Origin of the sequence: Paenibacillus solanacearum (genome assembly GCF_910593845.1) — a bacterium.
GTDB lineage: Bacteria > Bacillota > Bacilli > Paenibacillales > NBRC-103111 > Paenibacillus_G > Paenibacillus_G solanacearum.
In genome coordinates this window covers 115,344-173,014 of the sequence record NZ_CAJVAS010000007.1, presented here as the reverse complement: position 1 = coordinate 173,014, position 57,671 = coordinate 115,344, and the positions used below count along the sequence as shown (strand labels likewise).

At 57.6% G+C, this 57,671-nt stretch carries 50 protein-coding genes (2 of these 50 cut by a window edge); 38 read left to right on the top strand and 12 right to left on the bottom strand.

Annotated elements, in window-relative coordinates; genetic code table 11:
• Positions 1-619 carry the 3' portion of an extracellular solute-binding protein gene (locus KXG62_RS10880; RefSeq protein WP_218092033.1) on the top strand. It extends 443 nt beyond the left edge of the window, so 619 of the gene's 1,062 nt are visible here — the last part of the coding sequence; its start codon lies off the left edge, out of view; its stop codon occupies positions 617-619.
• Between the two features lie 127 nt (positions 620-746).
• Here the strand turns inward: KXG62_RS10880 and KXG62_RS10875 are convergent, their stop codons facing one another.
• Positions 747-2,015, bottom strand: a complete 1,269-nt coding sequence (locus KXG62_RS10875) for a glycoside hydrolase family 88 protein (RefSeq protein ID WP_246627388.1) — start codon at positions 2,013-2,015, stop codon at positions 747-749.
• An 89-nt stretch (positions 2,016-2,104) separates the two neighbouring features.
• Positions 2,105-2,314: a YrzA family protein gene (locus tag KXG62_RS10870; RefSeq protein ID WP_218091976.1), complete on the bottom strand. Its 210-nt coding sequence runs from the start codon at positions 2,312-2,314 to the stop codon at positions 2,105-2,107.
• A 215-nt stretch (positions 2,315-2,529) separates the two neighbouring features.
• Between KXG62_RS10870 and KXG62_RS10865 the strand changes: the two genes are divergently transcribed.
• The gene (locus KXG62_RS10865; RefSeq protein ID WP_218091975.1) at positions 2,530-3,672 is read left to right on the top strand and encodes an MFS transporter; all 1,143 of its coding nucleotides are present in this window, start codon (positions 2,530-2,532) and stop codon (positions 3,670-3,672) included.
• 74 nt (positions 3,673-3,746) lie between these two features.
• On the top strand, positions 3,747-4,202 hold the full coding sequence (locus KXG62_RS10860; protein ID WP_218091974.1) for an NUDIX hydrolase: 456 nt from the start codon (positions 3,747-3,749) through the stop codon (positions 4,200-4,202).
• Positions 4,203-4,266: 64 nt separating this feature from the next.
• On the opposite strand, the gene KXG62_RS10855 is transcribed toward KXG62_RS10860, so the two are convergent.
• The 5 genes from KXG62_RS10855 to KXG62_RS10835 all read right to left on the bottom strand — a co-directional run bounded on the left by KXG62_RS10855 (position 4,267) and on the right by KXG62_RS10835 (position 9,969).
• The gene (locus KXG62_RS10855) at positions 4,267-5,325 is read right to left on the bottom strand and encodes a sensor histidine kinase (RefSeq protein ID WP_218091973.1); all 1,059 of its coding nucleotides are present in this window, start codon (positions 5,323-5,325) and stop codon (positions 4,267-4,269) included.
• On the bottom strand, positions 5,322-5,996 hold the full coding sequence (locus KXG62_RS10850; RefSeq protein ID WP_218091972.1) for a response regulator transcription factor: 675 nt from the start codon (positions 5,994-5,996) through the stop codon (positions 5,322-5,324). Before KXG62_RS10850 ends, KXG62_RS10855 begins: the two co-directional genes overlap by 4 nt.
• 14 nt (positions 5,997-6,010) lie before the next feature.
• Positions 6,011-7,786 (bottom strand): ABC transporter ATP-binding protein, encoded by a 1,776-nt coding sequence (locus KXG62_RS10845; RefSeq protein ID WP_218092031.1) that lies wholly within the window; start codon positions 7,784-7,786, stop codon positions 6,011-6,013.
• A 297-nt stretch (positions 7,787-8,083) separates the two neighbouring features.
• Entirely contained in the window at positions 8,084-8,995 is a 912-nt protein-coding gene (murQ, locus tag KXG62_RS10840; protein ID WP_218091971.1) for an N-acetylmuramic acid 6-phosphate etherase, read from the bottom strand.
• A 35-nt stretch (positions 8,996-9,030) separates the two neighbouring features.
• Positions 9,031-9,969: a BadF/BadG/BcrA/BcrD ATPase family protein gene (locus KXG62_RS10835; protein WP_218091970.1), complete on the bottom strand. Its 939-nt coding sequence runs from the start codon at positions 9,967-9,969 to the stop codon at positions 9,031-9,033.
• Between the two features lie 190 nt (positions 9,970-10,159).
• On the opposite strand from KXG62_RS10835, the gene KXG62_RS10830 reads away from it, so the two are divergent.
• The 7 genes from KXG62_RS10830 to KXG62_RS10800 all read left to right on the top strand — a co-directional run bounded on the left by KXG62_RS10830 (position 10,160) and on the right by KXG62_RS10800 (position 19,467).
• Positions 10,160-11,011, top strand: a complete 852-nt coding sequence (locus KXG62_RS10830) for a MurR/RpiR family transcriptional regulator (protein WP_218091969.1) — start codon at positions 10,160-10,162, stop codon at positions 11,009-11,011.
• A 466-nt stretch (positions 11,012-11,477) separates the two neighbouring features.
• Positions 11,478-12,653 (top strand): exo-beta-N-acetylmuramidase NamZ family protein, encoded by a 1,176-nt coding sequence (locus KXG62_RS10825; protein ID WP_218091968.1) that lies wholly within the window; start codon positions 11,478-11,480, stop codon positions 12,651-12,653.
• A 30-nt stretch (positions 12,654-12,683) separates the two neighbouring features.
• A complete protein-coding gene (locus KXG62_RS10820; protein ID WP_218091967.1) occupies positions 12,684-14,255 on the top strand; it encodes a glycoside hydrolase family 3 N-terminal domain-containing protein in 1,572 nt (523 codons plus the stop codon).
• A gap of 325 nt (positions 14,256-14,580) precedes the next feature.
• Entirely contained in the window at positions 14,581-16,083 is a 1,503-nt protein-coding gene (locus KXG62_RS10815; protein ID WP_218091966.1) for a sensor histidine kinase, read from the top strand.
• On the top strand, positions 16,061-16,768 hold the full coding sequence (locus KXG62_RS10810) for a response regulator transcription factor (RefSeq protein ID WP_218091965.1): 708 nt from the start codon (positions 16,061-16,063) through the stop codon (positions 16,766-16,768). The genes KXG62_RS10815 and KXG62_RS10810 overlap by 23 nt, the downstream gene beginning before the upstream one ends.
• Positions 16,769-16,858: 90 nt before the next feature.
• Positions 16,859-18,346: an S-layer homology domain-containing protein gene (locus KXG62_RS10805; protein ID WP_218091964.1), complete on the top strand. Its 1,488-nt coding sequence runs from the start codon at positions 16,859-16,861 to the stop codon at positions 18,344-18,346.
• A gap of 233 nt (positions 18,347-18,579) precedes the next feature.
• Positions 18,580-19,467: a D-alanyl-D-alanine carboxypeptidase family protein gene (locus KXG62_RS10800; protein WP_218091963.1), complete on the top strand. Its 888-nt coding sequence runs from the start codon at positions 18,580-18,582 to the stop codon at positions 19,465-19,467.
• A gap of 34 nt (positions 19,468-19,501) precedes the next feature.
• Here KXG62_RS10800 and KXG62_RS10795 read toward each other — a convergent pair whose 3' ends face one another.
• On the bottom strand, positions 19,502-20,380 hold the full coding sequence (locus KXG62_RS10795; RefSeq protein ID WP_218091962.1) for an arylamine N-acetyltransferase family protein: 879 nt from the start codon (positions 20,378-20,380) through the stop codon (positions 19,502-19,504).
• Positions 20,381-20,422: 42 nt separating this feature from the next.
• Positions 20,423-21,733 (bottom strand): APC family permease, encoded by a 1,311-nt coding sequence (locus KXG62_RS10790; protein WP_218091961.1) that lies wholly within the window; start codon positions 21,731-21,733, stop codon positions 20,423-20,425.
• A gap of 132 nt (positions 21,734-21,865) precedes the next feature.
• Here KXG62_RS10790 and pdxR point away from each other — a divergent pair, with 132 nt between their 5' ends.
• Positions 21,866-23,290: a MocR-like pyridoxine biosynthesis transcription factor PdxR gene (gene pdxR / locus KXG62_RS10785; protein ID WP_218091960.1), complete on the top strand. Its 1,425-nt coding sequence runs from the start codon at positions 21,866-21,868 to the stop codon at positions 23,288-23,290.
• A 226-nt stretch (positions 23,291-23,516) separates the two neighbouring features.
• Here pdxR and KXG62_RS10780 read toward each other — a convergent pair whose 3' ends face one another.
• A complete protein-coding gene (locus KXG62_RS10780) occupies positions 23,517-24,278 on the bottom strand; it encodes a sugar phosphate isomerase/epimerase family protein (RefSeq protein WP_218091959.1) in 762 nt (253 codons plus the stop codon).
• Between the two features lie 226 nt (positions 24,279-24,504).
• Here KXG62_RS10780 and KXG62_RS10775 point away from each other — a divergent pair, with 226 nt between their 5' ends.
• The 4 genes from KXG62_RS10775 (at position 24,505) to araA (ending at position 29,691) form a co-directional block, all read left to right on the top strand.
• Complete coding sequence (locus tag KXG62_RS10775) at positions 24,505-25,632, top strand: GntR family transcriptional regulator (RefSeq protein WP_218091958.1); 1,128 nt, start codon at positions 24,505-24,507, stop codon at positions 25,630-25,632.
• Between the two features lie 52 nt (positions 25,633-25,684).
• Positions 25,685-26,374 (top strand): L-ribulose-5-phosphate 4-epimerase, encoded by a 690-nt coding sequence (gene araD, locus KXG62_RS10770; RefSeq protein ID WP_218091957.1) that lies wholly within the window; start codon positions 25,685-25,687, stop codon positions 26,372-26,374.
• Between the two features lie 48 nt (positions 26,375-26,422).
• On the top strand, positions 26,423-28,096 hold the full coding sequence (locus KXG62_RS10765; protein WP_218091956.1) for a ribulokinase: 1,674 nt from the start codon (positions 26,423-26,425) through the stop codon (positions 28,094-28,096).
• A gap of 104 nt (positions 28,097-28,200) precedes the next feature.
• On the top strand, positions 28,201-29,691 hold the full coding sequence (gene araA, locus KXG62_RS10760; protein WP_218091955.1) for an L-arabinose isomerase: 1,491 nt from the start codon (positions 28,201-28,203) through the stop codon (positions 29,689-29,691).
• Positions 29,692-29,732: 41 nt separating this feature from the next.
• Here the strand turns inward: araA and KXG62_RS10755 are convergent, their stop codons facing one another.
• Positions 29,733-30,626, bottom strand: a complete 894-nt coding sequence (locus KXG62_RS10755; RefSeq protein ID WP_218091954.1) for an AraC family transcriptional regulator — start codon at positions 30,624-30,626, stop codon at positions 29,733-29,735.
• Between the two features lie 370 nt (positions 30,627-30,996).
• On the opposite strand from KXG62_RS10755, the gene KXG62_RS10750 reads away from it, so the two are divergent.
• A complete protein-coding gene (locus KXG62_RS10750) occupies positions 30,997-31,833 on the top strand; it encodes a phytanoyl-CoA dioxygenase family protein (RefSeq protein ID WP_218091953.1) in 837 nt (278 codons plus the stop codon).
• A 304-nt stretch (positions 31,834-32,137) separates the two neighbouring features.
• On the opposite strand, the gene KXG62_RS10745 is transcribed toward KXG62_RS10750, so the two are convergent.
• Positions 32,138-32,272, bottom strand: a complete 135-nt coding sequence (locus KXG62_RS10745) for a DUF4023 family protein (protein ID WP_218091952.1) — start codon at positions 32,270-32,272, stop codon at positions 32,138-32,140.
• A gap of 143 nt (positions 32,273-32,415) precedes the next feature.
• On the opposite strand from KXG62_RS10745, the gene KXG62_RS10740 reads away from it, so the two are divergent.
• The 22 genes from KXG62_RS10740 to KXG62_RS10635 form a co-directional block, all read left to right on the top strand.
• Positions 32,416-32,571 carry a hypothetical protein gene (locus KXG62_RS10740; protein WP_218091951.1) on the top strand — a complete coding sequence of 52 codons (156 nt, stop codon included), beginning with the start codon at positions 32,416-32,418 and terminating at the stop codon, positions 32,569-32,571.
• 257 nt (positions 32,572-32,828) lie between these two features.
• Positions 32,829-33,032, top strand: a complete 204-nt coding sequence (locus KXG62_RS10735; RefSeq protein WP_218091950.1) for a hypothetical protein — start codon at positions 32,829-32,831, stop codon at positions 33,030-33,032.
• A gap of 419 nt (positions 33,033-33,451) precedes the next feature.
• Positions 33,452-34,027, top strand: a complete 576-nt coding sequence (locus KXG62_RS10730) for a TetR/AcrR family transcriptional regulator (protein ID WP_218091949.1) — start codon at positions 33,452-33,454, stop codon at positions 34,025-34,027.
• A 15-nt stretch (positions 34,028-34,042) separates the two neighbouring features.
• A complete protein-coding gene (locus tag KXG62_RS10725; protein ID WP_218091948.1) occupies positions 34,043-36,712 on the top strand; it encodes a phosphoenolpyruvate synthase in 2,670 nt (889 codons plus the stop codon).
• An 814-nt stretch (positions 36,713-37,526) separates the two neighbouring features.
• Entirely contained in the window at positions 37,527-38,051 is a 525-nt protein-coding gene (locus KXG62_RS10720) for a DinB family protein (RefSeq protein WP_218092030.1), read from the top strand.
• Between the two features lie 49 nt (positions 38,052-38,100).
• Positions 38,101-39,096 (top strand): oxidoreductase, encoded by a 996-nt coding sequence (locus KXG62_RS10715; protein WP_218091947.1) that lies wholly within the window; start codon positions 38,101-38,103, stop codon positions 39,094-39,096.
• 123 nt (positions 39,097-39,219) lie between these two features.
• The gene (locus KXG62_RS10710) at positions 39,220-39,426 is read left to right on the top strand and encodes a hypothetical protein (RefSeq protein ID WP_218091946.1); all 207 of its coding nucleotides are present in this window, start codon (positions 39,220-39,222) and stop codon (positions 39,424-39,426) included.
• Positions 39,427-39,638: 212 nt separating this feature from the next.
• Entirely contained in the window at positions 39,639-40,589 is a 951-nt protein-coding gene (locus tag KXG62_RS10705; protein WP_218091945.1) for an AAA family ATPase, read from the top strand.
• Between the two features lie 142 nt (positions 40,590-40,731).
• On the top strand, positions 40,732-41,823 hold the full coding sequence (locus KXG62_RS10700) for an alginate lyase family protein (RefSeq protein WP_246627387.1): 1,092 nt from the start codon (positions 40,732-40,734) through the stop codon (positions 41,821-41,823).
• Between the two features lie 16 nt (positions 41,824-41,839).
• Positions 41,840-42,772 carry an aldo/keto reductase gene (locus KXG62_RS10695; RefSeq protein WP_218091943.1) on the top strand — a complete coding sequence of 311 codons (933 nt, stop codon included), beginning with the start codon at positions 41,840-41,842 and terminating at the stop codon, positions 42,770-42,772.
• 378 nt (positions 42,773-43,150) lie between these two features.
• Entirely contained in the window at positions 43,151-43,693 is a 543-nt protein-coding gene (locus tag KXG62_RS10690; protein ID WP_218091942.1) for an NUDIX domain-containing protein, read from the top strand.
• Positions 43,694-43,884: 191 nt separating this feature from the next.
• Positions 43,885-44,874 (top strand): LacI family DNA-binding transcriptional regulator, encoded by a 990-nt coding sequence (locus KXG62_RS10685; protein ID WP_218091941.1) that lies wholly within the window; start codon positions 43,885-43,887, stop codon positions 44,872-44,874.
• Positions 44,875-45,117: 243 nt separating this feature from the next.
• A complete protein-coding gene (locus KXG62_RS10680) occupies positions 45,118-45,894 on the top strand; it encodes a 2'-5' RNA ligase family protein (RefSeq protein WP_218091940.1) in 777 nt (258 codons plus the stop codon).
• A 146-nt stretch (positions 45,895-46,040) separates the two neighbouring features.
• A complete protein-coding gene (locus KXG62_RS10675; protein WP_218091939.1) occupies positions 46,041-47,384 on the top strand; it encodes an ABC transporter substrate-binding protein in 1,344 nt (447 codons plus the stop codon).
• Positions 47,385-47,442: 58 nt separating this feature from the next.
• Complete coding sequence (locus KXG62_RS10670) at positions 47,443-49,263, top strand: right-handed parallel beta-helix repeat-containing protein (protein WP_218091938.1); 1,821 nt, start codon at positions 47,443-47,445, stop codon at positions 49,261-49,263.
• A gap of 138 nt (positions 49,264-49,401) precedes the next feature.
• Positions 49,402-50,403, top strand: coding sequence for a hydroxyacid dehydrogenase (locus KXG62_RS10665; RefSeq protein ID WP_218091937.1), 1,002 nt, complete (start codon positions 49,402-49,404; stop codon positions 50,401-50,403).
• 279 nt (positions 50,404-50,682) lie between these two features.
• Complete coding sequence (locus tag KXG62_RS10660) at positions 50,683-52,041, top strand: extracellular solute-binding protein (RefSeq protein WP_218091936.1); 1,359 nt, start codon at positions 50,683-50,685, stop codon at positions 52,039-52,041.
• A 191-nt stretch (positions 52,042-52,232) separates the two neighbouring features.
• Positions 52,233-53,309 (top strand): Gfo/Idh/MocA family protein, encoded by a 1,077-nt coding sequence (locus tag KXG62_RS10655; RefSeq protein ID WP_218091935.1) that lies wholly within the window; start codon positions 52,233-52,235, stop codon positions 53,307-53,309.
• Between the two features lie 367 nt (positions 53,310-53,676).
• Positions 53,677-54,564 carry a cation diffusion facilitator family transporter gene (locus tag KXG62_RS10650; RefSeq protein WP_218091934.1) on the top strand — a complete coding sequence of 296 codons (888 nt, stop codon included), beginning with the start codon at positions 53,677-53,679 and terminating at the stop codon, positions 54,562-54,564.
• A 179-nt stretch (positions 54,565-54,743) separates the two neighbouring features.
• On the top strand, positions 54,744-56,045 hold the full coding sequence (locus KXG62_RS10645) for an ABC transporter substrate-binding protein (protein WP_218091933.1): 1,302 nt from the start codon (positions 54,744-54,746) through the stop codon (positions 56,043-56,045).
• 24 nt (positions 56,046-56,069) lie between these two features.
• Positions 56,070-57,170: a dipeptide epimerase gene (locus KXG62_RS10640; RefSeq protein ID WP_218091932.1), complete on the top strand. Its 1,101-nt coding sequence runs from the start codon at positions 56,070-56,072 to the stop codon at positions 57,168-57,170.
• On the top strand, positions 57,170-57,671 hold the 5' portion of the coding sequence (locus KXG62_RS10635) for a C40 family peptidase (RefSeq protein ID WP_218091931.1). 428 nt of this gene lie beyond the right edge of the window; the window shows 502 of its 930 coding nt (coding positions 1-502); its start codon is at positions 57,170-57,172; its stop codon lies off the right edge, out of view. Before KXG62_RS10640 ends, KXG62_RS10635 begins: the two co-directional genes overlap by 1 nt.

Here is a 57,671-nt window from a genome sequence, read left to right as displayed (position 1 = left end):
CAAGGCGCTGTTCATGACGGAGCCGATCAAGAAAGCGTTTGAGAATCAGGCCCGGTTTTACAAAATTCCCGGGAATGAGCTGCCGGGCAACCGGTATTATTTGGATAACCAGCAAAACCCGTTTTACAAGGATAAAACGGTAGCGATGTTCCTGACGCTAAGCGGCGCCGAGAAAATGTACAAGGACAGCGTCAACTGGGATGTCGTCCCTTATCCGGCTTGGGAAGGAAAGCCGGGCATCGGTTCGCAGTCGTATCCTACCTACTTCTTCCTGACGAGCACCAGCAAAAACCGCGACGCGGCATTTCAGGTGCTGAGCTACACGATATCCGACGAGTTCCAGAAATATGCCGCTCGCGCCGGCAACATCACGATCTTGAAAGATACTTCGGCGATGAACGACTTCGCGGCCGACTTGCCTTACGTGAAGGGGAAAAATGTGAAGGCGATGATTCCTCCGAAATATGCGGCGCCGACGTTGAAGACGAAATATAACGCGATAGCCAACAAGGAGCTGCTCGCGGCTCTGGAAGCGGTGACCAAGGGCACCGACGTTAATACGGCGCTGCGGGATGCCGCCGAGCGTAACGACAAGCAGGTCGCGGAGCAAAGCAAATAAGGCTGGAGCGCAGCCCAGAGAGCTTCGGGCAGCAACGATGCCGGCAATCTTGGGAAACGCAGCATAACGGGCCGCCCGCCGTCTTGGCCGCATAACGCGGATCAAGTCGGCAGGCGGCCCGTTTCCTTCACTCGTACCAATACCCGTGCAAGCCTTTGTCCAGCCGCATCAAGGCTTCGAGGTAAAAGTAATCGCCCCATATCGTATGCTGATTGAATTCCTTGTTGTTGACGTTGTACGCGCCGTATTTCAGCAGCCCTTGCGCCTCCGGGTCGTTTTTCGTGCTGTAGTCATTCACGAGCGAGGTCATGGACGTTTGCACGAATTTCTCGAAGTACGCCCGGTCTTTGTCATCCTTCGGGAGATGTCCGAGCAGCTCCAGCACGCCGCAGGCGGCAATCGCGGAAGCGGAGCTGTCGCGAGGCGTATCGGCCTGAATCGGGACGTTGAAGTCCCAATACGCGACTTGATCCGGCGGAAGATGCTCGATAAAATAGCGCGCCATGCTGCGTGAAGCTTCCAGGTATTCAGCGTTTTGGGTATAACGGTAAGAAAGCGCAAAGCCGTAGATGCCCCAGGCCTGGCCGCGCGCCAAGGTCGAATCGTCCTTGTAGCCTTGATGCGTCGCTCCACGCAGCGGCTGGCCGCTGGTCTGATCGAAATAATACGTGTGGAACGACGAATGGTCGGGCCTCACGATGTATTTCAGCGTTTTGTTCGCCTGGGCGACGGCGGCTTTGCGGTAAGCGTCGTTTTTCGTTTGCTCGCTGGCCCAGTACAGCAGCGGCAAATTCATCATCGTATCGATGATGATGCGCCCGCCGTTGTTTTTATCGCCTTTTTTGCCCCAAGCCTGAATCAGGTCGCTTTCCGGCCGGTACCGTTTGAGCAAGGCGTCCGCCGCCTGGACGGTCGTCTGTCTGGCGGAGTCGTCTTGTGCCGACATCCATTGAGCAGCCGTTGTAAGCGTATACAAAAATCCGAGATCATGCGTGTCCGACAGTCCTGTGTTTCTGAGCCGGTCTTTAAACCGCGCCGTCGCTTGCTCCGCCGCTTGTTTGAACTTCCCGTCGCCGGTGTACTGGTATGAAAGCCACAGCATGCCGGGATAAAAACCGGCTGTCCAGTTGTTGTACGTTTCTTTCTTGTACTTCCACGTCTTGTCGCTGACATGCGGGTACGACTTGCCTTCGAAGTAGGGGATCATGGCCGTCGTCTTCTCCAGCGCCTGACGGATTGCCGTCTTCCAGCCGGCGTCTTGCTGCGCAGCGGCGGCGGAGGCTGGAGCATCCGCCGGCTGGAGCTTGGCTTGTTCCTGTTCCGGGCCTGGCCTTTGACAGCCGCCGAGCCATGTGAGAGCCGCCAAAATGCCTATGGATAGGGTACGTATACGCACACGCGCTCACCCGACCTTCCTTAAACTTCCAAATCCCATCTTATCACAGGGCGGTACGGGTTGCAGCAGTTATTTGCGATGCGGAACCGTTATAATTTGGCTTTGAAATGCACGACTGCCGTATATAGCATTTTGTTCCGGTTCGGGTCGAACGTCGTTTGATGCTGCACCGAATGGACGTCGAGCAGGATGCCTTTATTGATTTCGATCCGCTCTTCGATTTTTTTCTCCAGCGTCTTCAGATCGTAAGCTTCGAACCACTCAATCTTCGTATCGATTTTATCGAGAATAAATTCCATCGTTCCATCACCTTATCCTTTTATTGAGCCAGTGCCTTCTTCATTATACATGAATTGGCCGCGATTGCATCGGTCTCTGCCTCAGCGCTTTCGGTGATTCGGACAGAACGGCGGAGGCGCGAGGGAGGCTCGCCGCGCCATTCGAGCCATTCGAGAAGCACTTCCAGCCAGCCTCGAATATACATGTAGCAATTCGCGCAGAAGGGGGCGGCATCGTGGGAAGCAGGGGGAGCATCGTGCTGGCGGTCGCTTGGATCACGTTATTTTTGATCGGGACGGATCTGTTCGTCATTTCTCCGTTACTGCCGTTTATTTCGCAAACGTATCAGGTTGACGCGGCAGCGGCCGGCTGGATGGTGACCGCATTCTCGATAACGTATGCCGTATCGGCGCCGCTTCTGGGCCGGCTGTCCGACAGGAGGGGGCGGGGCGGGCTGATCGTGTGCGGTCTCGGCTTGTTCGCGCTGGCGAACGCGTTGACGGCGTATGCGCCGACCTACGGATGGCTCATCGCAAGCCGGGTGCTCGCAGGGCTGGCCGTTGCCTCTGTCACACCGCTGATTTACGCCGCGATCGGCGATATGGCGCCGTCCCACCGCAAAGGAACGTGGCTGTCGATCGTCGTTTCCGGTCATCTGACATCGCTGTGGATCGGGGCGCCGCTCGGATCGTTTCTGGAGCAGGAGATCGGCTGGCGGCCGATCTTCGGGCTGATGGCCGTGGCGGGAGCCATATTGGCCGCCGCGCATATGAAGCTGTGGGGGGCGGCGGCTTCCGCGGCGGAACAGCAGTCGCGGCTTTCGCAGCATGGCGGCTCCGTCGTCGCGTCGGTCGGCGTTACCTTTTTGTGGGCGGTATCCATGTATGCGCTGTACGTCTATTTGGGCGAAGCGCTCTATTCGGAGCTCGGCGTTTCGCCTTCGGAAATCGCGCTGTCCGTAACGTTTTACGGCATCGGCGCCGTGTTCGGCAATTTGATCAGCGGGCAGCTGACGGATAAGTTCGGGGTGATGCGCATATCCAATGCCGCGCTGCTGCTGCTGGCGGCTGCGCTCATCGCGCTGGGCTTTGCTTTTTCGGCCGGGGACTGGGTATATTTCTTTTTGTTCATGTGGGCGCTGACCGGCTACGCCGCCTTTTCGTCGTATCAGGCGCGGCTGGCGGCTCAATACCCGCAGCAGCGGGGGACGGCGATGGCCTGGAACAATACGGCGTTATATGCGGGCATTACCGCCGGATCGCTTGCAGGCGGGTATGCGATCTCCGCGTTCGACGCCTTCACGCTGCCGTTTCTTTGCGGCGGGGTGGCGCTGGCTGCCTACGGTGTTAGCGTCTTGCTGTCCCGCATGCGCAAGTAGCGAATGAATATGCTATCATAGGAAAGCGCAAGCGCAAGCACACGGATCAGCAGATGAGAGAGAGGAGAAGCGGAATGGGCGAACGATTTCATGCACCGCTTGCGGTGCATGTCTTTTTGCGGGAGGAAGAGCGGGTCATGCTGCTCAGACGTTATAATACGGGTTATGAAGACGGCAATTACAGCGTGATTGCCGGACATCTCGACGGCGGGGAATCGGTAGTTGCCGCAGCCGTCCGCGAGGCGGAGGAGGAGGCCGGGATCCGAATCCGGCCGGAGGATGTGCGCGTCGTCGGGATCATGCACCGGAGAGAAGACGACGAGCGCATCGATTTTTTCGTAGAAGTGCGGCAGTGGGAAGGACTGCCGGTCAATCAGGAGCCGCATAAATGCGACGAGCTCGCGTGGTATGCGGTGGACAAGCTGCCCGTCAACGTGATTCCTTACGTACGGAGGGCGCTCGACAATGCGCGGAACGGTATTTATTTCGATACATACGGCACGTTCGGTTTCGTCAACGGGCGAGCATAATCAAACCAAACGAGACGCTTCCATCCCCGCTTTGCCATAATTGGGGTTGGAGGCGTCTTGTCGGTTATGGCTTCGTCTCCGGCCGATCCGGGAGAAAGACGCGGAACGCCGTTCCTTGACCGGGGCTGCTCGCAACCGTAATATCGGCCTGATGCATGTCGGCAATTTTTTTCACGATGGCCAGTCCCAGTCCGTTGCCGCCGGAAGCCCGGTCCCTGGCTTTGTCCGCTTTGTAGAAGCGCTCGAATATATGCTCCTGCTCTTCCTCGGCGATGCCGACGCCGGTATCGGCGATCTCGACGGCGACCCGGTCGCCGCTGCGCTCCAGCAGTACGGTGATGGTGCCGCCGGCCGGCGTGAACTTGATGCTGTTCTGGAGCAGATTGAGCCATACTTGGCCGATCAGATCTTCATCCGCGATGACGCTCGTTTCTTCCAGCTCTGCAATGACTTCGATGGCTTTGGACGACCAGAGCGGCTCGGACGCCAAAATAATTCGTTTCAGCTGTTTGTCGAGCCGGAACCGCGCGGGCTCGAACGGATGCTGCTCGGAATCGAGCGAGCTCAGCTTCAGCAGATGGTCGCTTAACCGCGACAGCCGCTTGCATTCCGTCTCGATGATCGTCAAATAATGGTCCCGGGTTTCCGCGCTCAAATCCTGCTCCCTGAGCGCGCGGGCGAAGCCGCCGATGGAAGTCAGCGGCGATTGGATCTCATGCGACACGTTGGAAATAAACTCCTGGCGCATCGATTCGAGCCGGTTCAGTCCGGCCGCCATATCGTTAATGCTCGTGATCAGCTCCCCGAAGCCCTCATTCGGTTGTTTGTTCTCGATCTCTACGTTGAAGTCGCCTTTCGATATACGGCGCAGCGCATCCAGAATGAGATGCAGCCCCCGGCGCCGCTTCGGCTGATTGATCGCGCCGATCGTAAAGATGACGGTCAGCATGAACAACAGCGCGATCGTATTGCCGGCGATTTGAAGCCAGTATCCCGTCAGCTGCCATCCGGCGATGCGGGAGAGCCAGTGCGCCGCGAAAAACGCCCCCGACCAGCTCGCCCACATGAAGATGAGCCACGCGCACAGGATGCCGAGCAGCTTCCAGATCCACCGGCGCCTCATGCTTTCACTTCCAGCCGGTATCCGAGGCCGCGAATCGTCTTCACGCGGAACGAATGCTGTTCCTCGGGAAATTTTTCCCTGAGTCGGTTAATATGGACGTCAAGCGTCCGCTCATTGCCTTCGTAATCGAATCCCCACACCTGCTCCAGCAGCGTGTCCCTTGCGCAGGTCACGCCCGGGCAGCTCGCGAGGCGGAACAACAGCTCGAACTCCTTCAGCGGCAGCGTCACGCTCTTGCCGTCTGCGCTCAGCTCGAAGGTGGCGCGGTTCATCATCAAGCCGCCGGCCTGCACGGTCTGGGAAGCCGCGATCCGGTAACGCTTGAGCAGTGCGCGGACCCGGACGATCAACTCGAGCGGATCGAACGGCTTGACGAGATAATCTTCAGCGCCCAGATCGAAGCCTTTGACCTTATCCCGCGTTTCGCTCTTGGCCGTCAGCATCAGCACGGGCACATCGTAATGCTCCCGCAGCTCACGGCACAGCTGCCACCCGTCCATGTTCGGCATCATGACGTCGATCACCGCCAAGTCCGCCTTCTCGCTGTCGAGCCGCTTCAGCGCTTCTGCGCCATCGGCGGCCTCAAGCACTTGATAGCCTTCGCGGGTCAAAAAATGGCACACCAGCTCGCGAATATGCGGATCGTCGTCTGTAATCAAAATGGTTGTCATAGTGATTCCTCCTTTCATCCTTGCTCGATCAGCTGCGTTTCCCGGTCCGGTTGCGGCGAAGCGTCCGGCAGCAGGGCGGAAGCTTCCCGGATTTTTAATTGATGGTCGGCGAATTCCCGGTACATCGCATGCGAGCGGTACAGCTCCTCATGCGTTCCGATGCCGGTGACGGTTCCTTTGTCGATAAACACAATTTGATCGGCATGGACGACCGTCGCGAGCCGATGGGCGATGACCAGCGTCGTCCGGCCCTTCATCAAGTTATCGAGCGCCTGCTGCACGACGATTTCCGACTTGCTGTCCAGGCTGGACGTTGCCTCATCCAGCATAAGCCATTGCGGGTTGCGCAGGATCGCTCTGGCGATCGACAGCCGCTGGCGTTGTCCGCCGGAAAGCTTCATGCCGCGTTCCCCGACCTCGGTATCGTATCCTTGCGGCAGCTCGCGAATGAAATGATCGGCGTACGCCATCCGCGCCGCACGGTCCAGCTCCTCCTCGCTGACGGTGCGGTTCAGACCGTAGCATAAATTATCGCGTACCGTGCCGGCGATGAGCGGGCTCTCTTGCGAGACATAGCCGATGCGGCTGCGCCAGTCCCTCAGGGAGAACTCGCCGATCGGCGTAGAGCCGAGGCGGATCGCGCCGCGCTGCGGCTCGTAGAACCGCTCGATCAGCGAGAACAGGGTCGTCTTACCGCTGCCGCTCGGCCCGACGATGGCCGTGACCTTACCCGGCTCCATCGCGAAGCTGATGTCCTTCAGTACCGGTTCGTCCGGTTTGTAGCCGAAGCTTAAGCCTTCGATCGCTATCGTTTGATGCAGCTGACGAATTTCGGCGCCTGAGCCCGGATGCTCTTCTTCCTCCTGCAGCGCCGTCATAATCATTTCCGTAGCGCCTAGCGCCTTCTGCCATTGGGTGAAAAACTGCGTTAATTGTCCGACGGGCATCACAATCTGAAACAAGTATAATAAAAACGCCGTAAGCGCGCCAGCAGTGAGCGAGCCAGTCGATACCCGCCATCCGCCATATCCGATGACGAGGACGAGCAGCAGCATCAGGATGAGGCCGATGATCGGCATGATCAGTGCCTGCACGCGCGCTTCCTTGAGTCCGAAGCGGAAGAGGGAGCGGATGCCTGCGTTCCCTGCCTCGTATTCGCGGGACTCGGCGTTCGATGCTTTGACAAGACGAATTTCCGACAGCACGCGGCTGAGCACTGCCGTCAGTCCGGCTGTTTCGTTCTGCACGTTTTTGGAGATGCGGTGCATTTGACGGCCGAGCGGCAAAAAGATCGCGACGGCGAGCGGAATCGTCAGCAGCAGCATCAGCGTCATTTTCCAATCGAGGTAGAGCAAAATGCCGATCGAGCCGACGATCGAAATGATGCCGGTCACAAACCCGGACAAATGCTCGGTAATGAGGCCCTTGACGACGGCCGTATCGTTCGTCATCCGGCTGACCGCTTCGCCGGAAGCATGCTCGTCGTAGTAAGCGACCGGAAGAGCGAGCAGCTTCCGCCACAGCCGCTCTCTCAAGGAAGCGACGACGCGCTGCCCGATATGGTTCAGCGTGTACACGGAGAACGCGCCGGTTATCGCTTGAACGAGGAAGACGGCAACCATGCCGGCGATTTGCATCGACGTCAGCGAAGAGATGGAGCCTTGATCGACCAGCCCTTTGGTCAGCAGCGGAACAGCGAGCCCCGCGACCGTCGTTGCTACGCTCATGAGCAGCGCAATCGCAAGCAGCGCAAACGGCGGCTTCGTTTCGCGGATTAATTTGAGAAACATCGTACCTCCCGGACGGGACGGTTGGTTTTGATTCGGTTTCACGTCCAAACACTCTCCTTATGCGGTCGCGCAGCGTAGGCTTGCCGCGCGGTGCTTTTTTGTCTGGGAACAGCATACGACGCCAATGTAAATTGAATTTAAATTGACGGCAAATCACGCTGCTTTGTCATATCGGGTAGTGTGGGCTGGCGGAAGGGAGCAGGGGATGCGGGGCTTGACGCCAAAAAAAACATGCCGTACCGGGTTCAGGAGAACGCGGTACGGCATGATCAAGCGTATTATTCAGGAAGGTTCGAGTTACGGTTTCAGCTTCTCCAGCGCCTTGCTGACGAAGCCGCCGGTTTCGTCCAGCGCCTGCTGCGCCGCTTCGAATCCGGCATTGCCGAGCAGCATGACGATGGCGGTTTTCACCTGGCCGTTCGACTCGGCATAGGCGCGTTCAATCGCCTCGTCGGCCGCACCGGTGGCCAGCCGGATGATGCGCTTGGCGCGGTGGACGAGCTTGACGTTCGACGGCGATAAGTCGACCATCAGATTGCCGTACACTTTGCCCATGCGGATCATGGAAGTGGTCGTAAGCATGTTCAGAATAAGCTTCTGCGACGTTCCGGCTTTCATCCGTGTCGAGCCGAGCACGACCTCCGGTCCGACGACGGCTTCGAGCAGCACATCGGCCAGGCCGACCATCGGCGTGCCGAGATTGTTGCAGACGCCGACGACTTTGGCGCCAAGCGCCTTGGCGCGCTTCATCGCTCCGAGCACGTACGGCGTACGGCCGCTGGCGGCGATGCCGACGACGACGTCATTCGGCCCGATATGATTCACATCCATGTCGGAAGCGCCGAGCTCCTCGTTGTCTTCCGCGCCTTCAACCGGGTCCTTGACGGCCTTGAATCCGCCGGCGATAAGCCCTTGCACCATCGAAGGCGGGGTGCCGTAGGTCGGCGGACATTCAGAGGCGTCGAGGATGCCGATGCGTCCGCTCGTGCCTGCGCCGACATAGAACAGCCGGCCGCCGCGCTGGAACGCTTCAACGATATAATCGACGGCTATCGTAATGTTCGGTATCAGGCCGCGGATGACATCGGGGATTTGTCGGTCTTCATCGTTAATGAGCGTCAATATTTGTTCTGTGGATAATTGATCGACCTGACGGGTGCGCTCATTTACCTGTTCGGTGGTCAACTGGCTTAATTGCTGTAAGTTCATGCTCAAACTCCTTCTTATGATTGATCATAAATGTATTATGGCGTTCGTCTGGCGGCGAGCAGAGCCGCGCCGTAAGCCGGCGTATGCAGCGCGTCGTGCATACGGAGCTGCGGGAAAGCGGCGGAAACTTGCTGGCGGAACGATTCGTTGAATAAGGCGCTATGTTTGAAAATGGAGCCGCTAAGCACCACATCCGCGCAATGAAACGATGCGTGCTTGTTGATCAGCGTAATGGCGTGTCCGGCCAGCTCGAGCGCGTTGCGTTCGACGACCTGACAGGCTACTTCGTCGCCGGATGCGGAAGCTTCAATCGCATAACGGGCGAAATGGGCGATGTCCTGCTTCTTGATCCCGGGCTGATAAATATAACCTTTCAGCTCGGTTATGGTATGATATCCATGCGCTTCCGTAATAAGACGGGTCATGGCCGTCGGCGGATAGACGCCGTCATAGCTGCGCATGACCGCCTGCAGCGTATCGAGCCCGATCCGGTAGCCGCTGCCTTCATCGCCGAGCAAATGTCCCCAGCCCCCGGTACGGTACCGCTCTCCCTCCGGCGTACAGCCGAAGACGATGGAACCGGTTCCCGCGATGGCGAGCACGCCGTGCTCACGGCCAAGGGTCGCTGTCAATGCGATCTCGGCGTCGTTGGTGACGAACGCTTCGCCTTCTATCCGTTTCTCGGACAAATAAGCGGTCACGGTCTCGGTAATCAGGCTGCGCTCCTCGTCCGTGCTGACGCCGGCCATTCCCAGGGCTATGCGGAAGCGGGGAGGAGCGGAGGACGATTGCGCCTGCGCTTGCGCTATGGAGCGGTCAAGGATCGCCTTCAGTTCGGCGATGGCCGTGTCATACCCGACTGCATGCGGGTTGGTGGAGCCTCCGGTAATACAGGCCAGCTCCCGTTCTTCAGCGTCGAGCAGCACTGCCTCTGTCTTGGTGCCGCCGCCGTCGATTCCTAAGTATAGTTTCATATTCTCACCTATTTAACAAACGATGTAACTTAAGTATATCTAAAAAATTTTATGAAGTAAAATTAAATTTTATGTACAAAAAATGATATTGAAATAATGTTTCATTGTTCGTATAATAATGATTGACTGAAAGCGATCACATTTATTATATGTAGCTGCATGATTCATTCACGAGAGCAGGTGAACCGATATGAATGGCGGGCTTGTGAGATTAAGAGAAGCGCTGGACCGGCTGAACCCGTCGGAGCGCAAAGTAGCGGAGTGCATCCTGAACGATCCGAAGCAGGTGATCGAATGGTCCGTCGCGCAGCTGGCCGAGTCCAGCGGTGCCAGCCAGGCCGCGATCGTCCGGCTGTGCAAATCGCTGGGATTGAAAGGGTTCCCGGATTTGAAGCTGAAGATCGCCGGCGATTTGCAGGAGACCGCATCCGACAGCGTAGGATACCAGGAAATCCGCCCTCATGATTCGATTGAAACGATTATTCAGAACGTATCCGCGAACAACGTGCAGTCGATCCGGGATACGGTTAAAATTTTGGATCAAGTAATGGTGGGCAAGGCGATCGACGCGCTGGAGAAGGCCGAACGCATCTTTTTCTTCGGGATGGGCGCTTCCAACCTCATTGCGCTCGACGCGCAGCATAAATTTTTGCGGATCAATAAAACCTGTCTTTCCTTTGCAGACCCTCACGTTCAGCTTGTCGCCGCCGTTACCATGACGCCGCGCGACGTGGCCGTTGGCATATCGTATTCCGGCCAAACCAAGGAAGTGATTGCCACCATGAAGGCAGCACAGGAGCAGGGAGCAACGACCATTTCCATCACGAAGTACGGAACGACTGCCTTGCATGCCTACTCGCATATCCCCTTATGCATTTCCTCCACCGAGAACGAAATCCGAAGCGGCGCGATGGGCTCGAGAATTACGCAGCTGAACGTCATCGACATCTTATATTTGGGCGTTGCGAGCCGCAGCTACGAGCAGGCCGTTCAATATTTGGACAAAAGCCGAGCGGTTATTCGCGATTTGGCCAAATTGTAACCGACGGTTTGCGCCTGCCCGAAGATCATCGGATGGCCGCCGGCGGGTATTGGCATGCGCATCGGCGCAATGCAACAACAGCATAGGACAGCAAGAAAAACAAAAGTACAAGCGGGAAGCCTACCGGCGCAACCGACTTGCCGCGGTTGCATCGCAGTCTTGACGGACGAAGCCGATGCTCTGGCGGGAAGACGGGCTGCGGGGTTCCTGATTGTACTTTTCTTTGTCTGGCGGAACACCGCCGGCTGGGTTATAATGACAACGCTTGCAGATGTCGGATTGCGGATGACAATGGCGCTTGACGCTGCCGGGATGCGCACATCCATCGATGCAGGCGGACGGAGGGGAAGCTGCAAAGGAAACGGAAAGGCCGGTGCACCCGGTCATCACGCAAGAGTGAAAACGGGTTGCGGCTCTAAAAAAGGAGCCGGAATACGATTTTTTCTTGAATGAAAGGGGAAAGCTCATGGGAAAGCAGGTTGCCGTCGGATCGGACCGGCTTGAGATCATTAAGCCGGAACTGGAAGGAAGTCGGATCGGGTTGTTGACGAATCCGACGGGAATCAACGGTCGCTTCGAAGCGACCTTGACGCGCTGCGCAGCCTTGCCTTGGCTGCAGCTGAACGCGATCTTCGCTTGCGAGCACGGTATCCGCGGCGAGCGTCAGGCTGGGGAACGGTTCGAGGACGAAACGCATCCGGCGCTCGGCATACCGGTATACAGCTTGTACGGGACGCGGAAGAAGCCGGATGCGGCCATGCTCGGCGGCATCGATGCGGTATTATTTGATATTCAAGATACGGGTATGCGCTTTTATACGTACTTGTCCACGCTTGTCTATTTAATGGAAGCCTGCTCGGAGGCAGGCAAGCGGCTGGTCGTCCTGGACCGGCCGAATCCGCTCGGCGGCTGCCGTGCGGAAGGCGGACGGCTGGAGCCGGGATACGAATCGATGGTCGGCGCCGTAGCCGGCATTCCGTATGCCACGGGACTGACGATCGGGGAGTACGCCCGCTATGTGAACGACAGCCGGCGGATCGGCTGCCGGTTGACGGTGATCCCGATGGAGGGCTGGGACCGGACGATGGAGTATGCGGCGACCGGGCTTTATTGGCTGCCGCCTTCGCCCAATATGCCATCGATCGACACGGTCCGGGTATACGCCGGGACGTGTCTGTTCGAAGGGACGAATGTTTCGGAAGGGCGCGGCACGACCAGCCCGTTCGAGACGATCGGCGCGCCCTGGATCGACGGGGAACGGCTGGCCGCGCTGTTTCATGAATACGGCTGCCCCGGCGTGCACGCTTGTCCGGTTTATTTTTCACCGGTCTTCTCGAAGCATCAGGGGCGCTTATGCGGCGGCGTCCGGCTGTTCGTCACGGATGCGGGATCTTTCCGTGCGGTGCGAACCGGACTGGCGCTGCTGGAGTCGGTCCTGAAGCTGTACCCGGGCATGTTCGAATGGCTGCCGCCGTCGCGAAAGGACGGGCCGCATTTCATTGATCTGTTGTCCGGCGGAGCCCGGGTGCGGCAAACGCTGGGTCAAACGGGCGGCTACCGCGGTCTGCTGGAAACGTATGATCGCGAGCAAGAGGCGTGGGAATCGCTAACCAAGCCATGTCTGCTGTACGGCAAACCATGATTCGATTGCTGGAAGGAGCAAAGGACGACGATGAAAGGACTGGCGGCAATTCGGGATATCGGCAAGTTAACCTTGGAACAAAAAGTAGGCCAGATGATCCTGTGCGGATTTGAAGGGATGGAGCCGAACGACGATGCCGGTATCATCCGCTGTATCCGGGAATTCGGCATCGGCGGGGTGCTGTACCGCGCCCGAAACGTGCGCGATACGGGACAGACGGCGCAGCTGAGCCGGGCGCTGCAGGACGAAGCGAGGGATTGCGGACAGCTGCCGCTATGGATCGCCGCCGAGCTGGGAGGCGGCGCGCTTGCCCGGCTGGCCGAGGGCATGGCGCTGATGCCCGGCGTTATGGCGCTCGCCGCCGCTGGGAACAAGGCGGCCGCCTATGAGGCCGGCTTGGTCAGCGGGCGCGAGCTGAAAGCGCTCGGCATTCAGCTCGGCATGGCTCCGGCGCTCGATCCAAGCGGCAGCCCGAACGACCTGCATGTCGGTAGTCAAGGGGAGGAACGGGTCGGCGATTATGGCGCACCGTTCCTTCGCGGCCTTCAGGACGCGGGCGTCGTCGCTGCGGCGGGGCTGCTGCCCGGCTGCCTCGAGCCGGGCGGACCCGGAGCCGCCGACACGTTGGAGCAGCTTGCCGCATCGTATGCGCAGGCGGTTGAAGCCGGAGCGGGCGTGCTGCTGGCTCCTTCGCCGGAAGCCGGTCCGGCTGCTGCGGTGATCGGTCGTCTGCGCGGACAGCTCGGCGATGAAGTCGTCATCGCGGCGAATTGCGCCGAGACCAGCGGACCCGGCGCGCCGCTTTCCGCCTTGGAAGCGGTGGAGGCAGGCGCCGACTTGATCGTGCTGACAGGACCGCCGGCCGGCGGTCTCGCCGAGCTTCAGTCGCTGGTCGAAGCGGTGCGTCAAGGCCGCATCGGCGAAGAACGCATCGACCGCTCGGTGCGGCGGCTTCTTGCGCTGAAGGAGCGGCGCGGCGTGCTCGCTGCGGATGAGCCGGAAGCGGGCGCGGCCACGCTCGCCGCGCTTGCCCAAGTCGGCCGCCTGGCGGACAAGGAAGCGGCCCGGCGCATCAGCGAAGCGTCCATCACGGTGGTCCGCGACGAAAAGGCGCTGCTGCCGGTATCCGCCGACGGTTCGATCTACGTCATCTCCGTCGAGACGGCCGAGCATCTTCAGGCGTACGAAGCGAAGCAGGCGCCGTTCACGCTGGGCCGTGCGCTCCGTCAGCTCGGCTGCACGGTCACCGAGTTTTTGGTGCCGGTGCAGGAGGTCGGGCGGCTGCACCAGGAGCTGGTGCGGAGCGTTCGGTACGGGCAGCAGGTTGTTGTCGCGACATACAACGCCGCCCAGTACGATGCGTCGCAGGCGGAGCTGATCCGCGGCCTGATGACGGTCGGCAAAGATCCGATCGTCGTCGCCCAGTGCAGTCCGTGTGATCTGCTCGCCTTTCACGGCGTATCGACGTATGTCGCAGCGTACGAGAGCCGCCCGCTGGCGCTGCGCAGCGCGGCGAAGGCACTGCTCGGGCAGCTGGAGGCCACTGGCCGGCTGCCGGTGGCGATCGGCGCACTGCACCCAGCGGGCTGCGTCGGGGGATGACGCAGGCGTTCAACTAATCCGGCGCGCAAGACGCCGCGGCCGGAATGGCATTTGCCTTACAGCCACCAGCCGTTGATTGGCTGAACGCCGCGTGAGCGAAGAAGAAGCGGAACACTTTAAGTTGTATGGCTTCCATACGGCTTAAAGTGTTCTTTTTTTTGGCAAACTACCCATAACATGACGGCAAGGACGGTGGCCGCTTCTGCTTACCGCCGCCTCAGTTATTAACAAATCCTTAAATCGCGGCGATTTCATTGAATTTGCCGCCGGCTTTCGATACATTGTGAGTATTGCCGAACCGTCGACAAGCGGAAGGAGGGGACGTATGTCCATTCGGCTCAAGCTGCTTTTTTCCTATACGGGAACGCTGCTCATTACGATCCTGATCTTCGTGGCCACAACCTTCTTCATTACGGTGGCGGTTACGGGCGATATGAAGAGCATCAAGCAATTTTACAAAATCCATTATGCGCTCAATCCGTTATCGCCGGAAGTCGAAAGCTTGTTCATGGAATTGAAGTACATCACGAAGAACGACAATCCTGACCGGCTCCTTGATCGGGCGCTGCTGGCAGACTACGACAACAAGCTGCGGATCGCGCAGGCTACGCTCATTATCCGGAAGGGGCCGAGCATTTATTACGCTTCGCCTCCGTGGAAGACGCTTCAGCCCGAGACGCATCTCCCAGAATACGATGCGGGCAACATTCAGATCCGGGGCACGTTCAATATCGCAGACCGTTTTTTTTCGTATGCGAAGTATGACTTCGTGTTCGGCGACCAGTCGCCGGGAAGCGTGTTCGTCCTGCGGGAGCGCAGTCCGTTCGCCGAGCTGACGCGCAAGCTGCTGCCGCTGCTCATATCGATCCTGTTTGTATTGCTGCTGCTGGCCAACGTGCTGCTGTATGCTTTCATAACCCGCAGCATCATTGTACCGCTGCAAAAGCTGAAGCAATCGGCGGACCGCATTCGGGAGGGCAACCTGGACTTTCGGATCGAGCCGGCTGCGGGAGGGGAAATCGGGCAGCTGTCCACCGCCTTTGAAGAAATGCGCAAGCAGCTGAATCATTCCCTGGAGCTGCAGCAGCAGTACGAGGAAAACCGCAAGGAGCTGCTGTCGAACATCTCGCATGATTTGAAAACGCCGATTTCGTCCATCAAAGGATATATCGAGGGCATTCGCGACGGCGTCGCCAACACGCCTGAAAAAATGAACAAATACGTCAACACCATTTTCGGCAAAACGGTAGCGATGGACCGCCTGATCGACGAGCTGTTTTTATATTCGAAGCTCGACTTGAAGAAAGTGCCCTTTCATTTCGAGAAGCTCGATCTGAACCGGTTTTTGACCGATGTGCTGGAGGAGCAGCGGTTTGATCTGGAAGCCCAAGGGTTTCAACTGTATTACGCCCCATGGCAGGGAGAGCCGGTCGAGGTGCTCATCGATCCCGAGAAGGTCAGACGGGCGATCTCCAACATCATCGATAATTCCGTCAAATTTATGGACAAAGCGGACAAGCGGATTGTCGTCCGCGTCGAGCCGGGGGAGGGCGATGTGACGGTTCGGCTGACCGATAACGGGTCGGGTATTCCGGCGGAAGCCGCGGCGCACATCTTCGACCGTTTTTACCGGGCCGAAAGCTCGCGCAATTCCAGAACGGGCGGCAGCGGGCTCGGGCTTGCAATCGCTAGACAGGTGATCGAAGGGCATGGAGGAACGATCGGAGCGGATAGCGTGTACGGACAGGGCACGACGATCTATTTTACACTGAAGCGAACGATTCTTAGCGGCAATGGAGAGGCTTATGAAAAACATACTGATCATTGAAGACGAGGCAAGCATCGCGGACCTGCAGCGGGATTATTTCGAACTGAACGGGTTCAGCGCACATATATGCGGCAGCGGGGACGAAGGTCTGCGGAAGGCGCTGAGCGAAGACTATGCTTTAATCGTGCTGGATCTCATGCTGCCCGGCATGGACGGGCTTGAGGTATGCCGCCAAATCCGCAGCGTCAAGGATGTGCCGATTCTGATCGTATCGGCCAAGAAAGAAGAGATCGATAAAATTCGCGGACTCGGCGGCGGGGCCGACGATTACATTACGAAGCCGTTCAGCCCGAGCGAGCTGGTAGCCCGGGTGAAGGCGCATCTGGCCCGGTACGAGCGGCTGACCGGCGGCAAGGAGCATAAGAGCGGGGAGATCCGGGCCGGCAGTCTCGTGCTCGATACGGCTGCGCGCCGGGTGTATGTGAGCGGCAAGGAAGTGACGATGACGGCGAAGGAATTCGATCTGCTGACGTTTCTGGCGCTTCATCCGAACCGCGTGTTCAGCAAAGAGGAGCTGTTCGAGAAAATATGGGGGATGGATTCGCTCGGCGACATCGCCACCGTGACCGTCCATATTCGCCGCATCCGGGAAAAAATCGAGTCCGACCCGTCCCGGCCGGAATATATCGAGACGCTGTGGGGCGCGGGCTACCGGTTCGCTTCCGGCCGCAGCGGAACGATTTAATAATTATTTAATCTGTTGTTTCGCGCCCGTTTAGAAACGTCCGGTAAGATGAATTTGTAAAGCAATTCATCCTCAGGAGGCGTACGAAACATGAGAAAACAAGCGATTCGAGCGATATTGGCCGCAGCGATCGGTTCCGCGGCGATTCTTCCTTCCCATATCCAAATAGCAAACGCGGACGCGGCTTCCTTTACGGACCTGTCCCAGGCCGGAGTTGATCAAACGGCGATGACGGACATGCTGAACCGGAATATCTTCTCCGGCTACGGCGACGGAATGATTCGCCCGAACCAGCCGATCACGCGCGCCGAGCTGGCGAAAGTGCTGGTCCGTACGTTCGGCTTGATCGAAAACGAGACGAAGGATGCAGCCTTTCGCGACGTCGCCGGCGGCGATTGGTATTCCGGCGATGTGGAGGCGCTTATCGACAATGGCGTCATCCCGGGCAAGGAAGCGATGTTTCAGCCGAATCAGCCGGTGACGCAAGCTTATGTTACGGATGCGCTGAGTAAACTATTAGCCAAGAAGACGGCCATTATCCAAACCTGGTTCCAGGACGGCTACCAGGCGGAGAAGCCGGTTACCCGCGGGCAGGCCGCTTCGCTGCTGCATCTCGCCGAGCCGCGTAAGCCGTCAAGCGATGCCGCGGTAACCGGGCTGAAGGCGGTCAATCCGATTACGCTGGAGGTGACGTTCTCCGCGCCGCTCACGGCGCAAGACGTCGATCTGGACACGGCGAAGAAAAATTTCGCGTTTACGGACGGCTTGTCGATCGTCAACATTCCGCAGCTGAAGAACGGCGCCGTCTCCACCTATATCGTGCCGGTCACGCTGCAAAAGCCGGGAACGACCTACACGCTGACCTATAAGGGCAAAGCAGCCGGCACGTTCACGGCAATGACGAATAAAATCACGCTCAATGGCACGGCGCAAGTCACGTCCGACACGTTCGAGGTGACGTCCAGCCAGCAGGACGGCGTAGCGGATTACGGCTACCTCGTCGAATCGTATTTTGGCAGCCGCGGCGGCAAAGAAATCGCGATCGACGATAACCAGTCGCTTAACGGCGTCACCTATCAGGTCATTTCGTCGCTCCGATCGAGACAAGCACTGCTGACACCCGAGAACGGACAGCCGATCGTCGTCGATTATGTGCCGTATACGCAGGCGACCGACGGACGTCAAGCGCCGAAGTTCCGCTTGCCGAGCGGACAACAGCTGCAGCCGGGCGTCAGTTATACGGTATCGTCGGACTGGTTTACACTGAAAGAAAATACGTTCACAGCCAAAGCCATCGCGCCGCTGTCGATTCAATCCGCCAAGGCGGCAAGCGAGACGACGCTGACGGTCGCTTTGGCAGCCGATCCGATGGACGAGATGTTCTCCGGCAGGTCTGTCACGCTAACGGACGAAAGCGGACAAACGTTGACGGCGCAATACAAAGTGCAGACCCGCAAAGGAGCGGAAGGCACGTTCGAGCTGACGGCCGGCGGCAAGCTCAACCCGTCCGTTTCGTACAAGGTCTCGCCGGTCGGCGACTGGGCGGTTGCCGGTAACGTCATGCTGCAAGGCAAGTAAGGAGGATCGAGGTTCAGGTCATTCTGTCACGGGATGACGCTGGGCCTCTTTTTTGCGGTTACGGTGGCTGACGGACGGTTCCAAGGCGTCGCGGGTGAAGGTTCAGGAAGAAAATTCGCTCCTTAAGGAATTTTTAAAGATTTCTTGCGAGATTATTTATTTGCTTATGTTACCTTCATATAAACCGTTTCGACCGGTGATGCCGGTTGAACGATCGATGGAGGGAAATGCTGATGAAGAGAAGAAAATGGGGGAGATGGCTGCTGCTAGCGAGCATCGCGGCGTGTATGGCCATGCTCGTTCGGCACTACGTGCCGCTGCTGTTCGCGCCGGAGATTCATGCGCGGGCCGCGATCCTGATCGATGCGCAAACGGGGGCCGTTTATTATGAATCGAACGCTGATGAAGCGCTGCCTCCGGCAAGCATGTCCAAAATGATGACGGAGCTGCTCATTCTGGAGGACGTGTGCTCCGGTAAGCGCCGCTGGAACGAGACAGTAAGGATCAGCTCGTATGCCGCCAATGTACCGGGGTCGAAAATCGGCGTCAAGCCGAAGGATACGTATACCGTTCGCGAGCTGTTCGAAGCGATGGTCGTGCACTCCGCCAACGATGCGGCGGTCGCGCTGGCTGAACAGGCTAGCGGAACGGAAAGCAAATTCGTCACGCGTATGAACCAAACGGCGAAGAAGCTCGGACTGTCGTCCGGCACCGTGTTCGCCAACGCGACAGGACTTCCATCAGCCGATATTCGCGGCTTCCAGTCCGCCGCCGCGGCGGGAGATACCGAGATGACCGCGCGGGATATCGCCAAGCTGGCGGCCCGTCTCGTGACCGATTACCCGGAAGTGTTGGATATTACCCGGAAACCGCAAGTGACGCTGGCGCGCACTAACCTTACATTGCAAGCTACGAATTTGATGCTGCCGGGCGAAGCTTACGCCTATTCGGGCAATGACGGTCTCAAGACAGGCTTTACGGACGAGGCGGGCTATTGCTTTACCGGTACGGCGATGCGGGGCGGCAGGCGGCTGATTACCGTCGTGATGGGCACGGCGGCGCCCGAAGCGCGTTTTGTGGAGACGGGGAAGCTGCTGACATACGGCTTCGCGCGACCCTAACCGCTATGGCGGACGGTTGAATCGGACAAGCTGCCTAGCTTCGCCGTGCAGACTCCTTTGATCGGAGCCATTCCTCATGCTTTTGCCGTACCTTTTGCCATATGGCTTCCTTCTCGAGGCCGCTGTACCGCACCAGACGTTCGCCGAACACATCGCCCAGCACGTCCAGCCATTGCGTTCGCGACCGCAGCTCGGTCTTTGTGATGCCGCTGCCGTCATGTTTACTCCACATACATCCGCGCAGCTCGTTGCTTTCCATCGCGAGCCGGTTGCGGATGAGAAACAGCCCGATCCATGGCGAGTCTGCCGAACGGCTGTAATGCTCGTGATTCGCGGAAAACACGTCGACCCCATCCACAACCTCGGGAGCGACGTCGACGCCCGTAAAAGACGCCCCCGGATCATGCACCAGCCGCCAGCCGTGTTCCGCAATGCCGGAAGGAACGACTTGATAGATGAAAGGACCTTGCGTGTAGACGCCTTGCCGGAGCGGGAGCGGTTCATACGGCAAATCCCCGAGTCCGGCATCGACGATCCAGCGTTCTTCTTCGCCCGCTTCGTTCTCCAGCGTGACGGTCAATCCCAGGTGGAACGAGTTGATTCGCGGCGCTTCGCCATGCGGCTGTACGCCGGCCCGGTGCATGGATACGCGATAGCCCAGCGAGCGAAGAAGCGTGCTGAACGCGCCGTTCAGGTGAAAGCAATAGCCGCTTCGTCCGTTCACGATGAGCTGCACCGATTCCCGTACGTCGATGGTGGCCGGTTGTCCGGCAAATATATCGAGCGTCTGCCAAGGAACACGGCTCACATGGGCCTTATGCAGCTCGAACAAGTATGGCAGCGTCGGGACCTCGATAGCGTCTATGCCGATTCGGTTCAAATACGATTGGATGTCATCCAGCGTCATAATCATGCGCAGCGCCTCCTGTCCTCATATGATATATAGCGATAACCTTTATTGCGGCGGACGCATTGGGGGGCGTCCGGAATGCCTTGCGGAGAGGGAACGTCTCCTGCTCCACAGCATGAATAGAATGCCGATGGCAAGCGGATATAAAGCCGGCCACCCCAAAAACGGATACAGTCCCAACGTGACAACGAGCGAAATCCAGGAGGAGCTGCGGCCGACCCGGGTGTCGCGCAGCAGACGCGTACCGGCCAGGCAGCCGCCGATGTAGGTCGCCATGAACGTCGCATTGGGGAGCGCGATCAGTTGGGAGAGCGACACCGTCTTGAACAACAGCGCTGCCATGCTGAACGCAATGCCGACGGCGACAAAAGCGAGTCCGCCGATCGGCGTATTGTATTTGCGGTGAAGTGTGCCGAGCCACTTCGGCGCCTCCCCCGCCTGCGCCATCGCATAGGCGATGCGCGAACCCGCGCTGGCATAAGCGTTGAAAGCGGCGAAACAAATAAAGATGGCGGTGACGGCTACGATCCAGCCGCCGACAGGTCCAAGCGAGCGCTGCACCAGGACGCTCAGCGCCGCGGCCGACCCGGCTCCACCGTAGCTGTGCGTGGCGATCGTCATGAAAGCGACGGCGAAGTAAAGCGCGGATACGATGCCGGCGCTCCAGAGCACGCCGCGAATCGCGTTTTTGCGCGGATCGACGAACTCGGCCGACAGATGGGTGACCGCTTCCCAGCCGATGAAGCACCAGAACATGAGTCCCGCCGCTTGAAACACGCTCATCGCTCCTCTGGGCATGAACGGTGTAAAGTTGGCAGAGGACGCATGCGGCATGCCCGCTACGATCGCCAGCAGCAGGATGGCAACGATTAGCGTAATGACGATCGTCTGTACGCTGCCCGCCAAATGCAGGCCGAATACATTCATGACAAGCGGAATGATCAAGATGAGCGAGGCCGCCGCATACGTCTGGAGATCGCCCCAATGCAGCAGTACGCCTACGTATTGAGCGCCGGTGACGGCGACGACGGGACCTCCGATCGGCACGGAGAGCAGGAAAAACCATCCGACGAGCTGTCCGGCTTTGCGGCCGTAGGCGAGACGGACAAAGTGGGACACGCCTCCGGAGCTGGGGTGCTTTGCCGCGAGCAGCCCCATCGTAATCGCCATCGGGATGACCAGGACGGACATCAGCAGCCAGGCGACGATCGACGCAGGTCCGGCCATTTCGGCGGTAAGTCCCGGAACGAGCAGAATGCCGGAGCCGATAACCGATCCGATATAGAGCGCGACGATTTGCGGCAAATTCAATGTCGCTTGAAGCCGGGGTGATTTGGCAGATGATGGTGGTGACATTGAAATTCCTCGCTTTGATTTATAAGCTTTCTTTATTTTGACTAAAGCTTACTTTATACTAAATCTGACCCTTAAAGAAGGGTCAGATTTTATTTACTTTTCCATGTCAGATTTCCAGGGAGCTCATAGGATATGCTGAATCTTCACTTGACCGATCGATCTGCCCTGCCCGCCTATATGCAGCTGTACACGCAAATGCGGGATCAAATCCGGAGCGGAGGCATTCCTTACGGTATGCGGCTGCCTTCGGTCCGGTCGCTTATGCAGCAGCTCGGCACTAGCAAGACGACGGTGGAATCCGCCTATCACATGCTGTTGACCGAAGGGTACGCCGTCAGCCGGCCGAAGTCCGGCATCTACGCCGCCAATCCGTTCGGCGCATCGCAGCCTGCCCCGCCATCGGCCGGGACGGATCGGACGTTATCGGGGCCGCTTCCCAAAGGTCCGGCGGAAGAAGCGCATCGGATCGACTTCCGGCCATCCGCCGTCGATGCGCAGCTGTTTCCGATGCGGAGCTGGAGAAAAATGCTTCACGACACGCTCGATCGTTCGGGCGAGAAAATAAACAAGTACGGCGACCCGCAAGGAGAATATGCGTTTCGCACCGTGCTGGCGGACTATTTGCGGAATTCGCGCTGCGTCGTTTGCGTGCCTGAGCAAATCGTCGTCGGCACCGGCATTCATTATAGCGTAGGCATACTGGCCAAGCTGTTCGCCGGCATCGGGCGGATCGCGTTCGAGGAGCCCGGGTTTGCCCCGGTTCGCGAGCATTTCAACCAATACGGCTTTCGGATCGAGCCCGTTCCCGTTACGGAGAAAGGCATTAGTGTCGAAGCATTGGAACAATCCTGCGCGGAGGCTGTCTATATAACGCCCTCGCACCAATTTCCAACGGGAAGCGTTATGCCGTATCCGGAGCGTGAGCGACTTCTACGCTGGGCGCAGACAAAAAATGCATATATCATCGAGGACGATTACGACGGCGAATTCCGTTATTCCGTCAAGCCGATTCCGTCTTTGCAGGGGCTGGACCGCGACGGGAGAGTGATCTATATCGGCACATTTTCCAAAGTGTTCACGCCCGCATTGCGGATGAATTATATGGTGCTTCCCCTCACGCTTGTCGAGAAAATGAACAACGTGAACTATTTGTTCGACGGTCCGTCGCGCATCGATCAATGGGCGATGCAGTCTTTTATCGAGCAGGGCCACTGGTATCGTCATATCCGGCGAATGCGCAAAACGTACGGTAAAAAGCATCACCGGTTTATCGGGCTGATCCGCGATTATCTGGGTGAGCATGTCCGGATTACGGGCCACAGCGCCGGACTTCATATTCAACTGACCGTCGATACGAACCGGACGTCCGGTATTCTTGTAGAACGGGCGGCAGCCGAGGGCGTCAAAGTGTATGATCTGCAGGAAATGTGGATGAAGCCTGTCCCATCGGAGCGCCCGCAAATTTATTTGGGATTTGGCGGCGTGAGCGAGCAGCAGATGGAAGAAGGTATAGTTCTGCTGAAGAAAGCTTGGGAGGGACTGTGGGAGGAAGCGTGAGAGGAGGAGTGGAGAAACTGTGGGAGGCAGCGTGAGATAAGGAGGGAGAGGAAGCATGAGGGAGGGCGTCAACCGTGCCGCCTCCCCCGCGGATGTTGTCATACGAACAGCTGAGCAGATTATGTAAGGCTGGAGATTAGACGCACCCGTATCGGTTTCCGAAGCTTACGAATCGAATCGGGAATGTCGTCTGCGACGCCGCGGGGTGGCCTGTAAAACGCGGCGGTTAGCTGACGAACCGTTTTAAAAACTGCAGGCTGCTCCTCATATTCGGCTCCGGATCGTCTGTCTTGCATTCCGCCGAAATCATCCCCGTATAGCCGATCTCCTTCAATATCCCCATGAACGTCTCGTAATCGTACGTTCCCGAGCCTGGATGCAGCCGCCCGGTGTCCGCCACATGAATATGCGCGAGCCACTTGCCGTTCGTTCGCAGCGTGTCTAGAGGCTCCTGCTCCTCGTCCATATGATAGAAGTCGGCGAGCACTCGAATCTCCGGCCGGTTAACCTGCTGCGCAAACTGGACTGCTTCGTCGACACTGTTGATGATATTCGATTCTTTTCGGTTTAGAGGCTCGATGGCAAGCGTGACGCCGGTGCCTTTCAGCTCGTCCGCACACCAGTGGAGCACCTGCAGCAGCTGCTCTTCCGCTTGTAAGCGTTCGCAATTATCCGGTACGTTGCGGGCCCCCCCGCTGCCCAGCACGATGATCCGGGCGCGGGCCTCGCTCAGCACCGCTGCCGCCCGGGCAATATAATGGCGTATCCGCGCGGTGTCCGCGTCGGGACCGACGAGCTTCATGTCTTTCGGGAACAAGATGTTGAAAGCGGAGGCGGGAAGCGGCGAGGCCAGAATCGGTTTCATGGCGTCGGCCAGTCCGGAGTCTTGCTCCAGCGGCAGCGTAGCGACAGGCAGTTCAATAAAATCATACCCAATGTCCTTCAGCAATTCGGCGTTCCGGATCGACGTGCACCATCCAATGTTCAAATCAGATCCCTCCCAAAAGTCTTTATCGGTTCGTAAGGCGCCGGTTTGCGGCGTGTCACTGTGCGTTCTTCCTTATTGTAGCAACATATGCCGATCGCCACTATGCAAGAAAAGCCGAAAACAACGAATCTTGCGATGAAAATCTCGGTTGTACGTACAAGTTAGCGCGCGCGGCGTTCCATGCTATAATACGAATGATTGTATTTAACCTACACGAGGTGCGACGTTGAACGAGAAACCGAAACCGAAGCATGAGCAAGTGAAAGAAATGATCATGTCCTGGATCGCTGCGGGGCGCTATAAGCCGAACGAGCAGCTGCCGACGGAGCATGAGCTGGCCGAGCTGTCCGGGACGAGCAGACAGACGGTCCGACAGGCGCTCGGGACGCTTGTGCAGGAGGGCCGGCTGTATCGCAAGCAGGGGAGCGGAACGTACATTTCGGCGATGCTGGAACGAAGAACCGCGGAGCTGCCGACGGTTGGCGTGCTGACGACGTATATCTCCGACTATATATTTCCGCAGATCGTCCGCGGAGCGGAATCCGTACTGCGCGAGCAGGGCTGCCGGATGATGCTGTCGAGCACGGATAACGACAAGGCGAAGGAACGGGACCAGCTGCTGATGCTGCAGGCCGGGTCGCTGCAAGGACTGATCATCGAGCCGACGAAAAGCGCGCAGGGCAATCCGAATCTGGATTGCTATTTGGCGCTCGATTATATGAAAATCCCGTATTTGATGATCAACGAGCGTTACGCGGAGCTGAATTGCCCCTGCGTCAAGGTGGATGACGAGCTGGGCGGGTATCTGGCCGCCAAGCATTTGATCGAGCTCGGCCACGAGCGGATCGCCGGGTTTTTCAAGACGGACGATTTGCAGGGGACGCAGAGGCTGAAAGGTTTTTTGCGCGCGCATCATGAGTTCGGGATTGCGCTTCGCCCCGAGCATGTCGTTCATTACGTTACGGAAACGAAAGGAACGCAGCCTTTCGAGCGGGCGCTTGCAATGCTGTCTCAGGCGGAGGAACGGCCGAGCGCGATCGTATGTTATAACGATGAGCTGGCGGTGGGGCTGCTGGAAGCGGTTCGCCGGCTGGAGCTGCGCGTGCCGGAGGACGTGTCCATGATCGGCTTCGACGACTCGTTTCTTGCGACGGCGACGGAAGTGAAGTTAACGTCCGTCTCTCATCCGAAAGCGGAGCTCGGCAAGAAGGCGGCGGAGCTGCTGATCGCGATGATGGAAGGGACGTCGCCCTCGCTGAACCGGGATATCCTGTTCGCTCCGGAGCTCGTCGTGCGGCATTCGACCAAGCCCTATGAAAAAAATGGTGACAAATTTGTACGTACAAATATATAATGAATTTGTCGGTAAGCCATGACTGTTTTTTTCGGGAAAGGGTGAGATCCTATTGCTCGAAACATTGAAAAAGGAAGTGTGGGAAGCGAATATGGCGCTTCCTCGCCATGGATTGGTAACGTTTACATGGGGCAATGCGAGCGGCGTCGACCGTGCCTCGGGGCTTGTCGTGATTAAGCCGAGCGGGGTTCCTTACGACGAGCTGCGGCCGGACGACATGGTTGTGGTCGATCTGTACGGAAACGTAGTTGAAGGTCGGCTCAAGCCATCCTCCGATACACCGACGCATGTGGTGCTGTACAAGGCGTTTCCTTCGATTGGGGGCGTTGTACATACCCATTCCCCTTGGGCAACGAGCTGGGCGCAAGCCGGACTGCCGATCCCGGCGCTCGGCACGACGCATGCGGACTATTTCCATGGCGAAATTCCATGCACGCGGGCGATGACCGGGGCGGAAATCCAGGGAGCTTACGAGTCGGAGACGGGACGTGTGATCGTCGAGACGTTTGCCGGATTGGACCCGATGGAGGTTCCGGGAGTGCTTGTGCACAGCCACGCGCCGTTCAACTGGGGGACGGATGCGCATAATGCCGTGCATAATGCCGTCGTCCTCGAGGAGGTCGCGAAGATGGCGCTGCATACGTTCGCGCTGAGGCCCGGCGTTCCCGTTATGGACCGGATGCTGCTGGACCGTCATTTTTTGCGGAAGCACGGAGCGAAAGCGTATTACGGGCAGCCGTAACGTTCGTTGAACACGTCAGCCTGCCAGATGGATGGAGGGAGAAGGAACATGTCCAAAACATACGCGATCGGCATCGACTACGGTACGGAATCGGGTCGGGCGGTGCTGGTCGACTTGGCCGACGGTATGGAAGTGGCCGATCATGTGACGGAGTATCCGCACGGCGTTATCGACGAGCGGCTGCCTGGCTCGGGCGTTCGCCTGGAGCACGATTGGGCGCTGCAGCATCCCGGCGATTACCTGGAAGTGCTGCGGCGGTCGGTACCGGAGGTGATCCGCCGTTCCGGCGTGCAGCCGGAAGAGGTGATCGGGATCGGCATCGATTTTACCGCGTGTACGATGCTGCCGGTCGACGCGTCCGGCGCGCCGCTCTGCTTCGACCCGTCGCTGCAGGCGAATCCGCACAGCTGGGTGAAGCTGTGGAAGCATCATGCGGCGCAGGCCGAGGCGAGCCGGATCAACGAGGTCGCCGCTGCGCGCGGCGAAGCGTTCCTGCCGCGGTACGGCGGCAAAATCTCTTCGGAATGGATGCTTGCGAAGGCGTGGCAAATTTTGAACGAAGCGCCGGATCTTTACGAGCGCACCGATCTGTTCCTTGAAGCGGCGGACTGGGTCGTATACCAGCTGACCGGACGCATCGCTCGAAACAGCTGCACAGCGGGGTATAAAGCGAACTGGCACAAGCGGGAAGGCTACCCGGACAGCGCTTTTTTCAAGGCGCTCGATCCGCGGCTGGAGCCCCTTGCGGCAACCAAGCTTCGCGGCGGTATTTTCCCGCTCGGCACTAGGGCCGGGACGTTGACGGAAGCGATGGCCGCGCAGACGGGGCTGCGGCCGGGCACCGCCGTCGCCGTTGGCAATGTGGACGCGCATGCGGCCGTGCCGGGCGTCGGCGTCGTCACGCCGGGCAAGCTGGTAATGGCGATGGGCACCTCGATCTGCCATATGCTGCTCGGAACGGAGGAGAAGCACATCGAGGGCATGTGCGGCGTCGTGGAAGACGGCATCATCCCGGGCTATCTCGGATATGAAGCGGGGCAGTCCGCGGTCGGCGATATTTTCGCCTGGTATGTCGAGCAAGGGGTTCCGGCCTATGTAAGAGACGCGGCGGCGCAAGAAGGCACTGGCATCCATGAATGGCTGGAGCGGCGGGCCGCGGCTTACCGGCCGGGCGAGACCGGACTGCTGGCGCTTGATTGGTGGAACGGCAACCGGTCCGTGCTCGTCGACACCGATTTGACCGGCTTGATCGTCGGCTATACGCTGCAGACAAAGCCGGAGGAAGTGTACCGTGCTCTGCTGGAAGCGACGGCATTCGGCACGCGCAAAATCATCGAAGCGTTTCAGGACGGCGGTGTGCCAGTGGAGCAACTGTATGCCTGCGGCGGTCTGCCGCAGCGCAACCGGCTGCTGATGCAGATTTATGCCGATGTGACGAACCGGGAGATCAAGATCGCCGATTCGAAGCAGACGCCCGCGCTCGGCGCGGCGATGTTCGGCGCGGTAGCGGCGGGAAGCGCTGCAGGCGGCTACGATTCGATCGTGGATGCGGCGCAGCGGATGGCGCGTGTCCGGGAGGAGACGTTCAAGCCGATCCCCGCGCATGTGGCGGTATACGATCAGCTGTATGCCGAGTACAACCGGCTGCATGATTATTTCGGCCGCGGCGCAAGCGACGTGATGAAGCGGCTCAAAGCGTTGAGGGAAGCTGCACTGCATTAGAAGCGGCCGATATCCGCGTGGCGGGTAGCCGTGCGGAACCGCTCTGCTTTTATCCGAATAACGGTTATCCGAACGCTCCAATACGACATAGGAGGAATCATTCGATGTTGCCTGTTCAGCCATATGAATTTTGGTTTGTGACCGGGAGCCAGCATTTGTACGGGCCGGAAACGCTCCGGGAAGTCGAGGCGCATTCCGTGCAAATGGCGGGCGGGTTGGACCGCGCAGAGGCGATTCCTTATCGGGTGCTGTTCAAGCCGGTCGTCACGACGCCCGATGCGATTCGCCGTCTATGCCTCGAGGCCAACGCGGACGACCGCTGCGCTGGATTGATCACCTGGATGCATACGTTTTCGCCTGCAAAAATGTGGATTGCCGGCTTGACTGAGCTCACAAAGCCGCTGCTGCACTTTCACACGCAGTATAACCGGGATATTCCATGGGACAGCATCGACATGGATTTTATGAATTTAAACCAGGCGGCTCACGGCGACCGGGAGTACGGCTTCATCGGAGCGAGGCTCGGCATCGCCCGCAAGGTGGTTGCCGGCCATTGGCAGGATGAGCGGACGTGCCGGCGGATCGGCGGGTGGATGCGAACCGCTGCCGCATATGCGGAAGGTCGCAATCTCAAAGTGGCCCGTTTCGGCGACAACATGCGTCAGGTCGCGGTGACGGAAGGGGATAAGGTCGAAGCGCAAATCCGGTTCGGCTGGTCGGTGAACGGCTACGGCGTCGGCGATCTCGTCCAGACAATGAACGAGGTAACCGATGCGCAGCTGCGCGCGCAGCTTGATGAATATGCTGAGCAATACGAGATCGGCTCCGACGTTCGCAGTATGCCTGCTATGTGGGATGCGGTCCGTTACCAGGCGCGCGCCGAGCTCGGGCTTAAGGCGTTTCTGCAAGCCGGCGGGTTCGGGGCGTTCACGACCACGTTCGAGGACTTGCACGGCTTGGAGCAGCTTCCCGGTCTCGCCGTCCAGCGGCTGATGGCCGAAGGATACGGCTTCGGCGGCGAAGGCGATTGGAAGACCGCGGCGCTCGTCCGCATCATGAAGATGATCGCCGGCGGCGAAGGCACGTCGTTTATGGAGGACTACACTTACCACCTGGAGCCCGGCAGCGAGCTCGTGCTTGGCGCGCATATGCTGGAGATATGCCCGACGATCGCGGCGGCGCGCCCGCGCATCGAGGTGCATCCGCTCGGGATCGGCGGCAAAGCGGCCCCGGCGCGCATGGTATTCGACGGACGCGGCGGTCCGGCTGTCAACGCGTCGCTGATCGATCTGGGTAGCCGCTTCCGGCTGCTCGTCAATGAAGTGGAGGCGGTGCAGCCGGAAAAGCCGATGCCCAGGCTGCCGGTGGCGCGCGTCCTGTGGAAGCCGCAGCCGTCATTGCAAACGTCGGCGGAAGCCTGGATCATGGCCGGCGGTGCGCATCACACCGGCTTCTCCTACGCCGTTACGGCGGAGCAGCTGGCCGATTGGGCGGAGATGGCCGGCGTCGAATGCGCGGTCATCGGCGGGCAAACATCGCTGCAAGCATTCCGGAACGAGCTGCGCTGGAACGATATGGCCTGGCGCCTCCGCTAGGCCGCCGCAAACGAATTCGAAGGAAGGCCGCATCCTTGATATTACGTCGAGGGCGCGGCCTTCTTGGCGCTGCGGTATACACCGGGCGGCATTCCGGTCTTCCGCTTGAACGCCTTGGAGAAATGATGCACGTCTGCAAATCCGCAATAAACGGCGATGTCCTCCAGCGGCAGCGCCGTCGTGTGGAGCAGCTCCTCCGCATGCCGGATGCGCAGGTCCAGCAAATAGCGGTGCGGCGGAACGCCGAACCGCTGCTTGAATACGGCGCTGAAGCGTGAAGGAGACAAGCTGGCGCGCCGGGCCATTTCTTCGATCGAGAGCGGTTCGGACAAGTGAAACGAGAAAAACGACGTAATCCAGTTCAGTGACTGCGGTGCTTGACTGGACGCGGCCGTGCCGGGGGCTGTATGATCCTCCAGCACCGCCAGAACGACTTGCATGGCCAGCGTTTGCGCCTTCAATTGGAGCAGCGGCTCGCGATGCTGCCAGCTCTCCACCATGTCCAGAAACGTATTGCGAAAATGAACGGGGTGTTTCGGTGTGAGCCGGACCGGCACGTGTACCCCTTGCAAATCGTTCAGCCGCGGCTGCATCAGATGGAGATAAGCGGTCAAATCGAGCTGCCCGGCACGCGTCGGGAAGCTTTCTTCCCGCTGCGGGTTGTAAAACAGATCGAGGTGGGCAAACGGCGTGATCGAATGTGTCCGGCCTTCCAGCGTGACAACGCTGTCCGGTTGAATCAGACAAAATTCGCCGCTGCCGAACGCATACGCCTCGCCGTCGATATGAAACACGCATTCCCCCTCTTGTACATACACGATCAAATAGTCCAGCAGCCTGCGTTCCGCCGCCGACCACGGAGATCGTACGGCAAAGTTGCTTTGCCGAATATAAGGTAGAATCGGCTGCTTTTCGATGAGCTCCGACAAGTACATGCAGCGCCTCCGTTTCGTTTCTTCCCGTTCATTTTGCCGCCAGACCATGAGAGGTTGCTATTGCAGCAAGTCATGGCCTGTCCCTCACATTCACCTTTATTTTAACATAGAGCCTATTTAATGCGCAGTTGTTTTTGACAAACGGATCGGTATTCCTGAACAAAGCATTCACGGTAGGAAGCGCTTATAATAGCGTTAGCAGGAGAGGGACGCTCCCGTCACAATGAAGGCGGCAGACCCGAGGAAGGCTTGAGCGAAGAAGGTCAATGAGGAAGTCGGCCCCAAGATGCTTCGATGGAGATGCCCCTGAACATGCCGGGGGCGCGCAGAGCTTGGGACCGTATGATTAATCCGAAAGAGGTGCTGAAGGATGAAACATGATATCGCGCTGGACACGCTGCCCGTAATGGATGATGCGTATGATTTGACAAGGGAGCAAATTCGCTCGTACCAGGACAACGGTCATATCGTGCTGCGGGGCGCCGCTTCGCCCGGAGAAATCGAATGCTACGAACCGGTCATCGAACAGCTGGTTCAGCAGCATAATCGGCACACGAAGCCGGTGCACGAGCGCAATACGTATGGAAAAGCGTTTATTCAGGTCGGCAACTTGTGGGAAATGAGCGAGGCGGCCAAGCGGTTCGTCCTGGCTCGGCGGTTCGCCAAAATCGCAGCGGAGCTGATGGGGGTGGACGGCGTGCGCATTTATCACGATCAGGCGCTGTTCAAGGAACCAGGCGGCGGGCATACGCCGTGGCATCAGGATCAAATTTATTGGCCGCTCGATACGCTGCACACGATCACCATGTGGATGCCGCTCGTTCCGGTATCCGAGGAAGTCGGATCGATGACGTTCGCCAGCGCAACGCACCGGTCAGGCTCGCTCAGCCGGGAGCTGATCTCCGACGAATCGCACCGGACGTTCGGCAGCTATATCGAAGCGAAAGGGATCGAAACCGTCAATTATGGAGCGCTCGCGGCCGGCGACGCGACGTTTCATGCGGGCTGGACGCTGCACTCCGCTCCGGGCAACCCGACGGATACGATGCGCGAGGTGATGACGATCATTTATTATGCGGACGGAACCCGCGCGCTGGAGCCGGACAGCCAGGCGAGGCGCAACGATTTGATCCGCTGGCTGCCTGGCATTCAGCCGGGGGAATTGGCAGCAAGTCCGCTCAATCCGATCGCATATCGCCGCGAATAGAAGTAAAGGCCTGTACCCGGCGCTGGGTGCAGGCCTTTGCTTCATCATGTGAGACGAATGGGCCATCGATTGCCAGCGGTGATGGTCCAGTGTCTGTCGAGTGCGGCTGACTTGGGATGGTCGACCGAACGCCGCTCAGCACAACTGCAATCTGCGCCAGGGATCACACTTGGGAAGTTAGGCGGATTTCGGTTGACTCAGGCGCATTCCCGGAGAATCCGTCCCATCCTGCCAACCCTCTGCTGACCCTGCAAGCCGCCTGCATGGGCTCGCATCGGAACGGAAAGAAGCCGTACTTCCGGGATTAGTGCTGCTTGTTCGACAGCTGTTTTTCCGGATGATTGTCTCCGCTCGATCTCTGATTCTTCTCGGCTTTCGCTTGATTTTCATGAATTTTCTCGACGAAGCTTTTCGTATCGCCGTTGTTTGCTCCAGTCATGCCTGCTCCTCCTCACTGTATCGCTATATATTGACAGCATCTGTATTATTTCACGGACAGCCCGATTTTATTTGCCGGGACAGCCGCTGATGCGCAGCAAACAACTGCCCCGTATGCTGATAGCAGAAAGGGGAGGATGTACGGTGAGCAAAGAAATGTTTAATAAGTCCCTCAAAATTTTGACCGAGGATAAAGATATGAAGCAAATGTTCAAAGATCTTCAAAAGATGCATAAGGAATTGGAAGTGCTGGTCAAGCAGTCGGAATCGTTGAAAAAAAAAATAAATACATTTCATTGATGGTACAGCGCGGTGCAATCGGCAGGGCGGTCGCGTTCGAACGCGCGCGAATCCCAGGCGCGCGTTTCAGCAATGCGAGGCTGTCGGTCGAACCTTTTTATCCTGTAGGCTGTTTCGGACGAAAACGGCCATTTCCAGAGTTCTGCGAATCATTGTCCATCCGGCTGAATGCCAGTACTTTGTTTTTCCGGTTGAACGGATCCGGTTGTTTGCATATAATACGATCAATCAATCGACACAAGCCGGAGGGAACAGAAATGCGAACGGAAAATCAAGTGAAACGCAAGCTGAATGAGCTGAACGCGTTGAAAAAATCAGTGGATGAACGGCTTGCTTCCGCCAAAGCTTCGGGCCGGGAGGCCGAGGTTTCTTCGCTGGAGGCACAATCTGCACAGCTGGAGGAGCTGGCCGGCTTGCTGGAGTGGGTGCTGAACGCGCCGATCGGAAGATATCATGCTTGATCGCTGCCGAGAGAGAAGGGTTTGAGGGGCAAGTACATAGGCTAAATGAAGAAACGAAAGCTGTCTGTGGTGAGTTATCATTTTGTGCTGGGGCCGGGAAGCGAAGACACTTATCCTGCAGACTGCTCCAGCGGTGTGGTCCGATCGCGCGCACAAACGCACGTAATGATGTGCGCACGTTGATTTTTTGCAGCCAGCTTGCTTGTACTTTTGCTGGCCGACAGTGCGTGCGATCACTTGCTATGACGTTGCTCATTATGGCTTGCGCATATAAACCTGTACACTAAAGCCTTATACACTATGCCTTTCACATTATGATTTACTTTAAGACTGCAGGATTGACGGCAGGGGATGAACGATATACAATGGAAACCAAGAATACTTTAATGGTTTCTTAGGTAATGACGGAGGACAACATCATGGAGGATATGGTTAAAGGGCGCATTGTGAAAGAAGCTGCCGAGCTGTTCCATACCAAAGGATATCGAAGCGTGACGCTCAGTGAGCTGGCGGCGCGGCTCGGAATGAGCAAGAAGACGCTTTACTTGTATTTCAGCGGAAAGGAAGAGATTGCCGAAGCTGTGCTCGGCTTAACGATGAACGCAATCGCGGGCAGCATCACGGAGCAGTTGAAGCGCGAGGACGATCCGCTCGGCGTGCTGCGGAAAACGTTCTACGGCATCAAGGGGGAGCTAGTGAAGCTTCATCCGATCTTTTTGGAAGATATTCAGAAATTCGCGCCGGGGTTGTGGGAACGGCTGGAGCAATTTCGCGCCCGCCAGCTCGTGTTTATCGAGGAGCTGCTGACCCGAGCGAAGCAGGCTGGACAAATACGTGACGTTCATCCCCGTCTCGTGGCCGCAATGATGATGGACAGCATCCAGCGAATGGTCCGGCCGGATTTTGCCGCAAAACATGGGGTGGCTATACCGGAGGTAGCGGATACGTTGTTTTTGCTGTTTTTGGAGGGACTCCGCGCGAACCGGAAACCATAAAGGAGCGTGCATGTGATGAACGAAATGGTGCTCGATTTTGACCGCATTGACAAAAGCAGCCTTCCGCTCGTCGGCGGCAAGGGGGCGAATCTGGGTGAAATGACGCAGGCCGGCTTTCCGGTCCCGAGTGGATTTTGCGTAACGACGGCAGCTTTTTCGGCTTTTGCCCGGCAAAGCGCGGAAATGCCGGAATATTACCGCCGGCTTGACCAGGTTCAGGCGGATGATTTGCAGCAAATCGCTTCGCTGGGACGCATGATCCGCGACCACCTGATGACGCTCCCGATTCCTGAATCTATTCGCTCGGCTATCGCCGCGGCCTTGCACAGGTCGGGCGAGAACAAGGCGTATGCCGTCCGGTCCAGCGCAACGGCGGAAGACTTGCCGACGGCGTCGTTCGCGGGCCAGCAGGATACGTATTTGAACATTTGCGGCGAGGAGCCGCTCATGCTGGCGATCCGCCGGTGCTGGGCTTCGCTGTTCACCGACCGGGCGATCTCCTATCGTGCCAAAAACCGCTTCGATCACCGCGCGGTCCTGCTTTCCGTCGTCGTGCAGCAAATGGTATTTCCCGACGTGTCCGGCATTATGTTCACCGCCGACCCGGTCACTGGCCATCGCGGCACGACGACGATCGATGCGAGCTTCGGCCTAGGAGAAGCGCTCGTCTCGGGGTTGGTTTCCGCCGACTTGTATCAAGTCCGGTCGGGAGCTATTTTCGGCAAAAAAATCGCCCGAAAAAAACTTGCCATTTACTCCTTGCCCGAAGGCGGCACGGTTACGCGGGAGCTCCCGCAGGAAGACCAGGAGCGGCAGGCACTTGGCGACTCGCATATTGTGGAGCTGGCCGCGATTGGGGAGAGCATTCGGAAGCATTACGGCTCGGATCAGGATATTGAATGGTGCTTTGCGGAGGGGCGTTTTTTTATCGTGCAGAGCCGCCCGATCACATCGCTGTACCCGCTCGCTCCCGTCTCTGTGCCCCCGGGAGAAAGCCCGCATCTTCTCCTATCGTTCGGCCACCAGCAAATGATGACCGATGCGATCAAGCCGATGGGCCTTTCGCTGCTGAAGACGATGTTTCCGTTCGGCAAATCGTCGGTGCGCGCCGAAAGCAAATATGCCGCCGCCGCAGGGGGGCGCATGTTCCTCGACATTACGCCGCTGCTAGCATTAAAGCCTGCGAGGAAGTTGGTGCCGAAGCTGGTGAGCGGTATCGACGAGCTGATCGGGAGCGGCGTCGGCGAGTTCGTGCAGCGCGAATCGTTTGTCCGTCATTTGCCTCGCGTGCCCGGATTGAAACGACAGGTTGCTGGGTTTGCCGGTCGCATTCTTTTACGCGGAGCGCGCAACTTGCTGTTCGCGTCGGTGTCGAAGGCGCATCCGACCGTGAACGCTTATATTGAGGCCTCTGTCCGCGAGGGGAAAAGCCGGCTGAGCGGCGTAACCGGACCGGAGCGAGTCGAGCGGATTCAGGAGCAGATCGGTGCACTGCTTCGGCGGATGTTTCAGGAGCTTATGCCTTATCCGCTGGCCGGCATCATTTCGTCGCGCCTCATCCGCGTGATGTTGGAACGCTGGCTTGGCGAGCCGGACATCGTGCACGTGCTGAACAAGTCGCTGCCCGGCAACGTGACGAGCGAGATGGGACTCATTATCGGCGATTTGGCCGACGCGGCACGGCCTTATCCGCAAGTGATCGAGCTGCTTCAGCACTGCGAGCCGAAGCGGTTTCGAGAGCAATTGCGCCAAGTCGAGGGGGGCGATGTCTTCGGTCAAGCGTGGGACCGGTTCATGGAAAAGTACGGCATGCGCAGCCCGGGCGAGATCGATGTGACACGGCCGCGCTGGCGCGACGATCCTGCGACGCTGCTCCCGTCCATCGTCAGCCACTTGCGCAGTATGAAGCCCGGCGAGCATCGGACCAAGTTTGCGCAAGGCGCCGATGAAGCGAGAGCGGCGGAGCAAGACGTGCTGTCGCGTCTGCGGGCCCAGCCGCTGGGCGGGCTCAAAGCGGCGCTAATGGCGCGAGGCATCGCCGTCTTTCGCGGCTTGATGGGGCTGCGCGAGCATCCGAAATATTTGATGATGCAGCATTTCGGGATGATTCGCGAGGCGCTGTGCGATGAAGGGCGCCTTCTGGCGGAGGCGGGGGTCCTGACGGACAAGGAAGATGTGTTTTACTTGTCGCTGGATGAACTGCTCCGGCTGACGCGGGGAGAACGGATCGATGGACTCGATGAACTGCTGCCGCTGCGGAAGCAGGAGTTCGAACGCTATCGCGCCCTTACCCCGCCTCGTCTCATGACAAGCGAAGGCGAAATCGTTACCGGCCGCCGCAAGCAGCAGGACGCGCCGGAAGGTGCTTTGCTCGGCACGCCCGTGTCCGCGGGCGTTATCGAAGGCATCGCCCGCGTTGTGCTGCGGCCGGAAGAAGCGAAGCTGAGCAAAGGCGAGATCATGATCGCGCCGTTCACCGACCCCGGCTGGACGCCGCTGTTTCATTCCGCGGTCGGCCTCGTCATGGAGGTCGGCGGCCTCATGACGCATGGCGCTGTAGTCGCCCGCGAGTACGGATTGCCGGCCGTCGTCGGCATCGATCGGGCGACCGAATTGATCCGTGACGGCGACCGCATCCGCCTGGACGGCACGCGCGGCTACGTGCTTGTGCTGGAGCGCAAGTGACAACAGTTGGAAGCATTCGGCGAATGTACGCCGGATGCTTCTTTACATTGCAGCAGCGGGGAGCGTTGAGGGGAGCTGCATGGATTCGGCGGGGCGCGACGAACCGAGAGAGTGCCGAATCGTCGCTGCGAGGCTGCTTTGTCGCTAGGCAGAGCGCTGCGCGACCGCGGCGAGGTTAGGTCGCGATGGTGAGTGAAGTGCGTGCACGAAGGAGCTCTGCGCATACAATTATTGAAATCGGGCTTGCGTGGCGGAGGCGATGAACGTGGTATACCTTCTCCTGGCATGTTGCCTGGCAGTGTAGTGAAGGAGCACGGCCAGAAGGCGGATCAGCTCCCCGGCTATCGGTCGATCGCGGACCTTGCGGCGCGGGCCATGACGGCCGGACGTGGGATTAACGCCGGACGTGGAATTAACGTGTGGAGGCGAGTCGCGAGGGAGGACGCTGCACATGTCCGCATCGTGGCTCTGCATATATGCGAAACTTACCGTTCTAGCAGGGACGTCCGGATTAATATGTCGACAAATCGAACTAAAATTGTCGCGATTTAACGATTTTTACGCTACAGTGTACCAAATCGAATAATTCAGAGGGTTAGCCCTCTGAATTATTCGATTTGGGCTATTATTCGGCAAATTCCTGATTATTCCCCTCAACAGAGTTCGATTTGGACAATAATTTATTCGCCGGACCCAACAAGGCAGCCCCCTCACCCAAGCAGCCTGCCACTCGGACATAGGTTAACAATCGGCATATAAATGGGTTATAATGGGAGTGCTTGCATCGAACGAATGGGAGGGGAGCGGCATGGCAATGCTGCGTAAGCCAGAGTCAACCGAGTATGCTTCTTACTTTGGCCAATATATCAAATTAGTACCTGAGGGTTATCTGGCCGATTTGCTGGCCGAGCAGTCGGAGCAAACGAAGAGCATGCTGGATCAAGTGACCGAGGAGCAAGGAAGCTTCCGCTATGCTCCAGGCAAGTGGAGCTTGAAAGAGGTGCTCGGGCACATAGCCGATACGGAGCGTATAATGAGCTATCGCCTTCTGCGCGTTGGACGGGGCGATCAAACGATGCTGCCAGGGTTTAGTGAGGAAGCTTTTGTCTCCGGTGCGGCTTTCGATCAGCAGCCGCTGAAGTATTTGATCGATGAACTCGCTGTCGTTCGCCTGTCAACGCTTAGCTTACTCAGCGGGATGCCCGATGAAGCGTGGATGCGCAAAGGGAACGTAAACGGGATCGAAACGAGTGCGAGAGCGCTTGCCTACGTGATCGCCGGCCACGAGCTTCATCATTGCCGCGTAATCAAGGAACGGTATTTGTCCGCTGTCCGGTAACATAACTCCACGCCATTGCAGCGCAAGCTAGAGCAGAGGATGATTGAAAATGCAGGAGACATTTCGGGCTTTTGTCGTGAACCGTTCGGGAGGAGCAGGGGCCGCGGAGTTACAAACGCTATCGCCGGCGGATTTGCCGGCAGGGAACGTCACGCTGCGCGTAGCCTACTCCAGCGTGAACTACAAGGACGCGATGGCGGCTTCGCCAAACAATAAAATCGTAAAAGCCTATCCGATGGTGCCCGGAATCGATATGGCCGGGACGGTGGTGGAATCGAGCGATGCGCGGTTCCGACCTGGCGATCCGGTCATCGCTACCGGATATGAGCTCGGGATATCGCATTTCGGCGGCTACAGCGAGCTCGCCCGCGTACCGGCCGACTGGCTTGTGCCACTGCCGCCAGGGCTTACGCTCCGGGAAGCGATGGCGCTCGGTACCGCCGGCTTTACGGCAGCGCTGTCCATTCACCGGCTGGAGCAGAACGGGCTTACGCCCGGCGACGGGCCGGTGCTGGTCACCGGCGCTTCCGGCGGCGTCGGCAGCCTCGCGGTCGCAATGCTGGCGGGGCTTGGCTACGAAGTCGAGGCAAGCACGGGAAAAGACGAGGAGCATGATCATTTACGGCAGTTGGGCGCGGCTGCCATATTGCACCGTTCGGCGTTGACCCCGGAAGCGATTCCCCCGCTGCAGCGGCAGCGCTGGGCCGGCGCGGTCGACACGGTCGGCGGGCAGACGCTCGCGTTCGCGCTCGGATCGATGCGTTACGGCGGTTCCGTCGCGGCCTGCGGCGTAACCGGCGGAGCGGACGTGCCGACGACGGTGTATCCTTTTATATTGCGCGGCGTCAATCTGCTAGGAATCGATTCGGTGTATTGCAGAGCGGATACCCGAGCGGAGCTATGGAACCGGCTTGGGGGAGATTTGAAGCCGAAGGGGCTAGACGCCATTTGCCGAGAGATTACGCTTGATGAGCTCCCCGGAACGTTGGAGCAAGCGCTAAAGGGAACAGGCAAAGGCAGGACGATTGTGAGGCTGGCCGAATGATACAATGTTCTGAACCTCGCCGCAATATTGTCGAACGGATTCGCTAGCGCGCATGTGTGCAAGTCTTTAAAGTCTTTCGCTAGAGGTTGGTCATCAACCGGCGGTTCAAAGGAGGCGGTTCCTTTGTTAAAGAAGATCGGAATGTTGTGCGCCGTATTTCTGGTTATGCTGGCCGTTTGGATTGCGGCATGCATGTTGTTCGGCGAAATGTACGGTACGGCGGGATTCAGCGGAGCGCTGGTGATCGGATTTTTTTCCGTACCGCCCGTTTTATGGTTCGCTTCAAATAAGTTGTTCCGCGCCGGTGAAAAGAAGCCGCTCGACATGTGAATCGCTGGAAAGCGGCTCGGACAAAATCCATGCAGCTCCCACAGTAAAAGACGTTTTCGCCCGGCACACGATGAGCTGGAAAGTGGCTGGACGTAACCCCTCCAACCCCGCCGGACAACGAGCTTCCGCGCTGAAATGCACAATATTGAAACGTTCCGGTCGTCGGCCCGTTAAATATACAACAGCTTGTTAATCGGAAAGGTGGGCGGAGCATGTTCAAACGGGTGAATGAGGAGCTGGCGGAAGCGCGGGAGAAAGGGCGTCTGCAAACCGTCTGGCAGGAACGGCTCGAACGGCTGCGGAAAGATCTGGAAATCGGGGAACGCAAGCAGCGCCTATGGGAGGAGCAGCTGGCTAGGGAGGAGCGGGATGTCGAGAAGCTGACCCGCCTTTCGTTTTCCTCCGTGCTGTATACGCTGCTGCAATCCAAGGAAGAGAAGCTGGCCCAAGAGCGTAAGGAAGTGCTGGAGGCGAAGCTGAAGCATGACGAAGCCAGCTCCCATGTGCTCGACCTCCGGTTGCAGATTGCCGAGCTGGAGCAAAAGCTGCGGGACGTTGCAGGCTGGGAGCTTGACGTTCAACACATTATGCAGGAGAAAGAACGGATGATCCGGGAGGCAGGCACCGGCAAAAGCGAGGAGCTGCTGGCGCTCGCGGAGCGGAAGACGGAGCTTCAGGCGAATGTGAAGGAGTTGTCGGAGGCGCTTCGCGAAGGCGGCTCGGTGCTGTTTTATTTGAATCATGCGCTGGAACTGCTGGAATCCGCCAAAAACTGGGGAACGTACGACATGCTGGGCGGCGGGCTGATGTCGACGCAAATCAAGCACAATCGCATGGATGACGCGATGGATGCCATAAGGCGAGCTCAGAACAGTCTATACCGGTTCGAGCAGGAGCTGAAGGACGTTCGCGTAACGCTCGATATCCGCATCAACATGAGCGGCTTTTTGAAATTCTCTGATTATTTTTTTGACGGGCTGGTGTCGGATTGGATCGTGCAGGGAAAAATCAAAGACACGCTTGCTCAGGTGAGCCAAAAGCGCAGCGAGGTGCGCAGCGTGACGGACGGACTGGAGAAGGCCAAACGCCACGCCGAAAGCGAGCTCGCGTTAACGGTGCGGCAATATGAGATGCTGATCGAAACGTCGGAGGATGTGCGCTAGACGGAATATTGCGGCTTTTGCGCCGGCTGGCAAAAGCTGAAGAATGAACAAAAACAAACGAAGAATGCCCATGTTGCGCTGCGGATGGCTCCGATATAATGGGGGAAACGGCTTTTTTCCACGTTACGCCAGGAGGACTGACATGAAATATATCGACCGCGAGTGGGTTTTGATCAATGCCGAGGCGGCGCTTGCGTCCAGCCCCGTGCACATTTCTGACGCCGCCGCTCCGATGAGCGAGGGCGGCATTCACGACTATTATTCCAACGGAGACTACTGGTGGCCCGATCCGAGTAAGCCGGACGGACTCCCCTATATTCGTCGTGACGGGGAGAGCAATCCGAGCAACTTCGACAGCCACCGGCAAATGCTGCGAACGATGCGAACGCATGTCGCCCATTTGGCGGCGGGCTATAAGCTGACGGCGAAGGAAGCTTACGCAGAGAAAGCGGTGCAGTGGCTGCGGGAGTTTTTCTTGGACGATGCAACGCGGATGAACCCGCATTTGCTGTATGCGCAGGCAATTCCGGGCATCTGCGCGGGCCGCGGCATCGGCATTATCGATACGCTGCATTTGATCGACGTACCGTACGCGATTGAGGCATTGAAGCCTTCCACCGCGATGACGGGACCTGTTTATTCGGGGCTGAAGCGGTGGTTTGCGGACTACTTGCAGTGGATGCGCACGCATCCGAACGGCATTGAGGAAATGAACGCGGACAATAACCACGGGGTATGCTGGTTCGTGCAGGCTGCGGCTTTCGCGGCGTTCACCGGCGATGAGGACATGCTGGCGTTTTGCCGGAAGCGGTACAAGGAATCGCTGCTGCCGGGTCAAATGGCCCCGGACGGGAGTTTCCCCAAGGAGCTCGCGCGCACGAAGCCGTACGGCTACTCCATCTTCGTGCTGGATAATATGACGACGCTGTGCCGCATCCTGTCTACTTCGGAAGACGATTTATGGCGGTACGAGCTGCCGGACGGGCGGAGCATCGCCAAGGGCTTCGCGTATTTATTCCCTTATTTGACCGACAAAGCCTCTTGGCCGCTGCCGCCTGATGTCGAGCATGACGAAGGCTGGCCGGCGAAGGTGCCGTCGCTGCTGTTTGCCGGGCTTGCGCTGGACAAGCCGGAGTACATAGCGCTGTGGGAGCGTCTCGATCCCGATCCGTCCGATCCGGAAGTGCGGCGCAACATTGCGATTCGCCAGCCGCTGCTTTGGCTACAACAATAAGAAGGAGTGAACGTTCATGCAACATAGACCTTTAGGGAAAACGGGCTTCTCCATTTCTGCGGTAACGTTCGGCTGCTGGGAGCTGGGCGGGGGACCCTGGGAATTTACGAGCGACGAAAACAATATAAGAACGCTGCATGCCGCGTTTGACGAAGGCATCACTACGTTCGACACGGCGGAAGGCTACGGCAGCGGACACTCGGAAGAGATCGTTGGTCAGGCGCTGGAAGGCCGCCGGCAAGATTGCATCATCTCCACGAAGGTTAGCCGGGCAAACCTCGCGCCCGGCAATGTCCGCAAATCGGCGGAGCAAAGCTTGCGGCGTCTGCGCACCGACTACATTGACATTTACTATATCCATTGGCCAAGCTACGAAATTCCGGTCGCCGAGACGCTTGGCGAATTCAATCGTCTGAAGGAAGAAGGGAAGATTCGTGCCATTGGCGTCTCCAACTTCTCGATCGAGCAGCTGAAGGAAGCATCGCAATATGCCCAGATTGATGTGATCCAGCCGGAATACAGCTTGCTGCATCGCGGCATCGAGAAAGAAATCATGCCGTATTGCCGGGAGCAGCAAATCGGGATCATGAGCTACAGCTCCATTGCCAAAGGCATACTGACCGGCGCGTTCCACTTCGGCGGCAAGAAGCTCGAGTCGGACGACTTCCGCGCGACGCGCAGACTATTTCTGCCGGAGCATCTGGAAGCGGAGACGCAGCTGATCAATCTGATGGAGTACATCTCCGAGCGTCAAGGCTGCTCCATGTCGCAGCTTGCAATCTCCTGGCTGCTCCACCGGCCGGCGATGACATCGGCCATCGTCGGCACGCAAAGCATTTCCCACTTGAAGGATAATGCGGCAGCGGCGGATGTGCAGTTGGAGGAAGACGATTTGCAGCAGCTGATGGAAGTCAGCGACGCCGTTCTGGCGATGATCGACACAGAGTAGACGCCGCTGCTTCATAGGGCTCGGATCTACGAGAGAATAAGCTTGCCGCTAATGATGCGGCAGGCTTATTTGAACTATTTTTCATAATCCCCCTATTGCTTCCTTGGAAAGGTGATGATATCATAGGTGAAATTTAACTTCCGGTTCTGCGCGCACCGGTATCCGCCGCAATGTGGTGTGCGATGGATACGACGAAGCTGGGGACGATTGACTTGCACGAAGGAAGCGAAGGGCATGCCGCTGTCGGGTCCGTCTCTTCGCGCAGGGGCTGGAATCTCAAACACGACAAGAACATCGCAAGGCAAGGGGCACCGCGAGGATCGCCGGTCATGCGGTCTGTAGAGAGAGAACATGTTCGTTCAGGAGGGGGAAGTAAGGATGAACTTGCAGGAGACGAAAGAGAAGTACCGCACGCTGTTCCAGCCGTATCACTGGACCAACCGCATTTCGCAATTCGAATTGTTCGACGCGGTGCCGGCCGAGTCGTTGATCAGCAATGTCAACATGGTTCCTTTTCAAGGCGACGATTGCGTTGTCATCCGGCTGGACAACGGCCAGTGGGAAATGCCCGGCGGGACGCTGGAGCCGGATGAGCATTACGTCACGGCGCTGCGCCGCGAGCTGATCGAGGAAGCGGGCGCGCGGCTCGTTTCCCCGTTTATTCCTTTCGGCGCATGGAAGTATCATTCAACCGCCGACAAGCCGTACAAGCCTCATCTGCCGCACCCGCTGTTTTACCGGCTCGTCGGGTACGGGAATGTCGAGATCGTCTCCGAGCCGACCGTGCCGGACGGCGGGGAGAAGGTAGCTGCGGTTGAGCTGATGACCGTTCGGGAAGCGAAGGCGCGGTTTGTGGAGTCCGGCCGGCCCGATCTGGCAGAGCTGTACGAGCTGGCCAGCGAGCTGCGGCGCAGGGGCTGAGCCCGGTTTCGATTCGGACGAGTTGAGCGGAAAGAAAACCGTGTTCGGATGCATGGAATAAAACGTTTGCAAAAAAAGGCTTGAATCTGGCAAACGAATATGTTACGGTGTAAAAAACGGCTGCAGCTAGCCGTTCTTTACGGCAGTTTTTCGTAATCGATTACATTTTGTCGGAAAGAAGGTCCGCCGCCATGAGTTCGGTTAAAGAGGTCGCCAAGCGGGCCAACGTATCCGTTGCTACCGTGTCCAGGGTATTGAACAACGATCCGGTCGTCAAGCAGGCGACGAAAGAGAAAGTGCTCGAAGTCATCAAGGAAATGAACTACAGGCCGAATTTGCTGGCCAAAAATTTACGGAAGCAGGCCAGTAAAACGATCGTCATGGTGCTGCCCTCAATGTCCAATCCTTATTTTTCGGAAATTGCCAGAGGCGCGCAGGCGGCTGCATACGATTTCGGCTACCACATCATTATCGGTACCATCGAATCGAAGCGATGGATACTTGACACTTACGTCAATTTGCTCAAAACGAATTTGGCGGAAGGGATGATCTTCGTATCATCCAGTGCGGATAACGAGCTGCTGCAGACGCTGGTTGACGAGTATCCGATCGTGCTGTGCACCGAGAATTACCCGGGAATCGAAGCGGTGTGCGTCACGATCGACAACAAGCGGGCCGCGTACGAAGCAACCGTGGAGCTGCTGCGCAGAGGACACCGCTCCATTGCGTATATTGCCGGCAACAGGCAGTCCAGCTCCGTGCTGGCGCGGATCGAAGGCTACAAGGAAGCGCTGCTGGAAGCGGGCCTGGCGTATAATCCCGATTTCGTGACCGGCGCCAAAAATAATTTTGAGAGCGTTGTCGAGGCGGTGAACGGTATTCTCGGCAAGGGCTGCCGCATGGACGGTGTCATCGCGCACTCCGATTTGCAAGCATCCTACATCCTGAAGGGGATCAAGGACCGGCGGATCGCTCTCGACGATTCCATCGGGCTGATCAGCTTCGACGGAACGTTCATCGCGGAAATTACGAATCCGAGCATTACGTCCATCGTGCAGCCTTTGTACGATCTGGGCTACGCTTCGGTACACAAGCTGGTGCTGAAGCTGCAGGGCGATTCGGCGGAAGCGCCGGAAGGTCTCGTGATACTGCCGCATGCGCTAGTGATAAGAGAGACGTGATGCGTGCGTGATCGTCCTGCGATTCCCGATAAGCTGTCCGGTTAGCCGGAACGAGGGAAAACGTATGCGGCCATCTGCGCGCGTCCTTAAGTCGGCAATAAATGTAATCGATTACGAAAGGGGGCGGCGCCTATGTAGAGGATGGCTTCGTGCGGGTGAGCCGGGAACAAGCGACAGTATAGAGCCGGCCTCGCAAGGATAGATATAACAACCCAGTTTATGTTCAGGAGGTCTTCATTCAACATGATTGCCATTACAAACAAAAAAGTGCAAACGGTTCAGCCGGTAGCGTGGGCTCCATTTTACGGATTCTCACTGCTGTTCGATCATCCGGGAGACAGTTATGACCCGCTCGGCGGATCGGCGGATTTCGAAACGATCCACTGCCGGAGTGAGGAGCCGAAACTGTCTTTTTACAGGGCCCTGTGGGAACGGACGCAGGAGACGGTTCAGCTCGAACGGAAGTTTTCGTTTTGTCCGCTGCCGCTGCATTCGTACCATGTGACCGTCTGGGACGGATTGAACGACTTTAACGTCGGGAAGCTGCGGGAGGGCGATAGAGATGCCGCTGCGGCATTCGTGCGCGGGCTGCCGGCGACGATGCTGACGGACCGCTCCATCCTGTATGGCGAAGACGGAGCTCCGCTTGCCATCGAAACGGCGCCGGTCGAGTTCAAATTCGACATGCTGGAGAAATGGAACAGCTCGGTCGTTGCGAGAATCAAGCCGGCGAATGATGAATCCGCTTACGCACTGCAGCGGATCGAGGATCAGCGGTCCAGGCTGACTCGGGTCTACTTTGAGCGATTCGGTATTGTCACCTCGACGGACGACTACAGGCCGCACGTATCGATCGGTTATTTTGCCAATAAGGAGCTTGGCGCGCTTGCAGAAGCGGCGGTGGAGGAACTGCATGACCGTCTCAAGCCGGCGATGGAGAGCCTCACGATCACCTTTGGCGGCATCAGCTTGTACGGCATGACGGATATGGAAACGTTCATACGTAGAACGCAGCAGTAAAATCAACGCAGTGTGACATTTGACAGTCAGTTTACGAAATGCGGCTACGAAGTTTACATTGTTCGGGTAACATAAAAAACGTTCGACCGCTATTCACAAAAATGTAATCGATTACGAAGATTTTTATTTTGAAAGGAGCCCATCCCATGAACCAAATGATGAAGAAATTGAAGGTATCTTCTCCCGAATGCAAAGCATCGGCGTATGCGTGCATCCCTGCCGTATTGCTGACTGCGCTGCTGTCCGGCTGCGGCAGCGGGAATGCGACGAATGACGCTTCAGGCACAAAGACGCCGGAGCAGCATGAGCCGGTAACCGTCAAGGTCGGCGTGAAGGCAAGCGGCTATTTAACGGACGATGAGTTCAAACGGTTTATCGCCGAGCCGGTCAAAAAGAAATACCCGTGGATCACGGCGGAGAAGACGGCCTACGACGATAAGCTGCTGCCCGAACAAGTGACGGCGAAGCAAGTGCCGGACATTATCATTACGAACAATGTCAACGGCATTCCGATTATTAGCGAAATGAAGCTGCTGGATCCAATGACGGAAAGCATCAAGAAGCATAACATCGACTTGTCGCGCTTCGAGCCGCAAGCGCTCGAGGCGATCAAGGCGGCCACGGGCTCGAATGATTTGATCGCGCTTCCGTATACGCAAAATTTCAGCGCGCTGTATTACAATAAAGACATATTCGATAAGTTCGCCGTTCCTTATCCGAAAGACGGCATGACCTGGCAGGAGGCGACGGAGCTTGCGCGCAAAGTGACGAAGCTGGACGGCGGCGTTCAGTATCGCGGGCTGGAGCCAAACGTGCCGGAGCGCATGGGGATGCAGCTGTCGATTCCGCTGGTCGACGTCAAGACGAACCGGGCTCTGATCAACACGGAAGCGTGGAAAAAAGTAATGCAGCAGGCGGCCGACATTTATACGATTCCGGGCAACAGCAAGCATGCATGGAAAACGGCGGGAATTAACTTGTTCGTCAAGGATCGGACCCTTGCCATGCTGGCCGATGTGAACATTATCGGCACGGCCCGGTTCAGCGAGCTGCCCGACCTTAACTGGGATATGGCGGCATACCCCGTATTTCCCGATGCGCCGGGTACGGGCATGGGGCCGGATATGCACATTATGGTGCCGACGAATACGAGCCAGCACAAGGATGACGTCTATCGGGTCATTATGACTGCCATCTCCGACGAAGTGCAGCTGGACATGGCGGGTCAAGGGAAAACAAGCGTGATGAAGGATGAGAAGTACAAAACCGCCTTCGGCAAAGATCTCGCCTTCCTCAAAGGAAAAAACATCGCTGCGCCGTTCAAGACGGCCAAAGCGAAGCCTTATACGCCGACCTTGCACGACACGATCGCCATGAGCGCCATCCAAACCCAGCTGCGGGAAATGTTCACCAAAGGGAAGGATGTCAATTCGGCGCTGCGGGATGCGGAGGAGAAGATCAACAAGGACATCGAGGCAAAGCTGAAATAGCGGTTCGTAAACGGCTGCTGCATTGCATAACCAATAAGGTAGACAGGGGGAAACGAAGATGTCCGAACAAGGCAATCACAGCCCGAAGCGGCTCAGCAGAAGGAAGCTGCTCCAAACGCTTGGCGCAGCCGGCACGGTCATGGCGGTCGGTTCGGTGGCGGCTGCGCTTGCCAGCGATGTTCAGGGCGCCGCTCCCGGCGCGGCTGGGGTCGATCATGCATCTCGGGAAGGGCAGGGCCGGCAACCGTCCGTTCCGGTGTATGACGTGAGGCATTACGGAGCGAAGGGGGATGGGACCAGCGACGACACGACCGCTTTTGAACGGGTGCTTGGCGAAATTCGGCAGAACGGCTTCGGGACGATGTACGTTCCCCCGGGTGTCTATGTCATCACGCGGGCGCTGCGGCTGTACCGGCATACGTCGATCCGCATGGAAGACGGGGCTGTGCTGCGGAAGATGGGCTCGCCCGATTCGAACCTGAAGCTGTTCGTTAACGGCGAAATCGGCAATGAACAGTACGCCAAAGGCTATGAAGGCAACGGCGGCATTACGGTGATCGGCGGAACGATCGATTTGTGCGGTAATACGCATCCGCCGACCGATCCGAACAAAAACTTTCAGGCGTTTGCCATCGCCCATGCCGACGGGGTCCATATCGAAAGGGTTCGCTTCATCAACGGGCATAACGGGCATATCATCGAGCTTAACTCGAGCCGCAACGTCAAGCTGCTTCACTGCGTGTTCCAGGATCAGAAGGTCGCTTCGAGCGGGCAGTATGAGATGGTCCAGATCGATTTCGCTTCGAAGGAGGCGTTCCCGACCTTCGGCGCATTCGATGATACCCCGTGCCGAGACGTGCTCATTGAAGGCTGCACATTTATGAACGGCCACAGAGGCGTCGGTACGCATGGCTCCAAATATGACGCTTCGGGCAAGCAGGTGTTTCATGAGAACATTCGCATCGTGAACAACCATTTCAAGCAAATCGCGGACATCGCCATCAAGCCCGAGAGCTACAGAAACGCCGTTGTGTCCGGAAATACGATCGAGCAAACCGGCGGGGCCGGAATCGCCCTGTATTCCTGCTACAATGTGCTTGTCAGCGGCAATGTGCTCCGCGACATCGGGCAGCACGGGATTGCCGTCTCGCGGAAAAGCGTAAGCGGCGTGTTCGAAGAGCCGTCCGTGCATATCCGCGTAGCCGACAACCTGATTCATACGGTGAAAAATAGCGCCATCCGCGTCATCGCCGGGGATCAAATCACGCTGTCGGGCAACTGCAGCGCGGCATCCAATCGGGAAGCCGTCTTTATTTCGGACACAAGACGGCTCGCCTTGAAAGAGAACATGCTGCGCGGGGCATCTCTGGAGAAAGCGGGCGGATACAGTGCCATCCGCCTCGAAGGCTGCAACGGCGTGGAAGCAAGCGGCAATTACGTAAGCAATGACGGCTATGACAAGCTGTACAGCTATGCCCTGTATATCCCAGCCGGCAGCACGGGAGCAGCGGTGAGCGGCAACCGTCTGGCAAGCGGGGCTTCCGGCACGATTCGCAGCGATGCACCCGATACGCTTATCGCCTCGGAGCAAGGGGAGAAGCTGCTGACGGGGACACTGAATGCAACCGAAGGAACCATCGATTTGCTCGACGATATTACGAAATACCGAAGCGTCGTCGTCGCGACCGGCGCGGTGTCCTCGGGCGAGCTTCGTCATGAAACGGCCAGAGGCTGGCTGATAGGAGGCTTCAGGCCGGGAACCGACTTTATTCACGTTGCGACTGCAAGCGGCAAATTCGTCGCCATGATCGAATCGGGAACCCGGCTGCGCATCGTGAGCGCCAGCAATCCGCTGCGTTACATCATCGGCGTGACTTAGCGATTTGGAATAAAAAAGGAACCAAAGGAATGATTTACATCGGAAACCGCCTGATCTATAATTATAATCGTTTAGCAGGAACCAGCTTAGACCGGGGTTATGTCATACGATGCTATGATCGGCGGGGTGACGGTTCGAATGAAGAAGAAGGCATTGTTCATCGGAAGGCCGCAATCGATTCAAATGGTATACAGCCCGGAAATTCGGGCGGAGCTCGATGCGCTGGCGGATTTTTATCCGGAAATCGTAAGCGGGGAGCAGTTCGCGCAGCACGGCCCGGCGTTGAAGCACGTCGAAGTCGCCTTCTCCACCTGGGGGATGGCGAAGCTGAGCGAGGATGAAATCCGGCGCTATTTGCCGAATTTGAAAGCGCTTTTTTATGCGGCGGGCAGCGTGCAGTCGTTCGCGCGACCTTTCCTGCACTGCGGCGTCGCCGTGGTCAGCAGTTGGGCCGCCAATGCCGTACCCGTAGCCGAGTATACGGCCGCGCAAATTGTGCTTGCCAATAAAGGCTACTTTCAAAGCGCCCTCCTGTGCAAGCGGAGCCGGCAGGAAGCGGCCCGGTATGGGCGGGAGTTTCCAGGCAATTACAAAGCGAAGGTCGGCATTATCGGCGCAGGGATGATCGGCCGCAAGGTCATCGAGCTGCTTAAGCCGTACGAGCTTGACATCATGGTGTTTGACCCGTTTTTGCCTGATGAAGCGGCTGTGCGGCTGAACGTCGTCAAGGCTGGTCTCGCCGAAGTCTTCTCGCAATGCCAGACGATCTCGAACCACTTGGCCAATGTGCCGGAGACCGCCGGGATGCTAAGCGGCGAACACTTCGACCGGATGCTGCCGCATGCTACGTTTCTGAATACGGGCCGAGGTCAGCAGGTGGTTGAGGCTGATTTGATCCGCGCCTTGAAAGCGGTGCCTACGCGAACCGCGGTTCTCGACGTCACATATCCGGAGCCGGTTCCGCCGGACAGCGAGCTGCTGCAGATGGATAACGTCATCCTGACCCCGCATATTGCGGGCAGCAACCGTATGGAGGCGGAACGGATGGGCAAATATGCGCTCGAGGAATTTCGCCGGTATGTGCGCGAGGAAGCGCTCCAGTACGGGGTATCGCTCAAAATGCTGGAGACGATGGCGTAATGGAGCGATCAGATGAGATAGGGGAAAGGGCGTCAGCCGCTCTTTCCTTTTTGTGCTGGCCGAAGAGAAGTACCGTAGGCTGGGCTCCCGAAGCATGCGAAGCTCAAGCTCGCGTAGCGGGCGGACTGTGCGGCGGCCGGCCGGTCCCACACCGCTTGTATCCCCCAGGCGTGTTGCAACGTCATGACCATTGCGATATGCTAGAATTTGAGCCTCTCCCGACGGTGTCGCGAGAGCTTCGGGTTGAGCCAAAAATCGTATCATGCGGTGGGATAAAAAGTGACGAATCCAAGCGGCCGAACGAAGTTTCGGGTGAAATTAGAACAGTTTATACAATCGATACGAAGCGATATCTTGTCGGGCAAGCGACCGGTCGGCGACTTTCTGCCTTCAGAAAAGGCGCTCAGCGGTCAGTTCGGCTTAAGCAACAATTCGATCCGCAAAGGGCTCGACGTGCTGCTGGCCGAAGGGCTGATCGAGAAAATTCCGAAGGTCGGCAACAAAATCGTGACGCCTCCGGGCAGCACGGAATTTACGATCCGGTTCGGATACCATCCGACGGTGCTCGAAGAAGCGGCGCTTCATTTGCTGCTCAATGACTTCCACGGCCAGTTTCCGCATATTCAGGTCGTGCCCGTTCCGATCCAGAACAACAGCATCGACGAGTACCTCAAAGCGGGGCTGCTCGATGCGGTGACGCTGAACTATAACAACTTCCAATCGTTTATGGAAGCGGATTTGCTGGATATGCTGGAGCCCCAGGAGCCAAGTCCGCAAATTTATCCGTATTTGAATAAGGCGTTTTCCAGCAACGGCAAGCTGCTCGTTCAGCCGTTTATTTTCTCGCCGCTGGTCATTTGCTACAATAAGAAGCATTTTACCGAAGCGGGCCTGCTTGAACCGGACAGCAGCTGGACGTGGGAGGATCTGATCGGCAACGCGCTCGAACTGAGCGAGAAAAACGAAAGCCTCGGCTTTTACGTGCATTTGTTCTCGAATAACCGCTGGCCCGTATTTTTGCTGCAAAGCGGTTTCCGATTTGAGCGGGGAGACAACGGGCGTATTCGCGTAACCGGCACCTCATGCATCGACGGATTGCGCGTCTGCAAAGATTTGCTGCAGCAGTTCAAAATTCCGCCGATCTTCGAGAATGAAGCGGAAGCCGAGAAGCTGTTTCTGGAGGAACACGTATCAATCATCATGACGAACTATTTCCGCCTGAACCGGCTCGCCGGCGCATCGTTTCCGTACGACATCGCGCCGATTCCGTATTTGACCCAGGCGAGGACGCTCATGCTGACGATCGGGCTCGCGTTGTGCTCGAATTCCAGGAAGAAGGAAGCGGCGCAAATTTTGATCGATTATTTGATTTCGTATCGCGCACAGCTGCTGATCCGCCAGCATACGCTCAGCGTCCCGAGCCTGAAGACGGCAGCCGAGTGGGTAGGTAAAGAATCGATGTACCGGCCGTCGCGTTTCCACCTGTACCGCGAAATTGCGCCGACCTTCAGCCAGTATACGGACCTGAACTTGAAGGAGTCGCAGCTGAACGCCGTACTGCGCGAAGCGAAGCTGTACTGGTCCGGGTTATCGTCGGAACAGACGGTGTGCAGCAGACTGGAAGAGATTTTGAATTAACGAAATCTAAGGTTTACAAGACGGAATGAAACCGCTTATTATGGATATGAACCAGAAATGAACTACTTGCACCGAGCGCGCAGGAACGTCGATGTTCTGGGGATGCCGCTACACGGCGGCCGGCTTTGAACGATCAGGGGAGCTTGTACTTATCATGAAACGGGAATGGCGAAGAGGAGGAAACAATTGCTATGAGCGGTCGCGTGCTGAAAGTCGGGATCATCGGACAAGGACGAAGCGGTAGGAATATTCACGGGAATAATTTGATCAAATGGCCGGAATTATTCAAAATCACGGCGGTGGCGGACGGCTTGGAGGACAGGCGGGAGCGGGCGAAGAAAGAATACGGCTGCAACGCCTATGCGGAATGGACCGAGATGGTGGAGAAGGAAGAGCTGGATCTGGTCGTCAACGCGTCTCCGAGCCATCTACATTTCTCCAGCACGCTGGAGCTGCTGAATCGCGGCTTGAACGTGCTGTGCGAGAAGCCGCTGGCCAAGACGCCGGAGGAAGTGGACCGGCTTATCGAAGCGTCCCGGAACTCCGGCAAAATGCTTGCCGTGTTCCAGCAATCCCGCTTCATGCCGGCATATGTACAAATGCGCAAAGTGATCGACTCCGGCGTACTCGGCCGCATCGTGCAGGTCGATTTTGCGAATAACGGATTCGCCCGCCGATGGGACTGGCAAACGCTGCAAAGCAATAACGGAGGCAATCTGCTGAACACCGGTCCGCACCCGGTCGATCAGGCGCTGCAGCTGCTGGGGCCGGATATGCCGCAGGTGCTCTGCGTCATGGATCGCGCCAATACGTTCGGCGACGCCGAGGATTACGTGAAGCTGATCATGCGCGCTCCGGGACGCCCGGTCATTGACCTCGAGATCTCGTCCTGCTGCTCGTATTCCAGACCGCAGTTCAACATTCAAGGAACGAACGGCGGACTGACGGGCAATACGAACAAGCTGGAGTGGAAATATTTCAAATCGGAGGAAGCGCCGGCGCAGCAGCTGACGCAGGAGCCGCTGTTCGACCAGAACGGGAATCCGGCATACTGCCGGGAGACGCTCACCTGGCATAACGACAACTGGGAATTATCGCTGCCGGCTGGCGTGTCTTCGTTCGACTTCATGACGGGCGAATTTTACCGGATGCTGTACCGTTCCATGGTGGACGGAGCGCCGCTGGAAGTGACGCCGCAGCAGGTCCGACTGCAGATGGCCGTCATGGAAGAATGCCGCAGACAAAACCCTCATATTTATTCCGCTTAAGCCGACCCGCGAAGGACGGCCCGAGCTGCCCGGCACCGTCAAGGCGCCGGGCTTTCTTTTTACCAATAAAGATATGTTTAACCGCTGCGGCGTGTCTTATTCAATAGACGGATTGACCTGGTACAAGATAACGGAGCTGGGCCGCAAGCTAACATTTCCCAAGATATGTGCAAATGACGCTTTGCCGTTGCGGCGAATGTATGCTATATTGTTCTAACGCTTATATTATAAATGTGGTGATGAACAGTGCGTACGAACGATTTACAGTGTATTTTTCGAACTTATACAAGTGCTGACGAACCTTGGCCGGTGACGGTCGAGGTTTTTTGTTTCCTTGGGGAAAAAGTTCTGGCGGGGGTCATAAAAGATGGGTCACGGTAACAATGCGTCAATGATCGCGGCTTGGATCAGCCTGATCAGCAATATGGTATTAACGATTCTGAAGCTGGCCGTAGGGCTTCTGTTCAACAGCCAGGTGCTGCTGGCCGACGGCGTCCATAACGCCGGCGACGTGATCGCCACGGCGGCTTCGCTTACTTCCATGCGCATTTCCAAGCGGCCGGCGGACGAAGATCATCCGTATGGGCACGGCAAGGCAGAAGTGCTCAGTTCGGGCATCGTGGCGATCATCCTGGCGATTGCGGCGCTGTATATCGCTTACGAGTCGGTCGCCGCGTTTTTCGAGGAGCCGGCGAAGGCAAGCGTCGTCGCACTGATCGCCGCGGCTGTCTCGCTTGTATGGAAGCAAGCGTTGTACGTTTATACGATACGCATAGGCAAGCAGGCGAACAGCAAAGGCTTGATCGCGACGGCATACGATCATTTGGCCGATGTGTACGCATCGCTCGCGGCGGTTGCGGGAATCGGGCTTGCGCTGATCGGCGAGCGCTACGGGCTTCATTATTTGACCTACGGCGATCCGTTTGCGGGCATTATCGTGTCGGTGCTTGTGCTGAAGCTGGCATACGGAATGGGCCAGGAAGCGTCTGACGTGCTGATGGAGAAGGCAGTCAGCCAGGAGAAGCTCGAGCAGTACGCGGCGCTTGTCCTGACGGTGCCGCAGGTCAAACGCATCGACCGGCTGCGCGCGAGAGAGCACGGTCATTATATATTGGTGGACGTTCGCGTCGGCGTGCCGGGAGAGATGACGATTCAGGAAGGACACGACATCTCGCGGCAAATCAAAAAAGCGATTACCGACCGTCACGCAGACGTGGACGAAGTGCTGATTCATATCAATCCATGGTACGAGTAACAGTCAAATATTGCATGGGCCGACCCCGTATTGGCGGTCGGTCTTTTTTGTTATAATGCCGTTATGGAAATGATTGATAAAATTCAAGAAACAAAATTTCACGAAACTGTTTACAATAAGAAACATAATTTTATATAATCATAGTTGAAGGGGACGACTTATCCGAGGAGGACGTAAACATGAAACGGAGCAAGTTAATTTTTAGTTCGATGCTGCTGTTGACTGCAGCAATGGCAAGTGCGTGTGGAAACGCTTCCACACCGAATGACGCGAAGGCGGGTTCAGGGGGCGAAGTAAGCAAGCCGAAAGGAGATCCGGTGAAGCTGACGATGTACAGCTGGAGACCGGAAGACAAAGAAGGCTATGCGAAACTCATTGCGGCGTTTGAGAAAGACAACCCGGACATCAAAGTAGACTTCAAGCCGCTCAAATCGACGGAGTACAACACGATCTTGGCCAACTCGCTGCAATCCGGCATTGGCGTCGACATTTTGCAGCTCCGTCCGTACGACGGCGCGAAAGCGCTGGCGGATGCCAACTACTTGGTGCCGGTAGACGGCATTAAGGGCTTGGATCAAATCCCGAGCGGGTATTTGGACGCGGCTCGAGGCAGCGACAACAAGGTGTACGGCGTACCTTTCATGCTGAACAACGCGGTCATCTTCTACAACAAAAAGATTTTCGCCGACAACAACATTCAAGTTCCGGAAACTTGGGATGAATTCATCAAAGCCAGCGAAACGCTGAAGAGCAAAAACATCACGCCGGTCGCTCAATCCGGCAAGGCGGCATACCTGCTCTCCATGACGCACACTGTGCTTGGACCGAGCGCGTACGGCGGCAACGATTACGTGCAAGCCCTGCTCAAAGGAACAACGAAATTTACCGATGCGAAGTTTGTCGATTCCATCAACCGGATGAAGCAGATGGAGTCGTTCTTCCCGAAAGACTTCATCGCGCTCGAGGATAAGGACGCGCAAGCGCTGTTCTACACCGGCAAAGCCGCGATGTACATTAACGGCAGCCACCGGATCGAGACGTTCGAAGCGAACAAGGTGGACTTCCCGATCGACTTTATCCCGGGGCTTTCCGCGAAGAAGGGCGATCCGGCGCAAATCGCGACATGGGTTGACGGTTCTTATGCGATTGCCAAGAGCACGAAGTATCCGGAGCAAGCGAAGAAATTCATCGAGTTCGTCGCTTCCAAGCAATTCGGTCAAATGTTCAGTGACGAGCTGACTCGCGTAAGCCCGATCAAAGGCGTAGAGCCGAAGCATCCGCTGCTGAAGCGAATGGCGCAGCTCAGCGAGAAAAGCAGCACGCCTTACTTACTGCTCACGAACTTCAGCCAAGGCACGCCGACGACGAAAACGACATTCGAAGATTCGCTGCAAGGGATGTACATCGGCAAGCTGACGGTGGATAAAGTGGCGCAAGACACGCAAGCTTCCGCCGACAAATGGTTTAAGCCTCAAAAATAAACAGCGCTTTGGAGGGCGGCTCAGTTGAAAATTCAAAACGTGGACGTCATACGCCAGTCCGTTCCTTTAAAAAAGCCGTTTATTACGTCGCTTCGCACCGTACACCGCGCCGATTCTATCATCGTGCGGATCGTAACGGATGACGGCCGGGTTGGGTGGGGGGAAGCCCCCCCTACCCTGGTCATCACCGGCGACAGCCTGGAGAGCATCGAAGCCGCGATTACGCAAGTATTCGCGCCGCTGCTGACAGGCAAAAACGTGCTCGCCTACGAGCCGTTGCTGCAATCCGTGCATCAAGCGATGGTCGGCTGCAGCAGCGCGAAGGCGGCGGTCGATATGGCCATTTACGATCTCGTCTCCCAGCATTGCGGATTGCCGTTGTATCAATTTCTCGGCGGCAGCAAGGACACATTGGAGACGGATTATACGGTAAGCGTAAACGCGCCGGAAGAAATGGGCGATGATGCGGTCCGTTATGTGGAAGCCGGATTTAACGTACTCAAAATCAAAGTGGGCAAAGGCCGGATCGAGGACGACATCAAGCGGATTCAGGAAGTTCGGCGCCGCGTAGGCGACGACATCAAGATCCGTGTCGACGCGAACCAAGGATGGCAGGCGAAGGAAGCCGTCAGAGCGATCCGCCGCCTGGAGGACTTGGGGCTGGATCTGGAGCTTGTGGAGCAGCCGGTCAAAGCGCATGACCTGGAAGGGCTGAAGTACGTCACCGACTCGGTGGAAACGGTCATTATGGTAGACGAGGGCGTATTCTCGCCCGCGCAAGCATTCGAGGTTCTAAGGCGCCGCGCAGCCGATATGATTAATATCAAGCTGATGAAAGCCGGAGGCATTTACAAAGCGCAGGTCATTAATCAGTTGGCAGAGGAATTCGGCGTCGAATGTATGGTAGGCTGCATGATCGAATCACGCGTTGCCGCAACCGCCGCGGCTCATCTGGCTGCGAGCAAGCGCAATATTACGCGGGTCGATCTCGACGCGCCGCTGATGCTGCGGGAAGATCCGGTCATCGGAGGGGTGCAGTACGAAGGCCGCTTCATGACCTTTCCGAAAGCTCCGGGACTCGGCATTCAAGATGTGGTCAACACATTCGGCATGGAGGTCGTTTGATGAGCGGATCGAGGAAAATGCAGGTTGCCGTTTCCGTGGCAACCGTATGGACGTCCCCGGAGTCGCCCAGGCCGCTGGATGAACCGGCTACGGCCCATCCGGCGAATATTGAAGGCTGGCTGGCGTCATTGACGCTGGAGGATAAGCTGGACCTGAGCGATGCCAACCGGGTGCAGACGCAGCTGCTGTACGGCTCGGAAGTGATCGTGACGGAAGAGAAGGGCGAGTGGGCCAGTATCCGGATTCCGGATCAGCTTACCTCGAAGAACATGCTCGGTTATCCGGGCTGGCTGCCGAAGCGGCAGCTGGCCGAAACGATACAAGCCGGTGCGGACGCCGTATGGGCGGAAGTGGTGGCGCCGCGGACCGAACTGCAGTTCCGATCCGGGATCGCGCCTATTCGGATCAGCTATTTGACCCGTTTGCCGGTCGAAGAACAGACAGGAGAACAGGTCGTCGTCCGTACGCCGCAGGGCATCGGCGTTCTCGCCGCGAAGGATG

Bases quoted from the DNA above. Each gene is read 5' to 3' on its own strand.
- KXG62_RS10870 (WP_218091976.1), bottom strand. From the start codon at position 2,314: ATGGAATTTATTCTCGATAAAATCGATACGAAGATTGAGTGGTTCGAA.
- KXG62_RS10860 (WP_218091974.1), top strand. From the start codon at position 3,747: ATGGGCGAACGATTTCATGCACCGCTTGCGGTGCATGTCTTTTTGCGG.
- KXG62_RS10855 (WP_218091973.1), bottom strand. From the start codon at position 5,325: ATGAGGCGCCGGTGGATCTGGAAGCTGCTCGGCATCCTGTGCGCGTGG.
- KXG62_RS10850 (WP_218091972.1), bottom strand. From the start codon at position 5,996: ATGACAACCATTTTGATTACAGACGACGATCCGCATATTCGCGAGCTG.
- KXG62_RS10845 (WP_218092031.1), bottom strand. From the start codon at position 7,786: ATGTTTCTCAAATTAATCCGCGAAACGAAGCCGCCGTTTGCGCTGCTT.
- murQ (WP_218091971.1), bottom strand. From the start codon at position 8,995: ATGAACTTACAGCAATTAAGCCAGTTGACCACCGAACAGGTAAATGAG.
- KXG62_RS10835 (WP_218091970.1), bottom strand. From the start codon at position 9,969: ATGAAACTATACTTAGGAATCGACGGCGGCGGCACCAAGACAGAGGCA.
- KXG62_RS10830 (WP_218091969.1), top strand. From the start codon at position 10,160: ATGAATGGCGGGCTTGTGAGATTAAGAGAAGCGCTGGACCGGCTGAAC.
- KXG62_RS10825 (WP_218091968.1), top strand. From the start codon at position 11,478: ATGGGAAAGCAGGTTGCCGTCGGATCGGACCGGCTTGAGATCATTAAG.
- KXG62_RS10820 (WP_218091967.1), top strand. From the start codon at position 12,684: ATGAAAGGACTGGCGGCAATTCGGGATATCGGCAAGTTAACCTTGGAA.
- KXG62_RS10815 (WP_218091966.1), top strand. From the start codon at position 14,581: ATGTCCATTCGGCTCAAGCTGCTTTTTTCCTATACGGGAACGCTGCTC.
- KXG62_RS10810 (WP_218091965.1), top strand. From the start codon at position 16,061: ATGAAAAACATACTGATCATTGAAGACGAGGCAAGCATCGCGGACCTG.
- KXG62_RS10805 (WP_218091964.1), top strand. From the start codon at position 16,859: ATGAGAAAACAAGCGATTCGAGCGATATTGGCCGCAGCGATCGGTTCC.
- KXG62_RS10800 (WP_218091963.1), top strand. From the start codon at position 18,580: ATGAAGAGAAGAAAATGGGGGAGATGGCTGCTGCTAGCGAGCATCGCG.
- KXG62_RS10795 (WP_218091962.1), bottom strand. From the start codon at position 20,380: ATGATTATGACGCTGGATGACATCCAATCGTATTTGAACCGAATCGGC.
- KXG62_RS10790 (WP_218091961.1), bottom strand. From the start codon at position 21,733: ATGTCACCACCATCATCTGCCAAATCACCCCGGCTTCAAGCGACATTG.
- pdxR (WP_218091960.1), top strand. From the start codon at position 21,866: ATGCTGAATCTTCACTTGACCGATCGATCTGCCCTGCCCGCCTATATG.
- KXG62_RS10765 (WP_218091956.1), top strand. From the start codon at position 26,423: ATGTCCAAAACATACGCGATCGGCATCGACTACGGTACGGAATCGGGT.
- araA (WP_218091955.1), top strand. From the start codon at position 28,201: ATGTTGCCTGTTCAGCCATATGAATTTTGGTTTGTGACCGGGAGCCAG.
- KXG62_RS10755 (WP_218091954.1), bottom strand. From the start codon at position 30,626: ATGTACTTGTCGGAGCTCATCGAAAAGCAGCCGATTCTACCTTATATT.
- KXG62_RS10750 (WP_218091953.1), top strand. From the start codon at position 30,997: ATGAAACATGATATCGCGCTGGACACGCTGCCCGTAATGGATGATGCG.
- KXG62_RS10745 (WP_218091952.1), bottom strand. From the start codon at position 32,272: ATGACTGGAGCAAACAACGGCGATACGAAAAGCTTCGTCGAGAAAATT.
- KXG62_RS10735 (WP_218091950.1), top strand. From the start codon at position 32,829: ATGCGAACGGAAAATCAAGTGAAACGCAAGCTGAATGAGCTGAACGCG.
- KXG62_RS10730 (WP_218091949.1), top strand. From the start codon at position 33,452: ATGGAGGATATGGTTAAAGGGCGCATTGTGAAAGAAGCTGCCGAGCTG.
- KXG62_RS10725 (WP_218091948.1), top strand. From the start codon at position 34,043: ATGAACGAAATGGTGCTCGATTTTGACCGCATTGACAAAAGCAGCCTT.
- KXG62_RS10720 (WP_218092030.1), top strand. From the start codon at position 37,527: ATGCTGCGTAAGCCAGAGTCAACCGAGTATGCTTCTTACTTTGGCCAA.
- KXG62_RS10715 (WP_218091947.1), top strand. From the start codon at position 38,101: ATGCAGGAGACATTTCGGGCTTTTGTCGTGAACCGTTCGGGAGGAGCA.
- KXG62_RS10705 (WP_218091945.1), top strand. From the start codon at position 39,639: ATGTTCAAACGGGTGAATGAGGAGCTGGCGGAAGCGCGGGAGAAAGGG.
- KXG62_RS10700 (WP_246627387.1), top strand. From the start codon at position 40,732: ATGAAATATATCGACCGCGAGTGGGTTTTGATCAATGCCGAGGCGGCG.
- KXG62_RS10695 (WP_218091943.1), top strand. From the start codon at position 41,840: ATGCAACATAGACCTTTAGGGAAAACGGGCTTCTCCATTTCTGCGGTA.
- KXG62_RS10690 (WP_218091942.1), top strand. From the start codon at position 43,151: ATGAACTTGCAGGAGACGAAAGAGAAGTACCGCACGCTGTTCCAGCCG.
- KXG62_RS10685 (WP_218091941.1), top strand. From the start codon at position 43,885: ATGAGTTCGGTTAAAGAGGTCGCCAAGCGGGCCAACGTATCCGTTGCT.
- KXG62_RS10680 (WP_218091940.1), top strand. From the start codon at position 45,118: ATGATTGCCATTACAAACAAAAAAGTGCAAACGGTTCAGCCGGTAGCG.
- KXG62_RS10675 (WP_218091939.1), top strand. From the start codon at position 46,041: ATGAACCAAATGATGAAGAAATTGAAGGTATCTTCTCCCGAATGCAAA.
- KXG62_RS10670 (WP_218091938.1), top strand. From the start codon at position 47,443: ATGTCCGAACAAGGCAATCACAGCCCGAAGCGGCTCAGCAGAAGGAAG.
- KXG62_RS10665 (WP_218091937.1), top strand. From the start codon at position 49,402: ATGAAGAAGAAGGCATTGTTCATCGGAAGGCCGCAATCGATTCAAATG.
- KXG62_RS10655 (WP_218091935.1), top strand. From the start codon at position 52,233: ATGAGCGGTCGCGTGCTGAAAGTCGGGATCATCGGACAAGGACGAAGC.
- KXG62_RS10650 (WP_218091934.1), top strand. From the start codon at position 53,677: ATGGGTCACGGTAACAATGCGTCAATGATCGCGGCTTGGATCAGCCTG.
- KXG62_RS10645 (WP_218091933.1), top strand. From the start codon at position 54,744: ATGAAACGGAGCAAGTTAATTTTTAGTTCGATGCTGCTGTTGACTGCA.